Annotated in this window: 51 protein-coding genes; 19 read left to right on the plus strand and 32 right to left on the minus strand. The window is 71.4% G+C overall.

What is annotated here, in order from left to right:
• Positions 1–609 (plus strand): TerD family protein (locus IH80_RS0126915; RefSeq protein ID WP_030963941.1); only part of this gene is annotated, 609 nt, incomplete at its 5' end.
• 102 nt (positions 610–711) lie between these two features.
• Complete coding sequence (locus tag IH80_RS45430) at positions 712–888, plus strand: hypothetical protein (RefSeq protein ID WP_167344711.1); 177 nt, start codon at positions 712–714, stop codon at positions 886–888.
• Positions 889–915: 27 nt separating this feature from the next.
• On the opposite strand, the gene IH80_RS0126925 is transcribed toward IH80_RS45430, so the two are convergent.
• Both IH80_RS0126925 and IH80_RS0126930 read right to left on the minus strand, forming a co-directional pair.
• A complete protein-coding gene (locus IH80_RS0126925) occupies positions 916–2,355 on the minus strand; it encodes an alkaline phosphatase PhoX (protein ID WP_030963942.1) in 1,440 nt (479 codons plus the stop codon).
• 180 nt (positions 2,356–2,535) lie between these two features.
• Positions 2,536–4,026: a hypothetical protein gene (locus IH80_RS0126930; RefSeq protein ID WP_030963943.1), complete on the minus strand. Its 1,491-nt coding sequence runs from the start codon at positions 4,024–4,026 to the stop codon at positions 2,536–2,538.
• A gap of 377 nt (positions 4,027–4,403) precedes the next feature.
• Here IH80_RS0126930 and IH80_RS0126935 point away from each other — a divergent pair, with 377 nt between their 5' ends.
• From IH80_RS0126935 to IH80_RS0126945, 3 genes are all read left to right on the plus strand, one after another.
• Positions 4,404–6,245 (plus strand): endonuclease/exonuclease/phosphatase family protein, encoded by a 1,842-nt coding sequence (locus tag IH80_RS0126935; protein WP_030963944.1) that lies wholly within the window; start codon positions 4,404–4,406, stop codon positions 6,243–6,245.
• Between the two features lie 67 nt (positions 6,246–6,312).
• Positions 6,313–6,774, plus strand: a complete 462-nt coding sequence (locus IH80_RS0126940) for a GNAT family N-acetyltransferase (protein WP_030963946.1) — start codon at positions 6,313–6,315, stop codon at positions 6,772–6,774.
• Between the two features lie 144 nt (positions 6,775–6,918).
• Entirely contained in the window at positions 6,919–7,173 is a 255-nt protein-coding gene (locus IH80_RS0126945) for a hypothetical protein (RefSeq protein ID WP_030963948.1), read from the plus strand.
• 225 nt (positions 7,174–7,398) lie between these two features.
• Here the strand turns inward: IH80_RS0126945 and dapD are convergent, their stop codons facing one another.
• Together dapD and IH80_RS0126955 are read right to left on the minus strand one after the other, a co-directional pair.
• Positions 7,399–8,379, minus strand: a complete 981-nt coding sequence (gene dapD / locus IH80_RS0126950; protein WP_030963949.1) for a 2,3,4,5-tetrahydropyridine-2,6-dicarboxylate N-succinyltransferase — start codon at positions 8,377–8,379, stop codon at positions 7,399–7,401.
• Between the two features lie 9 nt (positions 8,380–8,388).
• Positions 8,389–9,618, minus strand: a complete 1,230-nt coding sequence (locus IH80_RS0126955) for an MFS transporter (RefSeq protein WP_030963950.1) — start codon at positions 9,616–9,618, stop codon at positions 8,389–8,391.
• Positions 9,619–9,722: 104 nt separating this feature from the next.
• Between IH80_RS0126955 and IH80_RS0126960 the strand changes: the two genes are divergently transcribed.
• Complete coding sequence (locus IH80_RS0126960; RefSeq protein ID WP_030963951.1) at positions 9,723–10,607, plus strand: winged helix-turn-helix transcriptional regulator; 885 nt, start codon at positions 9,723–9,725, stop codon at positions 10,605–10,607.
• Between the two features lie 42 nt (positions 10,608–10,649).
• Here IH80_RS0126960 and IH80_RS0126965 read toward each other — a convergent pair whose 3' ends face one another.
• From IH80_RS0126965 to IH80_RS0127010, 10 genes are all read right to left on the minus strand, one after another.
• On the minus strand, positions 10,650–11,216 hold the full coding sequence (locus IH80_RS0126965) for a TetR/AcrR family transcriptional regulator (protein ID WP_030963953.1): 567 nt from the start codon (positions 11,214–11,216) through the stop codon (positions 10,650–10,652).
• Positions 11,216–11,536: a DMT family transporter gene (locus tag IH80_RS0126970; RefSeq protein ID WP_030963955.1), complete on the minus strand. Its 321-nt coding sequence runs from the start codon at positions 11,534–11,536 to the stop codon at positions 11,216–11,218. Before IH80_RS0126970 ends, IH80_RS0126965 begins: the two co-directional genes overlap by 1 nt.
• Positions 11,537–11,770: 234 nt before the next feature.
• Complete coding sequence (locus tag IH80_RS0126975) at positions 11,771–12,115, minus strand: metal-sulfur cluster assembly factor (protein ID WP_030027092.1); 345 nt, start codon at positions 12,113–12,115, stop codon at positions 11,771–11,773.
• Complete coding sequence (sufU, locus tag IH80_RS0126980) at positions 12,112–12,573, minus strand: Fe-S cluster assembly sulfur transfer protein SufU (protein ID WP_030846233.1); 462 nt, start codon at positions 12,571–12,573, stop codon at positions 12,112–12,114. The genes IH80_RS0126975 and sufU overlap by 4 nt, the downstream gene beginning before the upstream one ends.
• A gap of 22 nt (positions 12,574–12,595) precedes the next feature.
• Entirely contained in the window at positions 12,596–13,852 is a 1,257-nt protein-coding gene (locus IH80_RS0126985) for a cysteine desulfurase (protein ID WP_030963956.1), read from the minus strand.
• Complete coding sequence (gene sufC / locus IH80_RS0126990) at positions 13,849–14,613, minus strand: Fe-S cluster assembly ATPase SufC (protein WP_030027085.1); 765 nt, start codon at positions 14,611–14,613, stop codon at positions 13,849–13,851. The genes IH80_RS0126985 and sufC overlap by 4 nt, the downstream gene beginning before the upstream one ends.
• 7 nt (positions 14,614–14,620) lie before the next feature.
• Positions 14,621–14,938, minus strand: coding sequence for a bifunctional 3-phenylpropionate/cinnamic acid dioxygenase ferredoxin subunit (locus tag IH80_RS0126995; RefSeq protein ID WP_030027083.1), 318 nt, complete (start codon positions 14,936–14,938; stop codon positions 14,621–14,623).
• Positions 14,938–16,116 carry a Fe-S cluster assembly protein SufD gene (sufD, locus tag IH80_RS0127000; protein WP_030963958.1) on the minus strand — a complete coding sequence of 393 codons (1,179 nt, stop codon included), beginning with the start codon at positions 16,114–16,116 and terminating at the stop codon, positions 14,938–14,940. Before sufD ends, IH80_RS0126995 begins: the two co-directional genes overlap by 1 nt.
• Before the next feature lie 71 nt (positions 16,117–16,187).
• Positions 16,188–17,603 carry a Fe-S cluster assembly protein SufB gene (gene sufB / locus IH80_RS0127005; RefSeq protein ID WP_030846245.1) on the minus strand — a complete coding sequence of 472 codons (1,416 nt, stop codon included), beginning with the start codon at positions 17,601–17,603 and terminating at the stop codon, positions 16,188–16,190.
• Positions 17,600–18,361 (minus strand): helix-turn-helix transcriptional regulator, encoded by a 762-nt coding sequence (locus IH80_RS0127010; RefSeq protein WP_030963960.1) that lies wholly within the window; start codon positions 18,359–18,361, stop codon positions 17,600–17,602. Before IH80_RS0127010 ends, sufB begins: the two co-directional genes overlap by 4 nt.
• A 349-nt stretch (positions 18,362–18,710) precedes the next feature.
• Here IH80_RS0127010 and IH80_RS0127015 point away from each other — a divergent pair, with 349 nt between their 5' ends.
• The 4 genes from IH80_RS0127015 (at position 18,711) to IH80_RS0127030 (ending at position 22,600) form a co-directional block, all read left to right on the plus strand.
• Positions 18,711–19,637: an ABC transporter ATP-binding protein gene (locus IH80_RS0127015; protein WP_030963961.1), complete on the plus strand. Its 927-nt coding sequence runs from the start codon at positions 18,711–18,713 to the stop codon at positions 19,635–19,637.
• Positions 19,634–20,401, plus strand: a complete 768-nt coding sequence (locus IH80_RS0127020) for an ABC transporter permease (RefSeq protein WP_030963962.1) — start codon at positions 19,634–19,636, stop codon at positions 20,399–20,401. The genes IH80_RS0127015 and IH80_RS0127020 overlap by 4 nt, the downstream gene beginning before the upstream one ends.
• Before the next feature lie 68 nt (positions 20,402–20,469).
• The gene (locus IH80_RS0127025) at positions 20,470–21,606 is read left to right on the plus strand and encodes a hypothetical protein (protein ID WP_051809978.1); all 1,137 of its coding nucleotides are present in this window, start codon (positions 20,470–20,472) and stop codon (positions 21,604–21,606) included.
• A 34-nt stretch (positions 21,607–21,640) separates the two neighbouring features.
• A complete protein-coding gene (locus tag IH80_RS0127030) occupies positions 21,641–22,600 on the plus strand; it encodes a COX15/CtaA family protein (protein WP_051809981.1) in 960 nt (319 codons plus the stop codon).
• Positions 22,601–22,646: 46 nt separating this feature from the next.
• Here IH80_RS0127030 and IH80_RS0127035 read toward each other — a convergent pair whose 3' ends face one another.
• The 3 genes from IH80_RS0127035 to IH80_RS0127045 form a co-directional block, all read right to left on the minus strand.
• Positions 22,647–23,738 (minus strand): amidohydrolase family protein, encoded by a 1,092-nt coding sequence (locus IH80_RS0127035; RefSeq protein ID WP_030963967.1) that lies wholly within the window; start codon positions 23,736–23,738, stop codon positions 22,647–22,649.
• A 126-nt stretch (positions 23,739–23,864) separates the two neighbouring features.
• Positions 23,865–24,224, minus strand: a complete 360-nt coding sequence (locus IH80_RS0127040; RefSeq protein ID WP_234432396.1) for a hypothetical protein — start codon at positions 24,222–24,224, stop codon at positions 23,865–23,867.
• A gap of 24 nt (positions 24,225–24,248) precedes the next feature.
• Positions 24,249–25,196, minus strand: a complete 948-nt coding sequence (locus IH80_RS0127045) for a heme o synthase (RefSeq protein WP_078906764.1) — start codon at positions 25,194–25,196, stop codon at positions 24,249–24,251.
• A 325-nt stretch (positions 25,197–25,521) separates the two neighbouring features.
• Between IH80_RS0127045 and tkt the strand changes: the two genes are divergently transcribed.
• The 5 genes from tkt to pgl all read left to right on the plus strand — a co-directional run bounded on the left by tkt (position 25,522) and on the right by pgl (position 32,263).
• Positions 25,522–27,609, plus strand: a complete 2,088-nt coding sequence (tkt, locus tag IH80_RS0127050; RefSeq protein ID WP_030963970.1) for a transketolase — start codon at positions 25,522–25,524, stop codon at positions 27,607–27,609.
• Between the two features lie 34 nt (positions 27,610–27,643).
• The gene (gene tal, locus IH80_RS0127055) at positions 27,644–28,762 is read left to right on the plus strand and encodes a transaldolase (protein WP_030963971.1); all 1,119 of its coding nucleotides are present in this window, start codon (positions 27,644–27,646) and stop codon (positions 28,760–28,762) included.
• A 5-nt stretch (positions 28,763–28,767) separates the two neighbouring features.
• On the plus strand, positions 28,768–30,294 hold the full coding sequence (gene zwf, locus IH80_RS0127060; RefSeq protein ID WP_030766695.1) for a glucose-6-phosphate dehydrogenase: 1,527 nt from the start codon (positions 28,768–28,770) through the stop codon (positions 30,292–30,294).
• The gene (gene opcA, locus IH80_RS0127065; protein ID WP_030963973.1) at positions 30,291–31,328 is read left to right on the plus strand and encodes a glucose-6-phosphate dehydrogenase assembly protein OpcA; all 1,038 of its coding nucleotides are present in this window, start codon (positions 30,291–30,293) and stop codon (positions 31,326–31,328) included. The genes zwf and opcA overlap by 4 nt, the downstream gene beginning before the upstream one ends.
• 152 nt (positions 31,329–31,480) lie before the next feature.
• Positions 31,481–32,263 (plus strand): 6-phosphogluconolactonase, encoded by a 783-nt coding sequence (gene pgl, locus IH80_RS0127070; RefSeq protein WP_030963974.1) that lies wholly within the window; start codon positions 31,481–31,483, stop codon positions 32,261–32,263.
• Between the two features lie 70 nt (positions 32,264–32,333).
• On the opposite strand, the gene pgi is transcribed toward pgl, so the two are convergent.
• The 13 genes from pgi to IH80_RS0127135 all read right to left on the minus strand — a co-directional run bounded on the left by pgi (position 32,334) and on the right by IH80_RS0127135 (position 48,152).
• A complete protein-coding gene (gene pgi, locus IH80_RS0127075) occupies positions 32,334–33,989 on the minus strand; it encodes a glucose-6-phosphate isomerase (protein ID WP_030963975.1) in 1,656 nt (551 codons plus the stop codon).
• 151 nt (positions 33,990–34,140) lie between these two features.
• A complete protein-coding gene (locus IH80_RS0127080) occupies positions 34,141–34,476 on the minus strand; it encodes an RNA polymerase-binding protein RbpA (protein WP_010352468.1) in 336 nt (111 codons plus the stop codon).
• Positions 34,477–34,657: 181 nt separating this feature from the next.
• A complete protein-coding gene (gene secG / locus IH80_RS0127085; protein ID WP_030831296.1) occupies positions 34,658–34,888 on the minus strand; it encodes a preprotein translocase subunit SecG in 231 nt (76 codons plus the stop codon).
• Between the two features lie 128 nt (positions 34,889–35,016).
• Positions 35,017–35,793 carry a triose-phosphate isomerase gene (gene tpiA, locus IH80_RS0127090; protein WP_030963976.1) on the minus strand — a complete coding sequence of 259 codons (777 nt, stop codon included), beginning with the start codon at positions 35,791–35,793 and terminating at the stop codon, positions 35,017–35,019.
• 5 nt (positions 35,794–35,798) lie between these two features.
• Positions 35,799–37,010, minus strand: coding sequence for a phosphoglycerate kinase (locus IH80_RS0127095; RefSeq protein ID WP_030963977.1), 1,212 nt, complete (start codon positions 37,008–37,010; stop codon positions 35,799–35,801).
• A gap of 126 nt (positions 37,011–37,136) precedes the next feature.
• Complete coding sequence (gap, locus tag IH80_RS0127100) at positions 37,137–38,141, minus strand: type I glyceraldehyde-3-phosphate dehydrogenase (protein WP_030963978.1); 1,005 nt, start codon at positions 38,139–38,141, stop codon at positions 37,137–37,139.
• A gap of 233 nt (positions 38,142–38,374) precedes the next feature.
• Entirely contained in the window at positions 38,375–41,335 is a 2,961-nt protein-coding gene (locus tag IH80_RS0127105) for a M14 family metallopeptidase (protein WP_030963980.1), read from the minus strand.
• Positions 41,336–41,483: 148 nt separating this feature from the next.
• Positions 41,484–42,479, minus strand: a complete 996-nt coding sequence (whiA, locus tag IH80_RS0127110) for a DNA-binding protein WhiA (protein ID WP_030009075.1) — start codon at positions 42,477–42,479, stop codon at positions 41,484–41,486.
• Complete coding sequence (locus tag IH80_RS0127115) at positions 42,470–43,525, minus strand: gluconeogenesis factor YvcK family protein (RefSeq protein ID WP_030963981.1); 1,056 nt, start codon at positions 43,523–43,525, stop codon at positions 42,470–42,472. Before IH80_RS0127115 ends, whiA begins: the two co-directional genes overlap by 10 nt.
• On the minus strand, positions 43,522–44,469 hold the full coding sequence (rapZ, locus tag IH80_RS0127120) for an RNase adapter RapZ (protein WP_051809984.1): 948 nt from the start codon (positions 44,467–44,469) through the stop codon (positions 43,522–43,524). The genes IH80_RS0127115 and rapZ overlap by 4 nt, the downstream gene beginning before the upstream one ends.
• A complete protein-coding gene (uvrC, locus tag IH80_RS0127125; RefSeq protein ID WP_030963983.1) occupies positions 44,466–46,475 on the minus strand; it encodes an excinuclease ABC subunit UvrC in 2,010 nt (669 codons plus the stop codon). Before uvrC ends, rapZ begins: the two co-directional genes overlap by 4 nt.
• Before the next feature lie 268 nt (positions 46,476–46,743).
• On the minus strand, positions 46,744–47,538 hold the full coding sequence (locus IH80_RS0127130) for a hypothetical protein (RefSeq protein ID WP_037881227.1): 795 nt from the start codon (positions 47,536–47,538) through the stop codon (positions 46,744–46,746).
• Positions 47,539–47,543: 5 nt separating this feature from the next.
• Positions 47,544–48,152 (minus strand): papain-like cysteine protease family protein, encoded by a 609-nt coding sequence (locus IH80_RS0127135; protein WP_030963986.1) that lies wholly within the window; start codon positions 48,150–48,152, stop codon positions 47,544–47,546.
• A gap of 227 nt (positions 48,153–48,379) precedes the next feature.
• Here IH80_RS0127135 and IH80_RS0127140 point away from each other — a divergent pair, with 227 nt between their 5' ends.
• Positions 48,380–49,321 carry a hypothetical protein gene (locus tag IH80_RS0127140; protein WP_030963987.1) on the plus strand — a complete coding sequence of 314 codons (942 nt, stop codon included), beginning with the start codon at positions 48,380–48,382 and terminating at the stop codon, positions 49,319–49,321.
• Between the two features lie 90 nt (positions 49,322–49,411).
• Here IH80_RS0127140 and IH80_RS0127145 read toward each other — a convergent pair whose 3' ends face one another.
• Complete coding sequence (locus tag IH80_RS0127145; RefSeq protein ID WP_030963989.1) at positions 49,412–49,843, minus strand: Rieske (2Fe-2S) protein; 432 nt, start codon at positions 49,841–49,843, stop codon at positions 49,412–49,414.
• A 129-nt stretch (positions 49,844–49,972) separates the two neighbouring features.
• Here IH80_RS0127145 and IH80_RS0127150 point away from each other — a divergent pair, with 129 nt between their 5' ends.
• Positions 49,973–50,854 (plus strand): carbohydrate kinase family protein, encoded by an 882-nt coding sequence (locus IH80_RS0127150; protein WP_030963990.1) that lies wholly within the window; start codon positions 49,973–49,975, stop codon positions 50,852–50,854.
• 279 nt (positions 50,855–51,133) lie between these two features.
• Here the strand turns inward: IH80_RS0127150 and uvrA are convergent, their stop codons facing one another.
• Complete coding sequence (uvrA, locus tag IH80_RS0127155) at positions 51,134–54,115, minus strand: excinuclease ABC subunit UvrA (RefSeq protein WP_030963991.1); 2,982 nt, start codon at positions 54,113–54,115, stop codon at positions 51,134–51,136.
• 184 nt (positions 54,116–54,299) lie between these two features.
• Here uvrA and IH80_RS0127160 point away from each other — a divergent pair, with 184 nt between their 5' ends.
• Complete coding sequence (locus tag IH80_RS0127160) at positions 54,300–54,989, plus strand: maleylpyruvate isomerase family mycothiol-dependent enzyme (RefSeq protein ID WP_030963992.1); 690 nt, start codon at positions 54,300–54,302, stop codon at positions 54,987–54,989.
• A gap of 23 nt (positions 54,990–55,012) precedes the next feature.
• Positions 55,013–55,669 carry an MBL fold metallo-hydrolase gene (locus IH80_RS0127165; RefSeq protein ID WP_030963993.1) on the plus strand — a complete coding sequence of 219 codons (657 nt, stop codon included), beginning with the start codon at positions 55,013–55,015 and terminating at the stop codon, positions 55,667–55,669.
• Positions 55,670–55,837 lie beyond the last annotated feature (168 nt).

Genomic DNA, 55,837 nt, shown 5'->3' on the forward strand with positions numbered 1-55,837 from the left:
TCCGGCCGCCTGGTCGCCGCCCCCGCCGCCGGGAAGATCAACCTGGACAAGGGCCGCGTCAGCCTGCAGAAGAACCAGACCGTCTCGCTGGTCAAGGGCGGCCGTCCACTGCTCTCGCAGGTCAAGATGGGCCTCGGCTGGGAGCCCGCCTTCCGCGGCCGGGACATCGACCTCGACGCGTCCGTCATCGCGTACGGCCCGCAGCGCAACCACATCGACAGCTGCTACTTCGGCAAGCTGTCCATCCTGAACGGCGCCATCAAGCACTCCGGGGACAACCTCACCGGTGAGGGCGCCGGCGACGACGAGGTGATCGTCGTCGACCTCGGCCGACTCCCCGCCGACGCCACCGGCCTGGTCTTCACGGTCAACTCCTTCTCCGGCCAGAAGTTCACCGACGTGGCCAAGGCCTACTGCCGCCTGATCGACGCGGCCAGCGGCGAGGAGCTGGTCCGCTTCGACCTCACGAGCGCCGAGCCGCAGACGGGCGTGATGATGGCGAAGCTGATCCGTCAGTTCTCCGGCGAGTGGGAGATGACGGCCATGGGCGAGTTTGTGAAGTCGCGCACAGTGCGCGGCATGGTCAAGCCCGCCGCGCAGGCACTCTGAGCAGGTGGGCGGGCACGGGCGGCCACCGGGCGGGTCCGCGGGTGATGGATGCCACGCGTAATCCGTGGGTGGCTGTCAGTGCCCGCCCGTAGCCTTGGAAGCATGCACGAGACACTCACGCCCGCGGGGCCCGCCCGCCCGTCCGCCGCCGAGGCGAACGAGGCGATACGGCACCTCGTGGAGACCCGGGTGGACGGCGAGTGGCCTTCCGAGGCGTATGAGTTCCTGCTCGCCGAGTGGGCCGAGGCCTCCCGCGCGGAGGTCTCCCCGGCCCACTGAGGCCCGCGATGCCGGCCGGGCGGAGCGTCAGCGTGCGCGCCGCCACGGCCCGGTGACGGCCAGCATGATGCCCGGGTCCTGGAGGTTGGCGTACAGGGTGCGCCCGTCCGGTGAGAAGCAGACCCCGGTGAATTCGGAGTATTCGGGCTCCTCGGCCGACCCGATGTTCAGCTCGTTGCGCGCCAGCGGGTAGGTGCGCCCCGAGTCGGTCGCGCCGAAGAGGTGCTGCAGCCCCGAGCCGTCCTCCGCGATGACCAGGCCCCCGTAGGGCGACACGGTGATGTTGTCCGGGCCGTCGTGGCCACCGCCCGCCGACGGGTCGGCGTTGACCCCGATGAGGACGGTCAGCCGGATCGTGCGCCGCTTGGGGTCGTAGAACCAGACCTGGCCGTCGTGCGCCGCGCCCGGGCTCTCCTGGCGGGCGTAGGAGGACACGAAGTAGACGCCCCCGTCGCCCCACCACATGCCCTCCAGCTTGCGTCCGCGCGTCACCGCGTCGTCCGCGAACTGCTTGCGCACGGGCACCGTCCGCGCGTCGCGGTCCGGTACGTCCACCCAGTCGACGCCGTAGACGGTGCCGATCCGCGTGGCGCGCGAGAGGTCGTCGACGAACCGGCCCGAGCTGTCGGTGCACTTGGCGGCCTGGAGCACACCCGCGTCGGCGGCGAGCGTACGGAGCCTGCCGCGCCCGTGCCGGAAGCCGCGGGGCGGGGTCCAGCGGTAGAGCAGCCCGCTGGGACCGGAGGCGTCCTCGGTCAGGTACGCGTGGCCCTGGCGCGGGTCGATGACCACGGCCTCGTGGTCGTAGCGGCCGAAAGCCCTGATCGGCCGCGGGTCGCGGTTGGCCCGGCGGTCGTGCGGGTCGACCTCGAAGACGTAGCCGTGGTCCTTGGTCATGCCGTTCTTGCCGGCGAGGTCGGAATTCTCCTCGCAGGTCAGCCAGGTGTCCCAGGGGGTGGCGCCGCCAGCGCAGTTGGTCGACGTACCGGCGATGCCCACCCATTCGGCGACCTCGCCGCCCCGCCGGACCTCGACGACCGTGCATCCGCCGGCCGCGGCCGGGTCGTAGACGAGGCCTTCGGCGAGCGGGACGGGACGGGCCCAGTTCTCCCGCTTGCCCTTGAGCTCGTGGTTGTTGACGAGGAGGGTGACGCCGCGGTGGCCCTCGAACGCCGCGGTCCCGTCGTGGTGGGACGGGGTGGTCTCGCCTGACTCCAGCCGGGTGACGCCGCTGTGCGTGATCACGCGGTACGTGAAGCCGGCGGGCAGCGCGAGGATGCCGGCCGGGTCGGGGAGGAGCGGGCCGTAGCCGGGCTCGCAGGGCCGCCCGTGCTCGTCGCGGTCCGCTGCGTCCTCGGCCGCCAGCGCGCCCGGAGCGGTGGCGAGGGCGCCGACCGTCCCGGTGAGCGCGACTCCCGCGCCGGCGATGACGGTACGGGCGGTGAAGTCTCTGCGGCTGAGCGGCATCGGGTCTCCTGGGGTGGGGAGTGGAGCGCCTGTCGTGCGGTCGTCGGCGCACACGCTCCCGCCCGCACGTGAACGGCGGCTGAATTACCCACGATGGAGAACCGACCTCTCGCCGGTCGGGGTCAATGGCCAACTCCGGCCCAGGAACGGCGCATTGTCACCCGCCCCCGGACCGCGCGCTCAGGGCCTGCGGGAGCGCGCCTTGAAGGCGGCCGTGCGGGCCTCCTTCGCCGTCTTCCGGTCGGGGTGCAGCCGGCCCATCGCCTCCAGGACCCGCACCGTCGACGGGTGCTCGACGCGCCACACCTGGTCGAAGAAGCCCGCGTGATGGGCGGTCAGGGTCTCCATCAGGAGGGGCAGCTCCTCCGTCTCCCCGTCTGCGGCCAGCTGAGCCGCGATCGTGTCGACCGTCAGCCAGAAGACCATCTCCGGGGCGGGCGCCGGTACGCCGGTCACTCCGTGCTCCGCCAGCCAGACCCGGGCGAGCCCGCCGAGCTCCGCCTCGTCCAGCACCGCGCGGACCGCTCCTTCGGCCTCCGGCCCGGCCAGCGCGAGGGCCTGCTGGCAGCGCAGTCGGCGCAGCGGGCCGCCCTCGTCGTCCCCGCGGGCGGCGGCCAGCAGTTCGGTGACCGCGACGGACGGTTCGCGGCCCGCCATCCACTGCTCGATCTCGGCCTGCGCCGCGTGCTCGGGGTAGGAGGAGACGGCGTCGAGGAGGGCGTCGGCGCCCTTGCCGGCCAGTTCGCCGACGGCAGGGGCCGCCGCTCCGGCCTCCAGCATCCGGGCGCGGATCCCGTACAGCCCGAGCGGGGTCAGCCGGACCATGCCGTAACGGGAGACGTCCTCGTCCTCGTCCTCGCGCTCACCGCGCCCGCCGTCCTCGTCGCCCTGCGCCATCAGCCCCTCGTCGACGGGCCGGAACTCCACCAGTCCGATCGGCTCCAGCTGCCGGAACTGGTCGTCCAGGCGCATCATCGCGTGCGAGACCTGCTCCAGCACGGCATCGGTCGGCTCGCCCATTCCGTCGGGCACGACCACCGACGCGGCCAGCACCGGAAGCGGAATCTGACGGTCCGCAGGCCTGCCCCCGGCGACGCTGAGCAGGTACAGATGGGCGAGGACCTGGTCGAGCAGGTCCGCCTCGCGGCCCGGGTTCCAGTCCAGCCGCTCGAAGTCGATCACCCCGCCCGCGTCCAGCGCGTCGACCAGGCCCTCCAGGTCCGGCACCGCCGCGTCGGCGAGCACCGCCTCCAGGGCCGCCCGCCACAGGCCGAGGACGTCGGCGGGCGCCCCGCCCGTCACCAGCGCCAGGTCCTCGCCGGGCGCGGCCGTGCCGTACGGCTCCTCCCCCGCCTCGCCGCCCTCCTCCGCGGCCGCGTCCTCCTCCGGTTCGGTCACGTCCACCAGTCCGGTGTCCACGGCCACCCGCCAGGCCCGGCTCGCGTACACGGCGGCGTCCTCGTCGCCGGCGTCGAGACCGAGATGGGCGGCGGCCCCGGGCAGCTGGTCGGCCGCCAGTTCGCCGCCGACGCCGACGCGGGTTGCGGGCCCGGCCCAGCGGGCCAGCCGCACGGCGCGCGCGAACAGCGGGGCGCCGAGGGCGTCGCGGGCCAGCTCCGCGTCGGAGTGCAGCCGTACCGGCGGCAGTGTGGGGTGCGACTCAGCGGACATGGGTGAGGGTCTCCTCGCGGACGCGGTGATGAGGGCGGGCCGTGACGGACCGGCCGGGCCGCCGGACCGTCATACGTGCCCGAAAACCGGCGACATGGCCGACATGACGGGGCAGTACGGGCATGGCGGATGTGGCGCAGGTGACAGCCGAGGCCGTCGTACGGCGACCCAGCGTAGACGCATATCGGGCACGCCCGCCGGGCCATCGTCTTTGGTTCATCCCACAGTCGACTCCCGTCTCCTCTGGAGGGCTTGACAACTTTGCTGACGACACAGGAAATTGACGCGCGTAGACGTTTGGGGGCTGACCAACCCCCCGCAGATCTCGCTGTTCGCAGCCTCTCCCTTCCCCTCTCCCACACCGGAGTTTCCTGACCATGCGCTCCTCGCATCCCCGCTCCGCCGCCGTCGCGGCCCTCGTCGCCACCGCGCTGGCCACCGGCCTGCTCGCGGGCTCCGCCGACGCGGCCGAGGGCGCGGCGTCCGCCGATCCGGTCCGCATCCACGACATCCAGGGCACCACCCGGATATCCCCGCTCAACGGCAAGCAGGTCTCCGACGTCGAGGGCATCGTGACGGGCGTGCGGACCTACGGCTCGCGCGGCTTCTGGATCCAGGACCCCGACGCCGACGACAACGCCGCGACGAGTGAGGGCGTCTTCGTCTTCACCAACTCGGTCCCCACCGTCGCCGTGGGCGACGCGGTCAAGGTCTCCGGCACCGTCGGCGAGTACATCCCCGGCGGTGTGAAGTCCGGCAACCAGTCGGTGACCCAGATCTCCAAGCCGACGGTCACCGTGGTCTCCTCCGGCAACGCCCTGCCCGAGGCCACCGCGATCAACGAGTACAACGTCCCCGCCGAGTACACCCCGGCCGGCGACCCGGCCGCCGACGGCAGCATCAACGGCCTGACGCTGGACCCCTCGCGCTACGCCCTGGACTTCTACGAGTCCCTCGAGGGCATGAACGTCAAGATCGGCACCTCACGCGTCGTCGGCGCCACCGACCCGTACTCCGAGCTGTGGGTCACGGTGAAGGGATGGGAGAACGCCGCCAAGCGCGGCGGCACCGTCTACGGCTCCTACGAGTCCCAGAACACCGGGCGCCTGCAGATCCAGCAGCTCGCGCCGATCGCGCAGCAGCCCTTCCCCGTGGCCAACGTGGGCGACAAGCTGACCGGCACCACGGAAGGCCCGCTGGACTTCAACCAGTTCGGCGGCTACACCCTGGTGGCCCGCACCCTCGGCACCGTCAAGGCGGGCACCCTCGCCCCCGAGAAGACGAAGCCGCAGGCCGAGCAGGAGCTCGCGGTCGCCACGTACAACGTCGAGAACCTCGATCCGACGGACCCGCAGGAGAAGTTCGACGCGCTGGCGAAGGCCGTCGTCGAGAACCTCGCCTCCCCCGACATCCTCGCCCTGGAGGAGATCCAGGACGACAACGGCGCCAAGAACGACGGCACCGTCTCGGCGGAGCAGACCCTCACCAAGTTCACCGCGGCCATCGCGGCGGCGGGCGGCCCGGCCTACCAGTGGCGGACCATCAACCCGGAGGACAAGAAGGACGGAGGCGAGCCCGGCGGCAACATCCGCCAGGTCTTCCTCTTCAACCCGGCCCGGGTCTCCTTCACCGAGCGCGCCCCGGGTGACGCGGTGACGGCGACGGGCGTCGTCAAGGAGAACGGCAAGACCCACCTGACCCACTCCCCCGGTCGCGTGGACCCCGCGAACCCGGCGTGGGCCGACAGCCGCAAGCCGCTGGCCGGCGAGTTCGTCTTCCGCGGCAAGACGGTCTTCGTGATCGCCAACCACTTCGGCTCCAAGGGCGGCGACGAGGGCCTGACCTCGCACCACCAGCCGCCGCTGCGCTCCTCGGAGGCCAAGCGGCTGCTGCAGGCGCAGGCCGTGAACGGCTTCGTGAAGCAGATCCTGGCGGAGGACAAGAACGCCAACGTCCTCGTGCTCGGTGACATCAACGACTTCGAGTTCTCGGCGACCACGGACGCGCTGGCCGACGGCGGGGCGCTGTACCCGGCGATCAAGTCGCTGCCGAAGGCCGAGCGCTACTCGTACGTCTACCAGGGCAACGCCCAGGTGCTGGACCAGATCCTGACCAGCCCGGCGATCAAGAAGTTCACGTACGACAGCGTGCACATCAACGCGGAGTTCGCGGCGCAGAACAGCGACCACGACCCGCAGGTGCTGCGCTTCCGCCCGTAACCCCCGGGGCGGGAGCAGCAGGAGGTCCGGCCGCCGTCCCGGCCGGGCCCCCTGCCACCATCCCGCCATGATCTTCCGTGTCGCCACACGCCGGGACCTGCCGGCCGTACTCGCCCTGCTCTCCGACGAGGACCAGGTCCTCGATCCGGCCTCGATGCCGGTCGGCGAGGAGCACGAGCGGGCCTTCTCCGCGATCGAGTCGGACGCCCGCAACGAGATGCTGGTCCTCACGGACACGGAGGCCGACGGGACCGTCCTCGGCTGCCTCCAGCTGACGTACGTACCGGGCCTGGGCCGGGGCGGGCAGGAGCGGGACCTGGTGGAGGCCGTACGGGTCCGTGCGGACCGGCGGGGCGAGGGACTCGGCGCGGAGCTGATGCGGCTGGCCGCCGAGCGGGCCCTCGGGCGCGGCTGCGGCCTGATCCAGCTCACCAGCAACAAGCGGCGCACGGCGGCCCACCGCTTCTACGAGCGGCTGGGCTTCGCGCGCAGCCACGAGGGCTTCAAGCTGCCGCTGGAGCGGCCGTGACGGGCCGGTCACGGGCAAGACAGGGACTTTCGCCCCTGGCGTGACGCTCGCCACATCTCCACCGAATGGACCGGTTGTGGTGTTGAGTGTCTGCACGCCCGATCTTGTCCCGGCCCGCGCCGCCCGCATCCCTGGAGGATCCTGGTGTTCCCCTCGATCTCCTTCGCCCAGGAAATCGGCCTCGCCGTCCTGCTCGTGGCTGCGCTCGTCTCGGTGGCCGGCCTGGGCCGCATGCTGTGGGACAGCCGCTTCCCCCAGCCGGAGACCGGAGCGGTCGAGGCCCTGCCGATGATCCCGGCCCAGCGTGGCTCCGCCGGGCACCCGATGGAGTCGGTGCAGCTCACCGAGGCGGAGGAACAGGCCTTCGCGGGCCTGATCCGTACGATCCCCCTCCACTGAGCGTCCGACCGGCGCACGGATCCCGGGTGGCCGTCTTCAAGTGCCGCGCCTGCCACCGCGCGGTGACCCCGCCCGTCACCGAGCGGTCCCTGCCGGGTCAGGACACGGATGACGGCTGGGCGGGACCCGGCGGGCGTACGCGGCCTTTCACGGCCGTGCTGAGCACAGCCGGGCGCCCTCCCGGACCGTGGGGTCCGGGAGGGCGCCCGGGGACGGCCACGGCCGTCAGTTGTGGCTGTGCAGGACCTCGTTCAGGCCGCCCCAGTTCGCCTTGTACGGGCGGGCCTCGACGGCGCCGGTCACCGAGTTGCGGCGGAAGAGGATGTTGTCGGCGCCGGAGAGCTCCAGGGCCTTGACGACCTGGCCGTCCGGCAGGGTGACGCGGGTGCCGGCGGTGACGTAGAGGCCGGCCTCGACGACGCACTCGTTGCCGAGGGCGATGCCGATGCCCGCCTCGGCGCCGATCAGGGTGCGCTCGCCGATCGAGATGATCTGCTTGCCGCCGCCGGAGAGCGTGCCCATGGTGGAGGCGCCGCCGCCGATGTCGGAGCCGTCGCCGACGACGACGCCCGCGGAGATGCGGCCCTCGACCATGGAGGTGCCGAGGGTACCGGCGTTGAAGTTGACGAAGCCCTCGTGCATGACGGTGGTGCCCTCGGCGAGGTGGGCGCCGAGGCGGACGCGGTCGGCGTCGGCGATGCGCACGCCCTTGGGGGCGACGTAGTCCGTCATCCGCGGGAACTTGTCGATCGAGGTGACCTGCAGGTGCAGGCCCTCGGCGCGGGCGTTGAGGCGGACGGTCTCGACCTGGTCGACGGCGACCGGGCCGAGCGAGGTCCAGGCGACGTTGGTCAGCAGGCCGAAGACACCGTCGAGGTTCTGGCCGTGCGGCTTGACCAGGCGGTGGCTGAGCAGGTGCAGGCGCAGGTACGCGTCGTGCGCGTCCAGCGGCTTGTCCTCCAGGGAGGCGATGACCGTGCGGACGGCTACGACCTCGACGCCGCGGACCGCGTCGCTACGGATCGCCTTGGCCGCGGCGGCGCCGAGGGACTCCACGGCCTGCTCGGCGGTGAGGCGCTCGGTGCCGGCCGGGCCGGGCTCGGCGACCAGCTCGGGGGCGGGGAACCAGGTGTCGAGGACGGTGCCGTCGGCGGTGATGGTGGCAAGTCCGGCGGCGACGGCGCCGGTGGTACGCGTAGCAGTCATGCCCGAAACCTAACCGGCGACGGCCTGAGGTTGCGAACCGGTCTCATGTGCCGGGCGGGCCGCGTGTCGCCGCTGCCGCGCCGAGGCCCACAGCACCGCCCCGCCCGCCGTCGCCGCGAGCCCGGCGCACAGCGGCCACAGCAGCCCGGGCGCGGCCGCGTACAGGGCACCGCCCAGAGGCGGTCCGATGACGACCCCGCTGACCGAGATGCCCGCGTACAGGCTCTGGAAGCGTCCGACGGCGTGCTCGGGTGCCTCGTCGGCGACGTAGGCGGTGGCGGTGGTCTTGTAGAGGATCTCGCCGAGGCTCAGCAGGACCATCATCACCACGGCGCTCGTGATTCCGGCTCCGAGCAGCAGCGCCGCGTACCCGGCCCCGACCAGCACCAGGCCGGTGCCGATCACCGGCAGTGCCGGGCGCTCGCGCAGCGCGACCGCGGCGGGCAGCTCCAGCAGCAGGATGACCCCGCCGTTGAGGGCGATGACGAGCCCGAAGACACGCGGGTCCAGGCCCTGGTCGGTGAGGAAGACGGAGAAGGTGGAGTACTGCTGGCGGTAGACGACGTCGGTCACCAGGATCGCGCCGAGCACCACCAGCAGGGCGGGCCGGGCCCGTAGTTCGGCGGCGATTCCGCGGCCCCGACCCCCGTCCGGGGCCGCGGAGGTCTTGCGGGACGCACCGCGCGCCGGGACGACGCGGGCGGTCCAGAAGGCGAAGAAGAGGGTTCCGACCCCGTCGGCCACGAAGAGCCAGTCGTACGAGAGGCCGGTCGCGACCAGGGCGCCCAGCGGCGGCCCGAGGGTGAACCCGCCGTTGGACACGCAGCGCACGAGGGCGAAGGCCTGGCGGCGGCCTCCCTCCGGGACGGTGACCGCGACCAGCGCGGAGTTGGCGGCCCGGATCACACCGGAGGCGTACTGGGCCACCGGCATGGCCACGAACAGGAGCGGCACGGACAGCAGCGGGAAGGCCATGAGGGTCAGCCCGCCCAGGGTGGCGGCGGCCAGGAGCACCCGGCGGTGGCCGAAGCGGTCCCCGTACCAGCCGCCGGTGAAGTTGCCCACGACCAGGCCGACTCCGCCGATTCCGGTGACGAGGCCGGCCTGCGCGGCGCCGAGGCCGCGCGGGCCGGTCAGGTAGAGGAAGACGAAGACGAAGGTGAAGCTGACGACGGCGTTGACGAACACCCCCGCAGCCAGCAGCCACACGACCCTCGGTATGTCCTTGAACCCCTGCAGCACACCCGTGCCCCCCGCTTCCGACGACGCGATCCTGGTCAGTTCCCTTTGGGAACGGACTATGTCAGCATGACAGCCTTGGGTCAACGGACGAAGGAGCTCCCATGGCCCAGCGCACACACCTCGGCGACGCGGACTGCGCGATCGCTCAGGCCCTCGACGTCGTGGGCGACTGGTGGACGCTGCTGATCGTGCGGGACACCGCACGCGGCCTGCACCGCTTCGAGGAGCTCCAGCGCGAGCTGGGGGTCTCCCGCAAGGTGCTCGCGGAGCGGCTGAAGCTGCTCGTGGAGGCCGGGGTGCTGTCGCGCGAGCCGTACCAGGAACGTCCGGTGCGGCACGAGTACCGGCTGACCCCGCGCGGGCGGGGGCTGCTGCCGGTCCTGGTGGCCCTCCAGGACTGGGGTGACACCTGGGTCCTGGGAGAGGGAGAGATGACGGCGACGACCGACGAGGCATCGCGCGAGGCGGAACGGGTGCACGCGCTGCACGGCACGCGGGTGCCGCCACTGCTGCTGCCGGACCGTTTCGGCGGGGTCGGCGACCCGGTGGCGGACACCCCGTTCACGGTCCTGTACTTCTTCCCGGGCGCGTACGCGCGCGCCGAGTCCTACCCGCCCGGCTGGGCCGGGATCCCGGGCGCCAAGGGCTGCACGTTCGAGTCGTGCACGTACCGCGACCAGCTCGCGGAGTTCACGGCGGCCGGCGCCACCGTGCACGGCGTCTCGACGCAGCGCCCCGACGAGCAGCGGGAGTTCGCGGAGCAGGAACGGCTGCGCTTCCCACTCCTCTCGGACGCCGACCTGGCCCTGACGGCCGCGCTGCGCCTGCCGACGTTCCGTGCGGCGGGGGTGAGCCGGATCAAGCGGCTGACCCTGGTCGTCGACCGCGACCGCACGGTGCGTGAGGTGATCTATCCGATCCGCGACATCGAGGCGAGCGTGCGGACGGCCCTCGCGGCGGTCCGCACCGCCACCTCCGCGGGCTAGGGGGCGTCTTGCCGGCGAGCCCGGCCTGACGGCGAGACACCCCTACTCTTGTGGCCGGCCCCGGTTCCCCAGGACCCGGGACAGGATCTCGCGGGCGTGGTGCTCGTCGTACTCGGCGTCCGTCAGCAGGACTTGCAGGCTGATGCCGTCCATCACGGCCACCAGCGCCCTGGCCGTCAGCGGGTCGGTCCGCGGCGTCAGCGCCTCGGCCGCGGCCGCGCACCACTCGGCGGCCACCGGCCGCAGCGCCGGACGGCGCAGCGCCGCGAGGTAGAGCTCGTACTCCAGCTCCACCCGGCCGCGGTCCGCCGCCAGGAGGTCGCCGAGCAGCCGGGCGAGCGCCCCGGCGAGGTCCGTGTCCGGGTCGGTCAGCGCCGCCGAGTCGGCCACCGCCTGCGCGAAGCCCTCGTTGGCCTGCCGGAGGGCCGCGACCAGCAGGTCGTCCAGCGTCTTGAAGTGGTACGTCGTCGAGCCCAGTGGTACGTCGGCCTCCGCGGCAGCGCTGCGGTGGCTCAGCCCCGCGATGCCCTTGGCGCCGACCACCCGGATCGCGGCGTCGATGATGCGCTGGCGCCGGTCCGGGTCGTAGCGCCGTACGCCCTGCGGCATCAGTGCGCCCCGCCCAGGTTCAGCAGGACCACCCCGCCGATCACCAGGGCGATCCCGGCGATCTTCGCGGCGGTGGCCGCCTCCCCCATGAACACCATGCCGATCGCGGCGATGGCGGCGGTGCCGACGCCGGCCCATATCGCGTAGGCCGTGCCGACCGACATGGTCTTCAGCGTCTGCGCGAGCAGGGTGAACGCTATGGCGTACCCCAGGAGGGTGCCGAGCGAGGGCCACAGCTTCGTGAAGCCGTCGCTGTACTTCATGGCGGTGGTGCCGGCGACCTCGGCGGCGATGGCTGCGGCGAGCAGGACGTAAGGCATGTGTACGAGAGTACACATCGATGCGTACGACCGTACACACAAAGGGACGCGCGACCCGGGGCACCCCCGCGGCCTGGCCGGGCGTCTGCTCCACGGCGGCCGGCGGCTCCGCCGCGGGCGCAACGTGGCGGCGACGACGGACCCCACGGGGTGCGCGCCGCCCGTCCGCCCGGAGAACAAGCGAGGGCCCCCGGCACGACCGTGCCGGGGGCCCTCCTGGACGAGCGGGGGTGCTCAGACGTTGAAGCCGAGCGCGCGGAGCTGCTCACGACCGTCGTCCGTGATCTTGTCCGGGCCCCACGGCGGCATCCAGACCCAGTTGATCCGGAGTTCGTTGACGATGCCGTCCGTCGCCGACTTCGCCTGGTCCTCGATGACGTCCGTCAGCGGGCAGGCCGCCGAGGTCAGGGTCATGTCGAGGGTGGCGATGTTCGCGTCGTCGATGTGGATGCCGTAGATCAGGCCCAGGTTGACGACGTCGATGCCCAGCTCGGGGTCGACCACGTCGTAGAGGGCCTCGCGGACCTCCTCCTCGGTGGCCGGCTTGGTCGACGCCTCGGGCGTCGCGTTCTCGGTCATGCCGTCTTCCTCTCGGCGTCGCCCAGGGCCTGGGCGGTCGCGTCCTTCCACGCCATCCAGCTCAGCAGGGCGCACTTCACACGGGCCGGGTACTTGGAGACGCCGACGAACGCGACCGCGTCCTCCAGCACCTCCTCCATGGCCTCGTCGGGCTCGATCTTGCCCTTGGACTGCATCATCTCCAGGAAGACAGCCTGGATCTTCTGCGCCTCGGCCAGTTCCTTGCCCACGAGCAGCTCGTTCAGTACGGAGGCGCTGGCCTGGCTGATGGAGCAGCCCTGGCCCTCGTAGCTGACATCTGTCAGCTTCTCACCGTCGTACTTCACGCGCAGCGTGATCTCGTCGCCGCACGTCGGGTTGACGTGGTGCACCTCGGCGTCGCCGTCGCGCAGGCCACGCCCGTGCGGGTGCTTGTAGTGGTCCAGGATCAGTTCCTGGTACATCGAATCCAGCTTCACTGCGTCCTCGTCGCCTCGTCCGTCAGCCGAAGAAGTTCCGTACGTGCTCCAGCCCGTCGATCAGCGCGTCGACGTCGGCCGGAGAGGAGTACAGGTAGAAAGACGCTCGCGTCGTCGCCGGAATTCCGTAGCGCAGGCAGACGGGGCGCGCGCAGTGGTGTCCCACGCGGACCGCGATGCCCTGCTCGTCCAGGACCTGGCCGACGTCGTGCGGGTGGATGTCGCCGAGCACGAAGGAGATCGCTGCGCCGCGGTCCTCGGCCGTGGTGGGGCCGATGATCCGCAGGTCGGGCACCTCGGCGAGGCGCTTGATCGCGTACTCGGTGATCGCGTGCTCGTGCGCGGCGATCTTGTCCATGCCGATCGAGGTCAGGTAGTCCACGGCCGCGCCGAGGCCGACGGCCTGGGCGATCGGGGGCGTACCGGCCTCGAACTTGTGCGGCGCCGGGGCGTAGGTCGAGGCGTGCATCGACACGGTCTCGATCATCTCGCCGCCGCCGAGGAACGGAGGCAGGTCCTCCAGGAGCTCCTGGCGGCCCCACAGGACGCCGATGCCGGTCGGGCCGCACATCTTGTGGCCGGTGAAGGCCACGAAGTCGGCGCCGAGCGCCTGCACGTCCAGCGGCATGTGCGGAGCGGCCTGGGAGGCGTCGATCAGCACGAGCGCGCCGACGTCCTGGGCGCGCCGGACGATGGCCTCGACCGGGTTGACCGTGCCCATGATGTTGGAGACCAGCGTGAAGGAGACGATCTTCGTCTTCTCCGTGATGACCTCTTCGATGGTGGACAGGTCGAGCCGGCCGTCGTCGGTGAGGCCGAACCACTTCAGCTTGGCGCCGGTGCGCTGCGCGAGCAGCTGCCACGGCACGATGTTGGAGTGGTGCTCCATCTCCGTGATGGCGATCTCGGTGTCGCGGTCGACCCGGTAGGGCTCGTCCGCCCAGCCGAGCATGTTCGCGACGAGGTTGAGCGACTCCGAGGCGTTCTTGGTGAAGATCACCTCGTCGCGGCTCGGCGCGTTGATGAAGGCGGCGACCTTGTCGCGGGCACCCTCGTACAGCGCCGTGGCCTCCTCGGCGAGCACGTGCACGCCGCGGTGGACGTTCGCGTTGTGCTGCTCGTAGTACTCGTTCAGCGCGTCGAGCACCTGGCGCGGCTTCTGCGAGGTCGCAGCGTTGTCCAGGTAAACGATCTTCTTCCCGTCGTGGACCACACGATCCAGCAGGGGGAAGTCCTTGCGGATCGCCTCGATGTCGAGGAGGCCAGGCAGCTGTGTCACGCGGTCGCGCCACCCTTCACGTACTTGTCGTAGCCCTCGTTCTCCAGCTGGTCGGCGAGCTCGGCACCGCCGGACTCGGCGATGCGGCCGTTCGCGAACACGTGCACGAAGTCGGGCTTGATGTAGCGCAGGATGCGCGTGTAGTGGGTGATCAGCAGGGTGCCGACCTCACCGCTCTCGCGGACACGGTTGACGCCCTCGGAGACGATGCGCAGGGCGTCGACGTCGAGGCCGGAGTCGGTCTCGTCGAGGATCGCGATCTTCGGCTTCAGGAGCTCCAGCTGGAGGATCTCGTGACGCTTCTTCTCACCGCCGGAGAAGCCCTCGTTGACGTTGCGCTCGGCGAAGGCCGGGTCCATCTGGAGCTGCTCCATCGCGGACTTGACCTCCTTCACCCAGGTGCGCAGCTTGGGGGCCTCGCCGCGGATGGCGGTGGCGGAGGTGCGCAGGAAGTTGGAGACCGAGACGCCGGGGACCTCGACCGGGTACTGCATGGCGAGGAAGACGCCGGCGCGGGCGCGCTCGTCGACGGACATCTCCAGGACGTCCTCGCCGTCGAGGGTGACGGTGCCGCCGGTGATGGTGTACTTCGGGTGACCGGCCAGCGAGTACGCCAGCGTGGACTTGCCGGAGCCGTTCGGACCCATGATGGCGTGCGTCTCACCCTGCTTGACGGTGAGGTCGACGCCCTTGAGGATCTCGCGGGCGCCGTTCTCGGCCTCGACGGAGACGTGCAGGTCGTGGATTTCAAGCGTTGCCATGGATACCTCAGGACTCCTGGGTGAGGGAGACGAGCACGTCGTCCCCTTCGATCTTTACGGGGTAAACGGGTACGGGGCGCGTCGCGGGCAGACCGGAGGGCTTGCCGGTGCGCAGGTCGAAGGCCGACCCGTGCAGCCAGCACTCGATCATGCAGTCCTCGACCTCGCCCTCCGAGAGCGAGACGTTCGCGTGCGAGCAGATGTCGTTGATCGCGAACACCTCCCCGTCGGTGGAGACGATGGACACCGGCGTGCCGTCGAGTTCCACCCGCTTGGGGGTGTTCTCCTCCAGCTCGCTCAGCGCGCAGGCCTTGACGTAGTTCATCAGACGGAACCCAGGAGCTCGGCCTCGATCTTGGCGATCAGGCGCCCCTCGATGTCGTCGACACCGATCTGCTGGACCAGCTCGGCGAAGAAGCCGCGGACGACCAGGCGGCGGGCCTCGTCGGCCGGGATGCCGCGGGCCTGCAGGTAGAAGAGCTGCTCGTCGTCGAAGCGGCCGGTGGCGGAGGCGTGGCCGGCACCGACGATCTCGCCGGTCTCGATCTCCAGGTTCGGCACGGAGTCGACCCGCGCGCCGTCCGTGAGGACGAGGTTGCGGTTCATCTCGTACGTGTCGGTGCCCTCGGCGCTCTTCTCGATGAGCACGTCACCGATCCAGACGGCGTGGGCGTCCTGGCCCTGGAGCGCGCCCTTGTAGACCACGTTCGACTTGCAGTGCGGGGCGTCGTGCGTGACCAGGAGGCGGTGCTCCTGGTGCTGGTCGGCGTCCGTGAAGTACAGGCCGAGCATCTCGGCCTCGCCGCCGGGGCCCGCGTAGGTGACGCGCGGGTGGAGGCGGACCAGGTCGCCGCCGAAGGTGACGACCACGGACCTGAAGCTCGCGTCGCGGCCGATGAGGGCGTTGTGCTGCGAGGTGTGGACGGCGGTGTCGTCCCAGTCCTGGACGGACACGAAGGTCACCTTGGCGCCGTCGCCGACGAGGATGTCCACGTTGGCGGCGCGCACGCCGTCGCCGGTGTGGTCGATCACGATGATCGCCTCGGCGAAGGGCTTCACGTCGAAGACGGTGTGGCCGAAGGTCGTGCCGCCCTCGCCGTGCAGGGCGACCCGGATCGGCTCGTCGAGCACGGTCTCCTTGGGCACGGTGACGACCGTGGCCTTGGCGAAGGACGAGAAGGCCTGTGCGGCGACCCGGTCGACGGGAGTGCCGGCCTTGCCGATCCGCTCGTCGCCGCGCTCCACGGACTCGACCGTCACGCCCTCGGGCGCGTCGATCTGGGCCTTCATGGTGCCGTTGGCGACCGCGGTGCCGTCGTGCAGGCCCTTGAGGCGGGCGAGCGGCGTGAAGCGCCACTCCTCCTCACGGCCGTGCGGGACCGGGAAGTCGGCCACGTCGAAGGACGGGGGCGCGCTCATCCGGGTGGCGACGGTGGACTCGGCGGCCACCGCGATCGCGCCGGCGGTGGTGGAGCCCGCCGGAATGTTCTGAGCCTCAGCCATGGCTGTCGTCTTGCTCTCTTCCTACGTCTACAGAATCGTCGCTGTGCTGCGGTGCGGGTGCGTTCGGCGGGTCAGCCGACCGAGCCCTCCATCTGCAGCTCGATCAGCCGGTTGAGCTCCAGCGCGTACTCCATGGGCAGCTCCTTCGCGATCGGCTCGACGAAGCCGCGCACGATCATGGCCATGGCCTCGAACTCGGTGAGGCCGCGCTGCATCAGGTAGAAGAGCTGGTCGTCGGAGACCTTGGAGACGGTCGCCTCGTGGCCCATCGTCACGTCGTCCTCGCGGACGTCCACGTAGGGGTACGTGTCCGAGCGGGAGATGGTGTCGACGAGCAGCGCGTCGCAGAGCACGTTCGACTTCGAGCCGGCGGCGCCCTCGCCGATCTCGACCAGGCCGCGGTAGGAGGTGCGGCCACCGCCACGGGCCACCGACTTGGAGACGATGTTCGAGGAGGTGTTCGGCGCCATGTGGACCATCTTGGAGCCGGCGTCCTGGTGCTGGCCCTCGCCCGCGAAGGCGATGGACAGGGTCTCGCCCTTGGCGTGCTCGCCCATCAGGTAGACGGCCGGGTACTTCATGGTGACCTTGGAACCGATGTTGCCGTCGATCCACTCCATGGTCGCGCCCTCGTACGCCACGGCGCGCTTGGTGACCAGGTTGTAGACGTTGTTCGACCAGTTCTGGATCGTCGTGTAGCGGCAGCGGCCGCCCTTCTTCACGATGATCTCGACGACGGCGCTGTGCAGCGAGTCGGAGGAGTAGATCGGGGCGGTGCAGCCCTCGACGTAGTGGACGTAGGCGTCCTCGTCGACGATGATCAGCGTCCGCTCGAACTGGCCCATGTTCTCCGTGTTGATGCGGAAGTAGGCCTGGAGCGGGATGTCCACGTGGACACCCTTGGGGACGTAGATGAACGAGCCGCCGGACCACACCGCGGTGTTCAGCGACGCGAACTTGTTGTCGCCGACCGGGATGACCGTGCCGAAGTATTCCTGGAAGAGCTCCGGGTGCTCCTTGAGCGCGGTGTCCGTGTCGAGGAAGATCACGCCCTGCTCCTCCAGGTCCTCACGGATCTGGTGGTAGACGACCTCGGACTCGTACTGGGCGGCGACACCGGCGACGAGGCGCTGCTTCTCAGCCTCCGGGATGCCGAGCTTGTCGTACGTGTTCTTGATGTCCTCGGGCAGGTCCTCCCAGGAAGCGGCCTGCTTCTCGGTGGAACGCACGAAGTACTTGATGTTGTCGAAGTCGATGCCCGAGAGGTCGGAGCCCCACATCGGCATGGGCTTCTTGCCGAAGAGCTTCAGGCCCTTGAGGCGGAGGTTCAGCATCCACTCCGGCTCGGACTTCTTCGCCGAGATGTCGCGGACGACGTCCTCGGACAGACCCCGCTTGGCGGCGGCACCGGCCGCGTCGGAGTCGGCCCAGCCGTATTCATAGGTGCCCAGGCCATCGAGCTCAGGGTGAGCGGTCTCCGTGGTCATGCGGGGTTCCTCCCGGCCGTGCTTGCAGATACTGATGTGTCGGTCTGTGTGGTGCCCGCGCTTCGCGGGATGAACGTGGTGCACACTCCGTCGCCGTGGGCGATCGTGGCGAGGCGCTGCACGTGCGTCCCGAGCAGGCGTGAGAAGACCTCGGTCTCCGCCTCGCAGAGCTGCGGGAACTGCTCGGCCACATGGGCGACCGGGCAGTGGTGCTGGCAGAGCTGTTCACCGCTGTGCGGACCGGGAGCGCTCTTCGCCGTAGCAGCGTACCCGTCCTGCGTCAACGCCTTGGCCAGGGCCTCCGTGCGGCCCTCGGGGGCGGCCGCCTCGACGGCTTCGCGGTAGGCCTGCGCCTGCGACTCCATCCGCGACCGGGCGAAGGCGGCGACGGCCGCCTCGCCCTGCTCGCCGCCGCCGACGGACTGCGCGATCCAGCGCAGGGCGTCCGCGGCGAGCGTGTCGTAGGACTGGTCGAAGGCGTCGCGGCCGCAGTCGGTGAGCGCGAAGACCTTGGCGGGCCGACCCCGGGTCCGCGCTCCGTACACGCGCTGCTCACGGGCTTCGACGACGTCGTCGGCCACGAGCGTGTCGAGGTGGCGGCGGACGGCGGCCTGGGTGAGGCCGAGACGCTGGGCGAGGTCGGCGACGGTGGACGGGCCGTGGTCCAGGATCGAGCGCGCCACCCGGTTGCGGGTTGACCGCTCCCCGGTGGTGAGCTCCCCCTGGGGGGCCTCGTTCTGCCGTTCGCCGTATTTCACAACGCCATTGTTGCGTAATTAAGCGAGCCCGTACAAGCCGTGACGGACGCCACCCCTGGTGGCCTCCATCACTAAGGGTTACCTTATTTATCGACGGAGAGTTATTCGGAAGGGTTAATTCCGATCCTGCTCCCCACCCGCAATTCCGCCGGACACGACCCCCCACCAGCACTCATGCCGCCCTGACGGTTCCGGTCACCCCGAGCGTCGAGCTCGACGAAAGATCACCGAAACCGGATGGGCCGTCCAGGACCACCGGACTGAAAAAACCCATTTCCACGGCCGGGTGTTCGAATACTGCTGCCCCTCGGCCCGGGGAACGCCCTCCGGCTCCGTAGACTCACCCCCCATGAGCAACGACCCCGCCGTGGAGATCCGCGGACTGGTGAAGCGGTACGGCGCCAAGACCGCGGTGGACGGACTGGACCTCACCGTCCGCAGGGGCTCCGTCACCGCGGTCCTCGGTCCCAACGGCGCGGGCAAGACGACCACGGTGGAGACCTGCGAGGGCTACCACCGTCCCGACGCCGGCACCGTCCGCGTCCTCGGCCTCGACCCGGTCGCCCGGGCCGAGGCGCTGCGCCCCCGCATCGGCGTGATGCTCCAGTCCGGCGGCGTCTACTCCGGCGCCCGCGCCGTCGAGATGCTGCGCCACATGGCCAAGCTGTACGCCGACCCGCTCGACCCCGACACCCTGGTGGAACGCCTCGGACTCGGCGGTTGCGGCCGCACCCCCTACCGACGGCTCTCCGGCGGCCAGCAGCAGCGCCTCGCCCTGGCCATGGCCGTCGTGGGCCGCCCCGAGCTCGTCTTCCTCGACGAGCCCACCGCCGGCCTGGACCCGCAGGCCCGCCGCGCCACCTGGGACCTCGTACGGGAACTGCGCGCCGACGGGGTCACCGTCGTCCTCACCACCCACCACATGGACGAGGCCGAGCAGCTCTCCGACGAGGTCGCCATCGTGGACGCGGGCCGGGTCATCGCCCACGGCAGCCCCGAGCAGCTGTGCCGCGGCGGCGCCGAGAACACCCTGCGCTTCACCGGCCGCCCCTCCCTCGACCTCGCCTCGCTGCTCAAGGCGCTGCCCGACGGCACCCAGGCGGCCGAGGTCACCGCAGGCGTCTACCGGGTGACCGGCGAGGTCGACCCGCAGATGCTGGCCACCGTCGCCTCCTGGTGCGCGCAGAACGGCGTGCTGCCCGACAGCCTCGCGGTGGAGCGGCACACCCTCGAAGACGTCTTCCTCGAACTGACCGGTAAGGAGCTGCGCGCATGAGCGCCGGTACGTTCACCCCCCGGCCGGGGGCCGCGCCCGTGTCCCGCATGATCCTCGCGCAGACGGCGCTGGAAACGCGGATGCTGCTGCGCAACGGCGAGCAGCTGCTGCTGACGGTGATCATCCCGGCGCTGCTCCTGGTGCTGTTCTCCGCCGTCGACATCGTCGACACCGGCGCCGGGAAGTCGGTGGACTTCCTCGCCCCGGGCATCCTCGCCCTCGCCGTGATGTCCACGGCCTTCACCGGCCAGGCCATCGCCACCGGCTTCGACCGCCGCTACGGGGTCCTCAAGCGGCTCGGGGCCTCCCCGCTGCCGCGCTGGGCGCTGATGGCCGCCAAGACCCTCTCGGTGCTGGTCACCGAGGTGCTGCAGATCGCCCTGCTGACGGTGATCGCGCTCGCCCTGGGCTGGTCCCCGCAGGGGAACCCGCTGTCGGTCGCCGCGCTGGTCCTGCTGGGCACCGCCGCCTTCTCGGGGCTCGGGCTGCTGATGGCGGGCACGCTCAGGGCCGAGGCCACCCTGGCCGCCGCCAACCTGGTGTTCCTGCTGCTGCTCGTCGGCGGCGGGGTGATCGTACCGATGGAGAAGTTCCCGGGCGCCGTGCAGTCCGCCCTGGGGCTGCTGCCGATCTCGGCGCTGTCCGACGGCCTGCGCGAGGTGCTGCAGCACGGAACGGCGCTGCCGTGGGGCGACGCGGCCGTGCTCGCGGCCTGGGCCGTACTCGGTCTGGGCGCCGCCGCGCGCCTCTTCCGCTGGGAATGAAACCCTTTCCCTCGCGGCGACCGAGCCGCGAGGATGGGCGCCTCCACACATGAAGCCGGGGGGCGGACATGGTGCAGCGGGAGGCCGTTCTTCGGCTGGACGACCAGTGGGCGCGGGTGCGGGCGGGGGCCGCGCAGGTGGCACCGGCGGAACGCGAGAGGCTCCTCGACGAGCTGATCGGCGCCCTGCGCACCCTCCCGGACGACCCCGAGTGCACCGCCCTGCTCGGGCTGCGGCTCGCCGACCGGGCCGCCCTGCGGTTCGCCGCGGGGGACCGCGCGAGCGCCCTCGCCACCATCGAGGAGGGCCTGCGCAGCTCCGAACGCGCGGCCCGGCACACCCCGGAGTACGCCCGCTGGTACGCCCGCGGGCTGATCAACCACGGGGTCTGGCTGGCCTGGCCGCTGAGCGGCGCGGACCGGCTGCCCAAGCACCCGCTGGGCCCGGCCGCCGGCGGCGGGGGCCCCAGTGCCATGGAGCGGGCCGCCGGTGAGCGTGCCCGCCTTCTGACCCGTACCGCGGTGGAGGTGTGGGCCGGACTGGACCAGCAGGACCCGGTCAACCGGCGGGGCCTCGCGCAGGCCAAGGTGTTCCTCGGCGACCGCCTCGCCGAGCTTGGCCTGGCCGAGGAAGCGGTGGCCTGGGCCGTGGACGCGGAGTCCGACTTCCGCCGGCTGCTGCTGGCCGACCCCGCCGCGGAGGAGGCCGAAGCCGCCGAGGAGGCCCTCGACCACATCGGCCGCCAGCTGGAACTGCGGCTGCGCTACCTGACCTTCGACGAGCTGGTGGGCCTGCGCACGCGGGGGCTGCTGCCCGAACGGCTGCTGCCCCGGGCCGTGGTGGCCGCCCGCATCCGCTCGGTGGAGGAGCCCGAGATCGCGGCCCGGCTGCACCTCGGTGCCGAACAGGTCCGCACGATGCTGGAGGTCACCCCGTGGCGCGCGGTGTGGCGGTTCGACGTCCGGGGCCCTGACGGACTGTGGAACACACTCCCCCGTCCCTGGCACAGCGCCACAGAAGTGAGGAACCGGACCGCCGAGGACGTGGCGACCGAACTGATACGGGGGTTCACGCACTCACCGGACCACCCGGGCGACGCCGCCCACTGGCGCGTCCTGCTCTGGTGGCACGAGGAGGGCGACCCCGCCGGAGCGAGGTTCCGGCTGATCGTGGGCCCCGACGCGGCGCCCCCCACCCCCTCGTGAAACTTTGCACAAGGGGTCGCCTACGATATGGGGCGTGTTGAACCCCCTCGCATACATCGCCAGCCGCTGGAGCCCGTCACCCCGGATCGTCCGGCGGGCCGCGCTCGCCGCGCTCTTCATGAGCGTGGCCATCGTCGTCACCGGCGGCGCGGTGCGGCTGACCGGGTCCGGTCTCGGCTGCGACACCTGGCCCAAGTGCACCGACGACAGCCTGATCGCGACGCAGGAGCAGGGCTTCCACGGCGCCGTCGAATTCGGCAACCGGATGCTGACGTACGTGCTCAGCGCCGCCGTCGGCTGGGTGATCGTCGCGGCCCGGTCGGCCGAGCCCTGGCGCCGTTCGCTGACGAAGCTCGGCTGGACCCAGTTCGCCATCGTGATGTGCAACGCCGTGCTCGGCGGCATCACCGTCATGACGGGCCTGAACCCCTACAGCGTGGCCGGCCACTTCCTGCTCGCCACCGCGCTGATCGCCGTGACGACCCTCACCTGGCAGCGCGCCGGCGAGGGCGACGCCGCCCCGCGCCCGCGCGTTCCCGGCCCGGTGCGCAAGCTGTCGTGGGCGCTGATCGCCACCACCCTCGTCCTGATCGCCGCCGGCACGGTGGTCACCGGGTCCGGCCCGCACGCCGGCGACAGCAGCGAGATCAAGCGGATGCCGTTCGACTGGGAGACCACCGCGCACGTGCACGCCATCGCCGCCTGGGCGGTCTGCGCGCTGGCCGTCGCGATGTGGCTGGTGCTGCGGGTGGTCGACGCCCCGGTCGACACCCGGGCCCGCGCCCGCGACCTGCTGCTCGTGCTGCTCGCCCAGGGCGGCATCGGCTACGTGCAGTACTTCACCGAGGTGCCCGAGGTCCTGGTCGCCGTGCACATGCTGGGCTCCTGCCTGGTGTGGATCGCGGTGCTCCGCCTCGCGCTGAGCCTGCGCGAGCGGCCGGCCGACGGGGCGGGGATCGCCGCACGGGGCGACGCCCAGCTCTCCTCCGTCTGATCGACTCCGCCCGGGCCGTGCGGTCCCGTCCGCCACGGACGGGGCCTCACGGCCCGTCCAGGCGGTAGACGCGGCGGGCGTTGCCCGCCGCGACCATGGCCGCCACCCGGTCCGCGTCCCGCCACGACCAGGACCCCTCGGCGACCCAGCCGCCCAGCACCCGGGTCAGCGCCTCCCGGAACACCAGGGCGCCCACCGCGTGCAGTTCGGGCAGCCCCCGGCCCCCGCTGGAGAACAGCAGCTTCCCGAACGGCGCGGTCTCCAGCAGCTCGGCCAGCACCGCCGCGGCCCGCGCCCCGGTCCGGCCGAGGCCCGCGCCCGCGTCGGCGTAGACGTGCGGGAAGGCCTCCGCGAGCCGCGCCGTGTGCCGGTGGTACGGGTACCCGCCGAGCAGCACCAGCCGTGTGCCCAGCCCCGCGGTGGCCCGCACGAACCCGGTCAGCGCCGCAGGATCCCCCGTACCCGTGTGCAGCTGGAGCGGCAGGCCCGACGCCACCGCGCTCCACAGCAGGTGCCGCAGGAGCACGGGATCCCGTACGGGTCCACCGGGCGGCCGTCCGGCCAGCCACCGCCCGGCCGCGCCGCGCACCTCGCCGGGGCCGGGCGGATCGGGGTCGAGGGCGGGAGCGCCGGGGCGGTCGGGGGCCGCGGCGCAGGCGAAGGCCGCGGCTCCGGCGGCGGCGTGGTGGACTGCCTCGGCGAAGCCGGCGAGGAAGGCGGCCACGGTCCCGGAGGTGTCGGCGGCCTGTACGGCCAGCGCCTCCAGCCGGACCGTCTCGAAGGCCTCGGCGTCGGCGGCGAGGGCCAGTTCCTTGGGGCCGGTGAGGTCCCCGTTCGGGCCGGTGTCGACCAGATAGACACCGGCCCCGGACCCCCGCAGCAGCCGCCGCGCGGTCTCGGCCGGGCCCAGCTCGCGGCGCCGGGCCAGATAGCGGGCGGGGGCCGTGTGCGGGTCCAGCCCCAGCAGCGGCGGACACCAGCGGCGGACCGCGAAACCGGTCTGGGTGTCGAAGAAGGTGGTGCCCGCGGCGGGCGGCCCGGCCGAAGGGATCAGCTGGGCCTCGAAGGTACCCAGGCCCAGCTCCGTACGGAGGACTCCGTGGCAGTACTGGTCCACCAGGGGCGGCGTTTCGATCATCCGGGCATCCCGTTGCGGACGTGAGGAAGGCGCTTCCACACGTCCTAACGGGTGAGCGGGGTGTGAGGTGTTGCTCGGGCTGTTGACCGAGGCCGCACACCGGGCCCCCGGACGGGGCCGGGGCGGTCAGGCCGCCGGGTTCTCGGATCCCCCGAGCTGGATGCCGGCCATCCGCGACCACTCGTACGGGCCCGTCCGCACGCGCGCGGCGAACTCCCCGTCGAACTCCTCGTGGAGGGTCAGTCCGGCCTTCTCGGCGGCCAGCTGCGCCACCGCGAAGGTCGGGGCCACCAGGTCGCCCCAGCCGCCGTCCGTGCCCACGAGCACGATGCGGGTGCCGGCCTGGCCGATGTGGGCGAGCTGGCCCTCGGCGCCGCCGTGCTGCTTGGCGAAGGCGCCGATCTGCTTGGCCAGCTTCGCGGCCGTACGGTCCTGCTTCTTGTCCGCGGCGCCTGCGGCGGCTGCGGTGTCTGCGGTGTCTCCCATGGAAGCCATGCTACCGGCGAGTAATCAACGGAGGAAGGGATCCACGGCCACCGCCACGAACAGCAGCGACACGTAGGTGATCGACCAGTGGAACAGGCGCATCTCCTTGAGCTTCGCGCCCGTCACACCCGCCTTGGCCCGCGCGTGCAGCGCGTGCGCCTCCCACAGCCACCAGCCGCCGGCCAGCAGCGCGACCGAGGTGTAGAACCAGCCGGTGTACCCCAGCGGGGTCAGCAGCAGCGAGACGCCGACCATGACCCAGCTGTAGAGGACGATCTGGCGCGCCACGACCTTGTTGCCCGCGACGACGGGGAGCATCGGCACCCCGACGCGCGCGTAGTCGTCGGCCACCTTCATCGACAGCGGCCAGTAGTGCGGCGGCGTCCAGAAGAAGATGACGAGGAACAGGATGACGGCGGCCCAGGAGACCTCGTTGCGGACCGCGGACCAGCCGATGAGGACCGGCAGGCAGCCGGCGATGCCGCCCCAGACGATGTTCTGGGTCGTGCGCCGCTTCAACAGCATCGTGTAGACGACGACGTAGAAGAGGAGCGCGCCGAGCGAGAGCGCGGCCGACAGCCAGTTGACGAGCAGGCCGAAGAACAGTGTGGAGACCACGCCGAGCGTGATGCCGAAGACCAGGCACTCCCGCGGGCTGACCATGCCGGTCACCAGCGGGCGCTGCGAGGTCCGGTCCATCAGCGCGTCGATGTCGCGGTCGATGTACATGTTCAGCGCGTTGGCGCCGCCCGCGGACAGGTAACCGCCGACACAGGTCACCAGGACCAGCCACATCGACGGCACGCCCTGCTCCGCGAGGAACATGACCGGCACTGTGGTGATCAGCAGAAGTTCGATGATCCGCGGCTTGGTCAATGCCACGAAAGCCATGACGCGGGTCCCGAACGGCCGGTGACCGGGGTTCGTCCCGAGCACCCCCGCTGGACGGGATTCGACGGCCGTCACGCACACCCCTGAGAGAGAATCCAGCAAGCTCCGACTCCGGCCGTTCACGGTGTGGAGGCCGGGTTGGGGCTTGCGCGTACCACGCCACTGTAGACGTTGCGCTTACGTCGCCCCGCGCCGGGGTCGCCTCGTGTTGAGCCGATCGGACCGTGCATACATACGGGGGACGACACCCGCCGCGTCCCCGTGGCCGGGTGAACGCAAGTCGGCGGCGCGGTGACGGACCGCCTGCACTCGAATAGCTGCACGCCGTTGCGGGGGTAGGCTCGGAACCGCCGGTGCACCGTTCGTCACCGGGATACGAACATGTGGAGAGGAGCCCTGACCCACGGTGAGCACCAAGCCGACCACCACAGAGCTCGAGTGGACCGAACTGGACCAGCGGGCCGTCGACACCGCCCGCATCCTGGCCGCTGACGCGGTCCAGAAGGTCGGAAACGGCCACCCCGGGACGGCGATGAGCCTCGCCCCCGCCGCGTACACCCTCTTCCAGAAGGTCATGCGGCACGACCCGGCGGACCCCGAGTGGGTGGGTCGCGACCGTTTCGTACTCTCCGCGGGGCACTCGTCCCTGACCCTCTACACCCAGCTGTACCTGGGCGGGTTCGGGCTCGAACTGGACGACCTGAAGTCCTTCCGCACCTGGGGCTCCAAGACCCCCGGCCACCCGGAGTACGGCCACACCGCCGGCGTCGAGACCACCACCGGCCCGCTGGGCCAGGGCGTGGCCAACGCGGTGGGCATGGCCATGGCCGCCCGCTACGAGCGCGGCCTCTTCGACCCGCAGGCCGCCCCCGGCACCTCCCCGTTCGACCACATGGTCTACGCGATCGCGGGCGACGGCTGCCTCCAGGAGGGCATCTCCCACGAGGCGTCCGCCCTGGCCGGCCACCAGAAGCTGGGCAACCTCGTCCTGCTGTGGGACGACAACCACATCTCCATCGAGGGTGACACGGAGACGGCCGTCTCCGAGGACACCATGAAGCGCTACGAGGCGTACGGCTGGCACGTCCAGCGCGTCGAGCAGCAGGAGAACGGCGACCTCGACCCGAAGGCGCTGTTCGCCGCGCTCCAGGCCGCGAAGGCCGTCACGGACCGCCCGTCCTTCATCGCGGCCCGCTCGATCATCGCCTGGCCCGCCCCGCACGCACAGAACACCGAGGCCGCCCACGGCTCGGCACTCGGCGGCGACGAGGTCGCGGCCACCAAGCGCGTGCTCGGCTTCGACCCGGAGCAGACCTTCGAGGTCGCCGACGAGGTCATCGCCCACACCCGCAAGGCGCTGGACCGGGGCCGCGAGGCCAAGGCCGCGTGGGAGAAGGACTTCTCCGCCTGGCGCACCGCCAACCCGGAGCGCGCCGCCGAGTTCGACCGCATCAACGCCAACGAGCTGCCCGCGGGCTGGGAGGACCAGCTCCCCGTGTTCGAGGCCGGCAAGGGCGTCGCCACCCGCGCCGCCTCCGGCAAGGTCCTGCAGGCCCTCGGCGCGGTCATCCCGGAGCTGTGGGGCGGCTCGGCCGACCTGGCCGGCTCCAACAACACCACCATCGACAAGGACTCCTCGTTCCTGCCGGTGGGCAACCCGCTGCCGGAGGCCGACCCGTACGGCCGCACCATCCACTTCGGCATCCGCGAGCACGCCATGGCCGCGACCATGAACGGCATCGCACTGCACGGCCACACACGTATCTACGGCGGCACCTTCCTGGTGTTCTCCGATTACATGCGCAACGCCGTGCGCCTGTCCGCCCTGATGCACCTGCCGGTGACCTACGTGTGGACGCACGACTCCATCGGCCTCGGCGAGGACGGTCCGACCCACCAGCCGGTCGAGCACCTCGCCTCGCTGCGCGCCATCCCGGGCCTGACCGTCGTCCGGCCGGCCGACGCGAACGAGACCGCGATCGCCTGGCGCGAGATCCTCAAGCGTCACACCAAGGTCTTCGGCAAGGGCACCCCGCACGGTCTGGCCCTCACCCGCCAGGGCGTACCGACCTACGAGGCCAACGAGAACACCGTCAAGGGCGGCTACGTGCTGTTCGAGGCCGAGGGCGGCGACGCCCAGGTCGTCCTCATCGGCACCGGTTCCGAGGTCCACGTGGCCGTCGAGGCGCGCGAGCAGCTGCAGGCCGCCGGCATCCCGACCCGTGTGGTCTCGATGCCGTCCGTCGAGTGGTTCGAGGAGCAGGACCAGGCGTACAAGGACAGCGTCCTGCCGCCCTCCGTCAAGGCCCGGGTCGCGGTCGAGGCGGGCATCGGCCTGACCTGGCACCGCTACGTCGGCGACGCGGGCCGGATCGTGTCGCTGGAGCACTTCGGTGCCTCGGCCGACGCGAAGGTGCTGTTCCGCGAGTTCGGGTTCACGCCGGAGGCCGTCGCCGCCGCCGCCCGCGACTCCCTCGCCGCTGCCGCGCGCTGATGCCCGTACTACACCAGTAGGAGATGCAATTCCCATGACAGACGCACTCAAGCGCCTCTCCGACGAAGGCGTGGCGATCTGGCTGGACGACCTGTCCCGCAAGCGCATCACGTCCGGCAACCTGGCCGAGCTCATCGACCAGTCGCACGTGGTCGGTGTCACCACCAACCCGGCGATCTTCCAGAAGGCGATCAGCAGCGGCGAGGGCTACGAGCAGCAGCTCACCGACCTCGCGGCCCGCAAGGTCACCGTGGACGAGGCCCTCCGCATGATCACGACGGCGGACGTCAGGGACGCCGCCGACATCCTGCGCCCGGTCTACGACCGCACCGACGGCCAGGACGGCCGCGTGTCCATCGAGGTCGACCCCCGTCTGGCCCACCAGACGACGGCGACGATCGCCGAGGCCAAGCAGCTCGCCTGGCTGGTGGACCGGCCGAACACGCTCATCAAGATCCCGGCTACGAAGGCCGGCCTGCCGGCGATCACCGAGGTCATCGGCAAGGGCATCAGCGTCAACGTCACGCTGATCTTCTCGCTGGAGCGCTACCGCGAGGTCATGGACGCGTACCTGGCGGGTCTGGAGAAGGCCAAGGCCGCCGGCCTGGACCTCTCCCTGATCCACTCCGTCGCCTCCTTCTTCGTGTCCCGCGTGGACACCGAGATCGACAAGCGCCTGGACGCCGTCGGCACCGACGAGGCGAAGGCCCTCAAGGGCAAGGCGGCGCTCGCCAACGCCCGCCTGGCCTACGAGGCCTACGAGGAGGTCTTCTCCTCGGACCGCTGGACCGCCCTGGAGCGCTCCGGAGCCAACAAGCAGCGTGCGCTGTGGGCCTCGACGGGCGTCAAGGACCCGGCGTACAAGGACACCCTGTACGTGGACGACCTGGTCGCCCCGAACACGGTGAACACCATGCCGGAGGCCACCCTGGAGGCCACCGCCGACCACGGTTCGATCACGGGTGACACCGTGCGCGGCACCTACGAGCAGGCCCGCGCCGAGCTCGATGCGGTCGCGAAGCTGGGCATCTCGTACGACGATGTCGTTCAGCTGCTGGAAGACGAGGGCGTCGAGAAGTTCGAGGCGTCCTGGAACGACCTGCTGAAGTCGACCGAGGCGGAGCTCCAGCGCCTCGCCCCCACGGAGGCCTGAACACCTTGTCTGTAAACGGAGCGAACCCGCTTCGTGACGCACAGGACCGGCGGCTCCCGCGCATCGCGGGGCCGTCCGGCCTGGTCATTTTCGGCGTTACGGGTGACCTGTCGCGCAAGAAGCTGATGCCTGCCGTCTACGACCTGGCCAACCGCGGCCTGCTGCCGCCGGGCTTCTCCCTGATCGGCTTCGCCCGCCGGGAGTGGGAGCACGAGGACTTCGCCCAGGAGGTGTACGAGGCGGTCAAGGAGCACTCGCGCACCCCCTTCCGTGAAGAGGTCTGGCAGCAGCTCGTCCAGGGCTGCCGCTTCGTCCAGGGCGACTTCGACGACGACGCCGCCTTCGAGACGCTCAAGGCGACGATCGACGAGCTCGACAAGGCGCAGGGCACGGGGGGCAACTTCGCCTTCTACCTGTCCGTCCCGCCGAAGTTCTTCCCCAAGGTGGTCCAGCAGCTCAAGGACCACGGTCTGGCGCAGAAGGAGGGCTCCTGGCGGCGCGCCGTCATCGAGAAGCCCTTCGGCCACGACCTGAAGAGCGCCGAGGAGCTCAACAAGGTCGTCCACGAGGTCTTCCCGCGTGACGAGGTCTTCCGCATCGACCACTACCTCGGCAAGGAGACCGTCCAGAACATCCTGGCGCTCCGTTTCGCCAACACGATGTTCGAGCCGATCTGGAACCGGTCCTACGTCGACCACGTGCAGATCACCATGGCCGAGGACATCGGCATCGGCGGCCGGGCGGGCTACTACGACGGCATCGGCGCGGCCCGTGACGTCATCCAGAACCACCTGCTCCAGCTGCTCGCGCTGACCGCGATGGAGGAGCCCGGCTCCTTCCACCCCAAGGCGCTGGTGGCGGAGAAGCTCAAGGTGCTGACGGCGGTGCAGCTGCCGGAGGACCTGGGCAAGCACACCGTGCGCGGCCAGTACGCGGCGGCGTGGCAGGGCGGCGAGAAGGTCGTCGGGTACCTCGAAGAGGACGGCATCGACCCCAAGTCGAAGACCGACACCTACGCGGCCATCCGCCTGGAGATCAACAACCGCCGCTGGGCGGGCGTCCCCTTCTACCTGCGGACGGGCAAGCGCCTGGGCCGCCGGGTGACGGAGATCGCGGTGGTCTTCAAGCGGGCCCCCTACCTGCCCTTCGAGTCGGGCGCGACCGAGGAGCTCGGGCAGAACGCCCTGGTCATCCGGGTCCAGCCGGACGAGGGCGTGACCGTCCGCTTCGGGTCCAAGGTTCCGGGCACCTCCATGGAGGTCCGGGACGTCACGATGGACTTCGCCTACGGCGAGTCCTTCACGGAGTCGAGCCCCGAGGCGTACGAGCGGCTCATCCTCGACGTGCTCCTCGGCGACGCGAACCTCTTCCCGCGCCACCAGGAGGTCGAACTGTCCTGGAACATCCTCGACCCGATCGAGGAGTACTGGGACAAGCACGGCAAGCCCGCGCAGTACCCGGCGGGCACCTGGGGGCCGGTCGAGGCGGACGAGATGCTCGCACGAGACGGACGGAGCTGGCGCCGGCCATGAAGATCGACCTCACGGAGACCAACTCCAGCAAGATCAACGCCGCGATGGTGCAGGCGCGCCGTGACATCGGCACGCCGGCCGTCGGCATGGTCCTCACGCTGGTGATCGTGACCGACGAGGAGAACGCGTACGACGCGCTCAAGTCGGCGAACGACGCGTCCCACGAACACCCCTCGCGGATCGTCGTCGTCATCAAGCGGGCCAGCCGCTCGCCCCGCAGCCGCCGTGACGCCCGGCTCGACGCGGAAATCCGCGTCGGGGCGGACGCGGGCAGCGGCGAGACGGTCGTGCTGCGCCTTCACGGCGAACTGGTCGACCACGCCCAGTCGGTGGTTCTCCCGCTGCTCCTTCCGGATGCGCCTGTGGTCGTCTGGTGGCCGGACGGTGCTCCCACGGACCTTGCGGGCGATCCGCTGGGTGCGCTCGGGCAGCGCCGCATCACGGACACGTACTCCTGCGAGGACCCGGTCGGGACGCTCGGCTCCCGGGCCGGGGCGTACGCCCCCGGGGACACGGACCTGTCGTGGACCCGGATCACCCCGTGGCGCTCCATGCTGGCGGCGGCACTGGACCAGCAGACCCTGACGGTCGTCTCGGCGACCGTGGAGGGCGAGGGCGACAACCCGAGCTGTGAACTGCTGGCCATGTGGCTGGCGGACCGGCTCCAGGTCCCCGTCCGCCGCACGCTGTCGGCGGGGCCGGGCCTGACGGCCGTACGCCTGGCGACCAAGGACGGCGACATCGTCCTGAACCGGGCGGACGGCGGGCTGGCCACGCTGTGCATGCCGGGACAGCCCGACCGGAACGTGGCGCTCAAGCGCCGCGACACGGCCGAGCTCCTGGCGGAGGAGCTGCGTCGGCTGGACCCGGACAACACCTACGAGGCTTCGCTGAAGTACGGGGTGTCCCAACTGGCGGCCGCTTCGCCGGCTCCGGAGCCGGAGGCTCCCGCCAAGGCCGAGGCTGCCACCGCGGCCAAGGCCGAGCCCTCGAAGCCGGCCGCCAAGCCGGCGAAGAAGGCCCCGGCCAAGTAACGGGATGCCGCCGCGCGGAGCCCTCCCCGTCCCGCTCTTCCGCCGTTTCCCGGGGCTCGGCCCCGGTTTCGGGAAGGGGCGGGGCAGGGGAACGGCTCCGCGCAGCGGCGTCCACCTCACCCCAGAACCCACGAAGGCGGCAGCACATGGGTATGACGACTCCTCAGGTCGTCGTCCACCGGGACAAGGAACTGATGGCCCAGGCCACCGCGGCCCGGCTCATCACGAAGATCGTGGACGCCCAGACGGCCCGCGGCAGCGCGTCCGTGGTCCTCACGGGCGGGCGCAACGGCAACGGCCTCCTCGCCGCACTGGCCACCGCCCCGGCCCGTGACGCGGTCGACTGGCAACGGCTCGACCTGTGGTGGGGCGACGAGCGGTACGTGCCCGCCGACGACCCCGAGCGCAATCACACGCAGGCCCGGCAGGCCCTCCTGGACTCCGTCCCGGTCGACCCCGCCCGCGTGCACGCCATGCCGGCCTCGGACGGCCCGTACGGCGCCGACGTGGACGCGGCGGCCGCCGCCTACGCGGCCGAGCTGGCACAGGCGGCCGGGCCGGAGGACCACGGTCCGGTGCCCACCTTCGACGTGCTCATGCTGGGCGTCGGCCCGGACACGCACGTGGCCTCGCTCTTCCCCGAGCACCCGGCGGCCCGGGAGACCGACCGCACGGTGGTCGGCGTGCACGGCGCACCGAAGCCCCCGCCCACCCGGATCTCGCTGACCCTCCCGGCCATCCGGGCGGCCCGCGAGGTCTGGCTGCTGGCGGCCGGCGAGGACAAGGCCGGAGCGGTCTCCATCGCCCTCGGCGGGGCCGGCGGGGTGCAGGCGCCGGCCGCGGAGGCGTACGGGCGCTCACGCACCCTCTGGCTGCTGGACCGCGCGGCGGCGGCCAAGCTGCCGTCCGGGATGTACCCCCCGGCCTCCTCCTGACACTCCGCCCGACGCCGGCCGATACGAAGGGCCCGCCCTCCCACGGGAGAGCGGGCCCTTCGCGCGTACGTCAGCTGCGGCCGCGCAGCTTGCGGTAGGTGTCGACCAGGGCCTTCGTCGAGGCGTCCAGTCCGGGCACGTCCGCGCCCTCGGTCAGGGCGGGCTCGACGCGCTTGGCGAGCACCTTGCCGAGCTCGACGCCCCACTGGTCGAAGGAGTCGATGTTCCACACGGCGCCCTGGACGAACACCTTGTGCTCGTACAGCGCGATCAGCTGGCCCAGCACGCCGGGACTGAGCTCCGTGGCCAGGATGGTGGTCGTCGGGTGGTTGCCGTGGAAGGTCTTGTGCGGGACGAGCGACTCCGGCGCCCCCTCCGCGCGGACCTCGTCGGCGGTCTTGCCGAAGGCCAGGGCCTGGGTCTGCGCGAAGAAGTTGGCCATCAGCAGGTCGTGCTGGGCGGCCGGGGCCGCTTCCAGCTCGGCCACCGGGTTCGCGAAGCCGATGAAGTCCGCGGGGATCACCTTCGTCCCCTGGTGGATCAGCTGGTAGTAGGCGTGCTGGCCGTTGGTGCCGGGCGTGCCCCACACCACCGGCCCGGTCTGCCACTCCACCGGATTGCCGTCGCGGTCCACGGACTTGCCGTTGGACTCCATGTCCAGCTGCTGCAAGTACGCGGTGAAACGCGAGAGGTAGTGGCTGTACGGGAGCACCGCGTGCGACTGCGCGTCGAAGAAGGCGCCGTACCAGATGCCCAACAGGCCCATCAGGAGCGGGGCGTTCTCCTCGGGGGGCGCCGTGCGGAAGTGCTGGTCCATCAGGTGGAAGCCGGCCAGCAGGTCACGGAAGGCGCCCGGACCGATCGCGATCATCAGGGAGAGCCCGATGGCGGAGTCGAAGGAGTACCGCCCGCCGACCCAGTCCCAGAACCCGAACATGTTGGCCGGATCGATGCCGAACTCGGTGACCTTCTCGGCGTTGGTCGACAGCGCGACGAAGTGCCGTGCCACGGCGGCCTGGTCGCCGCCCAGTCCCGCGAGCAGCCAGCCGCGCGCCGACGTGGCGTTGGTGATGGTCTCGATGGTGGTGAAGGTCTTGGAGGCGATGATGAACAGCGTCTCGGAGGGGTCCAGGTCGCGCACGGCCTCGTGCAGGTCCGCACCGTCGACGTTGGACACGAAGCGCACGGTCAGGTCGCGGTCGGCGAAGGCGCGCAGGGCCTCGTAGGCCATCGCGGGACCCAGGTCGGAGCCGCCGATGCCGATGTTGACGACGTTCTTGATGCGCTTGCCGGTGAAGCCGGTCCACTTCCCCGACCGGATCTGCTCGGAGAAGGCCGCCATCTTGTCCAGGACCGCGTGCACGCCGGGGACGACGTCCTCGCCGTCCACCTCGACGACGGTGTCCGCCGGTGCCCGCAGCGCGGTGTGCAGGACCGCCCGGTCCTCGGTCGTGTTGATCTTCTCGCCGCGGAACATGGCCTCGCGCAGCTCGGCCACGCCCGTGGCCTCGGCCAGTTCGCGCAGCAGCTCCAGCGTCTCGTCGGTGACGAGGTGCTTGGAGTAGTCGATGTGCAGGTCCCCGACCTGCAGGGTGTAGCCGGCGCCGCGGCCGGGGTTCTCCTCGAACAGCTGCCGCAGGTGCGTGTGCCCGAACTCCTCCCGGTGCTTGCCGAGTGCCAGCCACTGCGGCGTCCGGTTGAGCTTCGTCCTGCTCTCTGCGTTCATCTCGGACATCAACCCGTTTCTTCCGTCCTGTCGTGCCCCGCCGTTCACCAACTTAAGGGATCACAAGCGGCGCAACGCACACAAAGAGGCCCGGCCCCGCAGGAGAGGTTCCTGCGGGGCCGGGCCTCACGTCCCCGTCGCCCGGGCGGTGTCAGATCTCGCCGCGCAGCTTGGCGAGGGCCTCGGCGAGGATCGCCTCGCCGTCGGCGTCCGAGCGCCGTTCACGCACGTACGCCAGGTGCGTCTTGTACGGCTCGGTGCGCGGCGGTGCGGGCGGGTTGTCCCGGTCCTGGCCGGCCGGGAACCCGCAGCGCGGACAGTCCCAGGTGTCCGGCACCTGCGCGTCGCTGGCGAAGCTCGGCTGCGTCTCGTGCCCGTTCGAGCACCAGAAGGAGATGCGCAGGCGGGGCGCGGACTCGCCACGCTCTGCCTCACCCATCGGCCCCGCTCCGACCCGGCTACCACGGATCGCGTTGCCACTTGCCACGGTCGTAACTCCCTGCGTGAAGGTGCCGCGGAGTGTGAGTGGAAATTCCGCCGCGGAGCGCCCAAGTCTACGTAAGGCCCAACGCACGTCCAGTGAGCGGAGTTACTGATTCCACGTCGTGAACGCCAGCCTCATGATAGGCCGGGCGGTGCCGACCGGACTGCCGGAATGGCGAGAACGGTCAGCTGCCCGACTTCATCACCAGGCCGAGCGCGACGATGCACGCGAACCAGAGCAGACCCACCACGACGGTGATGCGGTCCAGGTTCCGCTCCGCGACGGAGGAACCGCCGACCGACGACTGCATGCCGCCGCCGAACATGTCGGAGAGGCCGCCGCCCTTGCCCTTGTGCATCAGCACGAGCAGCATCAGCAGGGCGCTGAAGACGATCAGGGCGATCGAGAACCCCATAATCACGGCTGATTCCTACTTTCTGGCTTTTCAGGCTTTCCGGCTTGCGGGATGTGCGCGGGGGCCAGTGGCTGGTGGTTCAGCCCCTGGCCCCCGCAAGGGTACGACGGATCGGCCCTACCGCATACTCACTGGTCGCGGAAGCGGACGATCTTGACGAACTCGTCCGCGTCGAGCGCCGCGCCGCCGATCAGGGCGCCGTCGACGTCGGGCTGGGCCATGATCGCCGCGATGTTCCCGGACTTCACGGAGCCGCCGTACTGGATGCGGACCTTGTCGGCCAGCTCCTGCGAGTACAGCTCGGCCAGGCGGCCGCGGATCGCCCCGCAGACCTCCTGGGCGTCCTCGGGGGTGGCGACCTCGCCGGTCCCGATGGCCCAGACGGGCTCGTAGGCGATCACGATGGACTCGACCTGCTCGGCCGGGACGTCCTTGAGCCCGCCGTCGAGCTGGGCGAGCGTGTACGGGACCTGCTGGCCGGCCTTGCGGATGTCCAGACCCTCGCCGACGCACAGGATCGGGGTGATCCCGTGCTTGAAGGCGGCCTTGACCTTGGCGTTGCAGATCTCGTCGGTCTCGCCGTGGTACTGGCGGCGCTCGCTGTGGCCGACGGCCACGTACGTGCACTTCAGCTTCGACAGCATCGGCCCGGAGATCTCGCCGGTGTAGGCGCCGGAGTCGTGCGCGGAGATGTCCTGGGCGCCGTACTTGATCTTCAGCTTGTCGCCGTCGACCAGGGTCTGGACGGAGCGCAGGTCGACGAAGGGCGGCAGGACCGCGACCTCGACGGCGTCGTAGTCCTTGTCGGCGAGCGCGAAGGCGAGCTTCTGGACGTGGGCGATGGCCTCGAGGTGGTTGAGGTTCATCTTCCAGTTGCCCGCCATGAGCGGGGTGCGGGTGGTCATGCGGGTCAGCCCTCCAGGGCGGCGAGGCCGGGGAGCGTCTTGCCCTCGAGGTACTCGAGGGAGGCGCCACCACCGGTGGAAATGTGGCCGAAAGCGTTCTCGTCGAAGCCCAGCGTGCGCACGGCCGCAGCCGAGTCGCCACCGCCGACGACGGTGAAGGCGCTGGAGTCGACGAGGGCCTGCGCGATCGCGCGGGTGCCGCCGGCGTAGTCGGGGTGCTCGAAGACGCCCACGGGACCGTTCCAGAAGACGGTCGCCGCGTCGGCGATCTTCGAGGCGTACAGCTCGCGGGTCTTCGGACCGATGTCCAGACCCTCCTTGTCGGCGGGGATCTTGTCCGCGTCGACGGTCCCGAAGACGGCCGGGGCCTTGGTCTTCAGGTCCGGGAAGTCGGTCGAGGCCAGGACGTCGACGGGGAGGACCAGCTCGACGCCGGTCTCCTCGGCACGCCGCATGTACTCCTTGACCTTGTCGACCTGGTCCTTCTGGAGCAGGGAGATGCCGACCTCGTATCCCTTGGCGTAGAGGAAGGTGTAGGCCATGCCGCCGCCGATCAGCAGACGGTCGGCCTTGCCGAGGAGCTCGTCGATGACGGCGAGCTTGTCGGAGACCTTGGCGCCGCCCAGGACCACGACGTAGGGGCGCTTGACCTCGTCCGTCAGCTTCTTCAGGACGCCGACCTCGGTGGCGATGAGCTGGCCGACCGCGTGCGGGAGCCGCGCGGGCAGGTCGAAGACCGAGGCGTGCTTGCGGTGGACGGCGCCGAAGCCGTCGCCGACGTAGACGTCGGCGAGCTCCGCCAGCTGGTCCGCGAAGGCGCCGCGCTCGGCGTCGTCCTTCGAGGTCTCGCCGGCGTTGAAGCGGAGGTTCTCGATCACGGCGACCTGGCCGTCGGTGAGGGCCGCGACGGTCTCCTTGGCGGAGGAGCCGACGGTGTCGGTGGCGAACGCGACGTCCGCACCCAGCAGTTCACCGAGGCGCGCGGCCGCCGGCGCGAGCGAGAAGGCCGGCTCCGGAGCGCCCTTGGGGCGGCCGAGGTGCGAGGCCACGACGACGCGGGCGCCGGCTTCCGCGAGCTTCGCGATCGTGGGCTGGACGGCGCGGATGCGGCCGTCGTCGGTGATGGTGCCCTCGGCGAGCGGAACGTTCAGGTCCGCGCGGACGAAGACCCGCTTGCCCTTGACGCCTTCGGCGAGCAGTTCGTCGATCGTCTTCATGTGTTTCTGACTCCTTTGGGCGCCCGTGTCGGGGGCGAAGAACGACTGGCAAGCTACAGGGTCCGAGCTGCGCATCGTCGCGCGGCCCGGACCCTGTGCTTCACATCGTGGTGTCAGCCCTGGAACTCAGAGCTGGCCGCCGACGAAGACCGTCAGGTCCACGAGGCGGTTGGAGTAGCCCCACTCGTTGTCGTACCAGCCGACGACCTTGACCTGCTTGCCCAGGACCATGGTCAGGGAGGAGTCGAAGGTGCAGGAAGCCGGCCAGTTCACGATGTCGGAGGAGACGATCGCGTCCTCGGTGTAGTCGAGGATGCCCTTCAGCTGGCCCTCGGAGGCCTTCTGGAAGGCGGCGTTGATCTCGTCCTTGGTGACCTCGCGGTCGAGCTCCAGCACGAGGTCCGTCACCGAGCCGGTGGGGACCGGGACGCGCATCGCGATGCCGTCCAGCTTGCCCTTGAGCTGCGGCAGGACCAGCGCGGTGGCCTTGGCGGCACCGGTGGAGGTCGGGATGATGTTCTCGGCGGCGGCGCGGGCGCGGCGCAGGTCCGAGTGCGGGAAGTCCAGGATGCGCTGGTCGTTCGTGTACGCGTGGACCGTCGTCATCATGCCCTTGACGATGCCGAAGTTCTCGTCGAGGACCTTGGCCATCGGCGCCACGCAGTTCGTGGTGCAGGACGCGTTGGAGATGACGTGGTGGTTGGCCGCGTCGTACTTGTCCTGGTTGACGCCCATCACGATCGTGATGTCCTCGTCCTTGGCCGGGGCCGAGATGAGGACCTTCTTCGCGCCGGCCGCGAGGTGCTTGGCGGCGTCGGCCTTCTTCGTGAAGATGCCGGTCGACTCGATGACGATGTCGGCGCCCAGTTCGCCCCAGGGGAGGTTCGCGGGGTCGCGCTCGGCGAAGGTCTTGAAGGTGTTGCCGCCGACGGTGATGGTGTCGTCGGTGTGGGACACCTCGGCCTTGAGGCGGCCGAGGATGGTGTCGTACTTGAGAAGGTGCACCAGGGTGGCGTTGTCAGTCAGGTCGTTGACACCGACGATCTCGATGTCCGCTCCCTGCTCCAGGAGGGCCCGGAAATAGTTGCGGCCAATGCGGCCAAAACCGTTGATGCCTACGCGGATCGTCACGAACCGATCTCCTCGTTGGTGCGCCGGTGAGAGCGCCGGCGAGCTGAAATGGGATGTCCCCGACCGCTTACGACCCTACCTCTCCGTGAGCTTTTGGGTGACATCGGTCGAGGCCTGACACTCCCCCCACTTCGCGGGGGCCGTCCTTGCAGAGGCCCGCTCCGGACGCACCGGCGCGGGCCCCGGGGACCTGGGTCCCGGTCACTGTGGGTGAGCAACGAGCGTGGCGCTGATCAGCGGTTGAGCGAGCGGAGCGCCTTACCGACGAGTAGGGCGCGGTCCGCCGCCGCGGGCAGGTGTTCCAGGCCGAAGCCCAGAAGTACGGTGTCACGCGTGGTCACCGAGGCATAGGAGCGGAAGAGCTCTTCTGTCCGGGACCAGTCGCCCGGGACGTCGGGACTTCCGGCGGGCGCGCCCTGGGCGGTCCAGGCGCCGAGGGAGGTCTCGAACCCCTCGACCGCCTGCTCCCCGCCGGCGGTCGACAGGCGCACCTCGTCCGCGAAGACGCCGCGTCCGCCCGAGCCGGGGTCGGTGATGGAGGAGAGGGAGAGCTCGACGGACCTGCCCGCGTAGGCACTCAGGTCGAAGGAGACCTGCTTCCAGCCGCCGGAGGACCCGGTGAAGGTGTTCCACTGGCCGCTGGTGCCGTGCGGGCTGCAGCCGGCGGCGTCCAGGGTGAGGTAGCGGCGCAGGAACGGGTGGCCGTTGATGAAGAACCCGGCCGCGCACTCCTCCGGAACGGCCGGGCTGCTCAGACCGCCCGCCTCCGGCAGCATGGTCCAGTCGTCGCCGCCGGCCGTGCGGGCCTCCAGCGCGGCGTGGTCGTAGCCCTCCTCGGTGTTCCAGTTGAGGGCGAGCTTCAGCTTCGGCCGGTCGGCGGCGGTCACGCCGGTGAGGTCGATGGTGCGGACGAGCCGCTTCCAGTCGCTGTCGGCGTGGAGGGCCGAGGCCATCCCGGTGCCGGCGTAGGGGGCGTACGGGTTCGTGACGCCGGTGTACCGGCCCGCCTGCGCGCTCTTGAACTGCGGGAACTGCGCGGGCGCCAGGGTCTCGGAGGTCACGGTGTAGGAGCCGGGGGCGTTGAGCGGGTTGCCCGCGGCGTCACCGAGGCCGCCCTGCGCCCCCTGCAGCGCGCCGGTGCCGGCGAAGCCGGTGGCCCCGGGGGCGCTGCTGCGGCCGTAGGCGCCGAGCCAGTACTGGCTGAAGTCGTTGGTCACGGCGCGGCCGACCTGGGCGTTGCCGCCCGCCAGCTCTCCGGCCTCGATCAGCCTGCCGCCCTCGTTCAGGAAGTCGCGGACCGCCAACTGCGTTTCCCCGCCGGGCGACTTGCCTCCCGTGTAGTGGACGGCCGTGCCGAAGTGGGAGAGGACTCCGAGGTGGTGCGGGACGCCCCGGACGGCGACGTCCCAGACCGCGGCGGACCGGCCGTTGGCGCGCAGCGCGTCGACGTACGTCTGTGCGTGCTGGGCGGCGGCCCCCTCCTCGGCGATCACCAGGACGTCCGCGCGCGGCCGCTCGGCCACCGTGTACGTGAAGTGCTCGCTGGAGACCTGCCGGCCGGAGCGGTCGCGGCCGGTGAACCAGACCTCGACCTCGTCGCCCGGTTTCGCGCCCTCGACCTCGGCCCGGTACTCGTCGAACCAGTTGTTGTCCTCGCCGCCGTAGACGTCGCCGCCCTTCCAGGCCTCGAGGTCCTCGTCGTGCGTGCGGCCGCCGTTGATGCGGTAGTTGAGCTCCTTGTCCTTCAGCGCCTTGCGGGCCGTGACGGCGACCTCCTGGTCCTGTCCGCGGGCCGCGTAGGAGGTGGTGAAGGGGTCGAGGGTGAAGTCGGCCGCGGTCAGGCCGACCGGGGACGCCGGGCGGTCCGGGCGGGCGGCGCTCTCGCCGACCGCGAGGGCGAAGGGGACGTTCTTGGCGAACTCCGCCTGGATGAGCTTCTCGTCGTCCGGGAAGTTGAAGCCGGAGGCGCAGTCCTCGGGCTTCCACCGGTCGTCCGGGTCGCTCGCCGCGGCGGTCTGGCAGGTGGTCATCTCCGGCGTGAACATCATGATGCCGTTGACGTTGGCGCCGTGACCGTCGGCCTCGCCGTTGGTGGTGTACAGCTCGGAGGACACCTGGGGGTAGTAGCCGGGCACGGCCGGGTTCTCGGGGGTGCCGGCGAGGGCCTTGTAGGCCACGTCGTCGGGCGTGGGGGTGGCCACCTGCCAGCCCACGCCGTAGAGGATCAGCTCGGCGGCTGAGTGGTAGTTGATGGCGTACTCGAAGCCGATGCGCTTCTCGAAGGCGTCGAGGGCGACGGTCTCGGGCTCGGAGGAGGCCCGGGGGCCGCGGTAGGTCTCACTGGCCTGGTTCGGCGAGGAGCCCTCGTTGTCGTAGCCCCACTTGTAGGCGAAGTTGCGGTTGAGGTCGACGCCGTCGCCGGCGGTGATCCTCCCGTCGCCGTTGTTGTCGCGCAGGTTCTTGCGCCACAGCCGCTGGCCGTCGGCGGCGTGCGTGTGGTCGTAGCCGTCGGGGTTGGCGCTGAGCAGGAACCACAGCTCGCTGGAGTCCACCAGGCCGGTGATCCGCCGGTCCTTGCCGTAGTTGTCGAGCGTGTGGTGCATCAGCCGCCGGGTCATCTCGGGGGTGATCCACTCGCGGGCGTGCTGGTTGGACATGTACAGCACGGAGGGCTTGGCGCCGTCCCTGGTCTTCTTGGCGTCCTTGCTGACCTTGAGGGCGAGGATGTCCTTGCCCTGGACGGTCTTGCCGATGGAGACGACCTTGGTGAGCGCCGGGTGCTCCCGGGCCGTGCGCAGGATCTCCTCCTGGAGGCCGCCCTTGCCGCTGTACGGGCGGAACACGCCGTCGCCGGCCGCCTCGGCGCGGGCCAGGCCCTGGGCCGTGACCTTGCGCTCGGCGAGTTCGACGCCCTGGGCTGCGAGGTCGCCGGCCTGGGCTGCGGTGAGGAAGAGCTCGACCCGGGCGGTCCCGGTCTCCGGGGCGCGCTCGGTGAGCTCGTGGGCGTCCTGGCCGGCCGCGAGGACGAGCGGCACCTGTTCCCGGGTGATGTCGGCGTCGTAGACCCGTACCTCATCGGCGCCGGATGCGGCGGCGGTGCCGGGCTGGGCCTGGGCCGCCGCGGGCAGTGCGGCGAGCGTGGTTCCGAAGACGAGTGCGCTTGCGGCGAGGATGACTCTCGCGCGGTGACTCATGTGCCCCCCTGGGCGTCGTCTGCCACGAAAGGTTCGGACGCCAGACTCAAGACCGGCCCATGCTCATGTCAATGGGGCATGCCGCAAAGGGGCCCGCACGAGTGATCGCGCGGGCCCCTTCTGACGTAGCCGAGGAGCGGGCTCCGGCCTATCCGGCCATGTTGTCGGCCATCTCCTCGCTGAGGTCGAGGTTCGACTCGGTGCCCGGGATGCCGAGGTCCTGGGCCCGCTTGTCGGCCATCGCGAGCAGGCGCCGGATCCGGCCGGCGACGGCGTCCTTGGTCAGCGGCGGATCGGCGAGCGCGCCCAGCTCCTCCAGGGAAGCCTGCTTGTGCTCCATGCGCAGCCGGCCGGCCGCGGCGAGGTGCTCGGGAACCTCCTCGCCGAGGATCTCCAGCGCGCGCTGCACTCGGGCTCCGGCGGCCACGGCGGCCCGCGCCGAGCGGCGCAGGTTGGCGTCGTCGAAGTTGGCGAGGCGGTTGGCGGTGGCGCGTACCTCGCGCCGCATCCGCCGCTCCTCCCAGGCCAGCACCGACTCGTGCGCGCCGAGCCGGGTCAGCAGGGCGCCGATGGCGTCGCCGTCGCGGACCACGACCCGGTCCACGCCGCGCACCTCGCGCGCCTTCGCGGCGATCGAGAGCCTGCGGGCGGCGCCCACCAGGGCCAGGGCGGCCTCCGGGCCGGGGCAGGTGACCTCCAGGGAGGAGGACCGGCCCGGCTCCGTGAGCGAGCCGTGGGCCAGGAAGGCGCCGCGCCACGCCGCCTCCGCGTCACAGGTGGCCCCGGAGACCACCTGCGGGGGAAGGCCCCGGATGGGGCGTCCGCGGCCGTCCACGAGGCCCGTCTGGCGCGCCAGCTGGTCACCGCCGGCCACGACGCGGACCACGTAGCGGCTGCCGCGGCGCAGTCCGCCGGGCGCCATCACGACGAGGTCCGAGGAGTGGCCGAAGATCTCCAGGATGTCCTTGCGCAGACGTCTGGCGGCGATCCCGGTGTCCAGCTCCGCCTCGATGACGATGCGGCCGCTCACCAGGTGCAGCCCGCCCGCGAACCGAAGGATCGCCGAGACCTCCGCCTTCCTGCAGCAGGTCCGGGTGACGGGCAGGCGGGAGATCTCGTCCTTCACCGCAGGCGTCATCGCCATGGGCCGATCCTTCCATGCATCCGAAAAATACGGTCGTACGCGGCGGCCAGCAGCTCCGGGTCGTGCTTCGGTGAGCCGTCCTGCCTGGCCACGGGGGCCAGTTCGACCGCGGCACCGAACCGTTTGGCGGCATCGGCGAGGGACTCGCGGTCGGGCACGGCGGCCTCGTCGGCCAGCACCACGTCCAGGGCGAGTTTAGGGGCGTGTCGGGCCAAAACCTCCAAATGACGCTGCGGAGAGAAGCCCTCTGTTTCGCCGGGCTGCGGCGCGAGGTTCAGCGAGAGGACCCGCCGGGCCTTCGTCTCCATCAGCGCGTCCAGCAGTTCCGGCACCAGCAGGTGCGGGATCACGGACGAGAACCACGATCCGGGGCCCAGTACCACCCAGTCGGCGTCCAGGACGGCCGCGACGGCCTCCGGCACGGCCGGCGGGGCGCTCGGCACGACCTGCACGGACAGCACCTCGCCGGGGGTCAGCGCCACCGTGGCCTGCCCGCGGACGGTGTCGACGTCCTCGGGGCGGGCCGGGTCGTGACCCCTGACCAGGGCCTGGAGCTCCAGGGGCACCGCGGACATGGGCAGCACCCGGCCGTGGGCGCCCAGCAGTCGGCCCACCAGGTCGAGGGCCTGGACGGGGTCGCCGAGCTGTTCCCAGAGGGCGACGATCAGCAGGTTGCCGACGGCGTGCCCGTGCAGGTCGCCCTCGGACTGGAAGCGGTGCTGGATGACCCGTGCCCAGGTCTGGCCCCAGTCGTCGTCACCGCACAGCGCTGCCAGCGCCTTGCGCAGGTCGCCGGGCGGCAGCACGTCGAGCTCCTCCCGGAGCCGTCCGCTGGAGCCGCCGTCGTCGGCGACGGTGACCACGGCGGTGAGGTCACCGGTGATCCGGCGCAGGGCGGCGAGGGAGGCCGACAGGCCCTGGCCGCCGCCGAGCGCGACCACCTTGGGCGTGGCGCCCCTCCGGCGGCCGGAGCGGCCCGCGCCTTCCTCTCCCCGTCCCGGGGTGAGGCGGCGCAGGCGGCTCAGCCGCGGGGTCCGTGCGGTCACTCGCGCCCCATGTCCCGGTGTACGACGACGGTCTCGACTCCCTCGGAGGCGAGGCGGGCGGCGAGCTTCTCGGACATGGCCACGCTGCGGTGCTTGCCGCCCGTGCACCCGACCGCGATGGTCACGTACCGCTTGCCCTCGCGGCGGTAGCCGGTGGCGATGAGCTGGAGCAGCTCGGTGTAACGGTCGAGGAACTCCTTGGCGCCGGGCTGGCTGAAGACGTACCCCGACACCTCCTCGTTGAGCCCGGTGAAGGGGCGCAGCTCCGGGACCCAGTGCGGGTTCGGGATGAAGCGGCAGTCGACGACGAGGTCGGCGTCGACGGGGAGGCCGTACTTGAAGCCGAAGGACATGACGGTGGCCCGCAGCTCGGGCTCCTCGTCCCCGGCGAACTGGGCGTCCATCTTGGCGCGCAGCTCGTGCACGTTGAGGCTGGAGGTGTCGATCACCAGGTCGGCGTCGCCGCGCAGCTCGCGCAGGAGGTCGCGCTCGGCGGCGATGCCGTCGGTGATGCGCCCGTCACCCTGGAGGGGGTGCGGGCGGCGGACCGACTCGAAGCGACGGACCAGCGCGTCGTCGGAGGACTCCAGGAAGACGATGCGGCGGGTGACGCCCTTGCTGTCGAGGTCGGCGAGGGACTCGCGCAGCGCGTCGAAGAACTGGCGGCCGCGGACGTCGACGACGACCGCGATGCGGGCCACGTTGCCCTGGGAGCGGGCACCGAGCTCCACCATGGTGGGGATCAGCGCCGGCGGGAGGTTGTCGACGACGAACCAGCCGAGGTCCTCCAGACACTTGGCCGCCGTGCTGCGGCCGGCCCCGGACATGCCGGAGATGATCACCAGCTCGGGGATGGCCGCCTCGGCGGTCTCGCCGGGCTCCACTGTCGTGCCCGTACTCACCTGTGCTCCGTCTCGGTCGTGCGTGGTCTCGTGCTCGGTCATTGCTCGGTCCCCCGTTCGGACGATGCTCCCGCCGGCGCGGGATCCTCATCCTCAATGATCTCTCCTGTGGCCGTGTTGACGGCAGGACCGGCGGGGACCGCCCGGGCGAGGGCGGCGGCGACGGTCTCGGCCGTCTTCCGTCCTATGCCCGGGACCTCGCAGATCTGGTCGATTGTCGCCTGTCTCAGCTTCTTCACCGAACCGAAGTGCTTCACCAGGGCCTGTTTGCGGCTCTCGCCGAGGCCCGGCACCTCGTCCAGCGGACCCGACTTCAGGCGTTTTCCGCGCTTGCTGCGCTGGTACTGGATGGCGAAGCGGTGGGCTTCGTCACGTACCCGCTGGAGCAGGTAGAGGCCCTCACTGGTGCGGGGCAGGACGACGGGGTCGTCCTCGCCGGGCAGCCAGACCTCCTCCAGCCGCTTGGCCAGGCCGCAGACGGCGACGTCGTCGATGCCGAGCTCGTCCAGGGCCCGCCTGGCGGCGGCCACCTGCGGCTGCCCGCCGTCGACGACGACGAGCTGGGGCGGGTAGGCGAAGCGCTTGGGCTTCCCGTCGTCCTCGGGCGGCCCGTCCTCGCCGTCCTGGGGGTCCCACTCCCCCGTCTTCGACTTCTCCAGGAGGTAGCGGCGGAAGCGCCGGGAGACCACCTCGTGCATGGACCGGACGTCGTCCTGCCCCTCGAAGGACTTGATCTGGAAGCGCCGGTACTCGCTCTTGCGGGCCAGGCCGTCCTCGAAGACGACCATGGACGCGACGACGTCGTCCCCCTGGAGGTGGGAGATGTCGAAGCACTCGATGCGCAGCGGTGCGCCGTCCAGCTCCAGGGCCTCGGCGATCTCCTCCAGGGCCCGGGAGCGGGTGGTGAGGTCACCGGCGCGCTTGGTCTTGTGCAGGGCGAGGGACTGCTGCGCGTTGCGGTGGACGGTCTCCATGAGGGCCTTCTTGTCGCCGCGCTGCGGTATCCGCAGGCTGACCTGGGACCCCCGGCGCCCGGCGAGCCACTGGGCCAGCGCGGGCGTGTCCTCGGGGAGTGCGGGGACCAGGACCTCCTTGGGGACGGCCTCGCCCTGCTCCTCGCCGTAGAGCTGCTGGAGGGCGTGCTCGACGAGCCCGGCCGTGTCGACGGCCTCGACCTTGTCGGTGACCCAGCCGCGCTGGCCGCGGACGCGCCCGCCGCGCACGTGGAAGATCTGCACGGCGGCTTCGAGCTCGTCCTCGGCTACGGCGATCAGGTCGGCGTCGGTGGCGTCGGCGAGCACCACGGCGTTCTTCTCCATGGCGCGGCGCAGCGCCCCGATGTCGTCGCGCAGCCGCGCGGCCTTCTCGTACTCCATGTCCTCGGCCGCGATGTGCATCTCCTTCTCCAGCCGGGAGAGGTAGGCGCCGGTGCGGCCGGCCATGAAGTCGCAGAAGTCCTCGGCCAGTTCGCGGTGCTCCCCGGGGGTGACCCGGCCGACGCAGGGCGCGGAGCACTTGCCGATGTAGCCGAGGAGGCAGGGCCGGCCGATCTGGGCGGAGCGCTTGAACACTCCGGCGGAGCACGTCCGTACCGGGAACACCCGCAGCATCAGGTCGACGGTCTCGCGGATCGCCCAGGCGTGGGCGTACGGACCGAAGTAGCGCACGCCCTTCTTCTTGGGGCCCCGCATGACCTGGACCCGCGGGTACTCCTCGTTCAGCGTGACGGCGAGGGAGGGGTAGCTCTTGTCGTCCCGGTACTTGACGTTGAACCGGGGGTCGTACTCCTTGATCCAGGAGTACTCCAGCTGGAGCGCCTCGACCTCGGTGGAGACCACGGTCCACTCCACGGAAGCGGCCGTGGTCACCATGGTGGCGGTACGGGGGTGCAGGCCCGCGACGTCCTGGAAGTAGTTGGCCAGGCGCTGGCGCAGGCTCTTGGCCTTCCCGACGTAGATCACCCGGCGGTGCTCGTCGCGGAATCTGTAGACCCCGGGGGAATCGGGGATCTGCCCCGGCGGGGGGCGGTAGCTGGAAGGGTCGGCCATGCCAACCACCCTACTGGCGCGCACCGACAACGGACCGTAGCCCTCCGGGCCGGCCTGCAGATCCCGACGGTACGGCGCGCTGCGCGCGGATCCGCGCGCTCCGCCCGGCGAACCGGCGCCGCCAGGGGGTACCTCCCAGCGGTAGCCGGGGCACTGTGAGGTGTGGCGTCCGGGGCGGGGCCCCGGGAAACGGTGAAAGGGCGGGGCGGGGAGAGCTTGCCCGCAGGGCCCGGCCCCGAGGCCGGGGCGGGGCCCTGCGGGGGGCCGCTCAGGCCCGCGCGCCCACCCGGCGGGTGCGCCGGACGGCAGCCGCAGCCAGCGCCCCGAGCGCCAGTGCGCCGGCCCCCGCAGCCCACGGCACGTCCGCAGCCCCGGCGGCAGCAGGCGCGGCCGCCGCGGAGCCCTCGGCGAAGCCGCCCGCCGCGCCGCGCTCGGCGTAGGGGGACCCGGGGAGCTTGTCCCCGTAGGCCCCGGCGACCCGCACCCGGTAGGCGGCCAGCGTCGTGCCCCCGGCGCCCACGGCCCGCACGGCGTCGTCGTCCAGCGGCAGCACCCGGCCGCCCCCGGCCACGTACCAGGCGTCGATCTGCGGTTCCCGGAACACGGTCCCGCCGGGCAGTTTCGCCGCGCCCAGCCGTGCATAGCGGAATTCGTCGTCACCGGTGGCGATGTTCACGACCTGCCAGCCGGTCTCCGTACGGGCGGTCCACAGGGCGGCCCGCTGCCCGTCGGAGGAGACCGCCTGGCTGGCGAGGAACTCCAGGCGGGCGACGGAGGCGTCCGCCCGGCCCGCGACGAAGTCCGGCGAGAGGTGGTTGACCGGTATCGCCTCGCCCTCGATGCGGGGCTGCGCGGCGGTGAGCGAGACCCTGCCCTCCCGGGCGAAGAAGCGGGAGAGCGTGGCCAGGGTGCCGGGGGCGGCGGCCGCCTGCGCGGCGGCGGCCCTGTTCTCGGCGGTGGCCTCCTGCGGCTGCGGCACGGGGGCCGAGGCGGCCTGCGGGGCGAGCCCGAGGAGGGCGGTTGCGGCGAGGACGGCCGCGGCGGCCGAAGCGCGCAGGGTCATGGCGGTCACGCCCCGATCCGGTAGAGGGAGTGGGTCCAGGAGAAGGTGTTGTTGTTGACGTACCAGGCGTGGGAGGCCCAGTTGTAGCGATCGCTGGAGGGCCAGGGGTCGCCCCAGTAGACCCAGTTGCTCGCGGTGTCGTAGCCGTAGACGACGTGCATGTGGCCGCCGCCGTTGGACCACTGGATGCGGGTCTCGATCGGCCGGTTCGCGTTGATCTCGGTCTGGACGGTGGAGTACTGCAGCCAGCCGGTGACGTAGGAGCCGGGGTTAATGCCCGCCCAGCGCAGCCCGGTCTGGACGTTGCCGAGGGTGGCCTGGTTGTTGGGGCAGTCGGTGCCCTGCTGGCGGTTGAAGGCGGCGTTGCAGAACTGGTTCTGGCTGTAGGTGCGGCCGAACCAGGTGGCGATGGTGTTGCCGCCCGCGGCCCAGCACCAGTTCGTCTTCTGCTGTGCCTGCATGGTGATGTTCAGGCGCTTCTGCGCCAGGGCGAGGGCGGGTGCGGCGTCGGCATCGACGGCGGTGGCGGTGCCGGCGGGCAGGGCGAGGAGCAGGGTGGTGAGAGCGGTGGTGAGGAGGGCGGCCGGGGAAAGCCGCCGGTTTCTGGTGCGCATCGCGTTCCTCCCGAGGTGGGGAGTGGGGGTGGAGGAGCGCGTCCGGACGCTGTGGAGGAGCATCCGGCAGTTGTCGCGATCAGGTCAACGCGCTTCAATACGCGGTGACGTTGCAGTGTGAACGGTGGGACTGCGGTGTGAACGGTTGCTGTCGTTCCACCTGGTCCCCCGGAGCTGCCGCCGTGACCCCCACCTCGGCGCGTGTGAACGTTCACAGAGGAGTCGCCATGCGGCCTTCCACGGATCCGGCGAACATGGCGGAACTGAACCGGCTGCTGCGCGGCGGCCCCTTCCACCTCGCCCTGCGCGCCGCCCTCGCCGCCCGCGGGCTGCCGCTGCAGCGCGTGCAGCACCGGCTCGCGGCTCAGGGCATCAAGGTCGGTGTGACCAGCCTCAGTTACTGGCAGCAGGGCGCCCGCAGGCCGCGTCACCCGGAATCACTGCGGGCCGTCACCGCCCTGGAGCGGATCCTGGAGCTGCCCGACGGCGCCCTGGTCAGGCTGCTGGCCGCCCCGGGGCCCGGAGCCGGCCCCGCACGGCCGCCGGGCCGCTCGTACCGGGCCCTGTTCAGCGGGGGCGGGACGGTGGAGCGGCTGCTCGACGGGATGGACCTCCCGCCGGACGGCGGGCTGCACTCGCTCGGCCACCACGAGCGGGTCCGCATCGGCCCGGCGGGTGAGCTGCGGGTCCGCGAGTCGCAGCAGATCGTCCGGGCGCACCGGGACGGGGTCGACCGCTACCTCGCCGTGCACCACGGCGACCCGGGCTGCGACGTGTCCCGGGTGCGCGTGACGGCGTACGAGAACTGCCGCACGGGCCGGGTGCGGTGCCATCCGGAGGCCGGGGTGGTCGTCGCCGAGCTGCTCTTCGACGCCGGGCTGCGGCGCGGGGACACCTACCTCTTCGGCTACGGCATCGAGGACGGCACGGGTCCCCGCAGCGACGAGTACGTGCGCGGTTTCAGCTACGCGGGCGGCCAGTACGTGCTCCAGGTCCGCTTCGACGAGGCGGCCCTCCCGGTGCGCTGCCGGCGCTTCGCCCGGACCGGGCCGGACGCCCCGCGCACCGGCCTGGCGGACCTGACGCCGAACGGCCGGCACCGGGCGGTGCACCTGGTCGAGCAGGCGGTGCGCCGCGGCATCCTCGGGATCGCCTGGGACTGGGACTGAGGCGGGGCGGCCCGCCGCTGCCGGCGCGGGCAGCGGCGTGCTGCCGGTGACCGGCTCGGTGAGCGGCGGCCCGCCGGTGCCCGGCACGGGTCAGCCCGCGACGAGCTTGCCGTTCTCCGCGCGGACCGGCACCTCCGGCAGCGGCCGGTCGGCCGGGCCGCTGAGGACCTTGCCCGTCGCCACGTCGAAACGGCTGCCGTGACAGGGGCAGTTCCCCTCCCCCTCGACGATCTTGTCGAGGACGCAGCCGGCGTGCGTGCACTGGGCGCTGAACGCCTTGTACTGGCCTTCCGCCGGGCAGCTGACGATCAGCTTCCGCTCCCGGTAGAGCTTGGCTCCGCCGACGGGGACGTCGGCCGCCGCGCCCAGCTCCACGGGCGCGGTGGGGGTCGCGGGGGTGTTGCCGCCGCTGTTGGTCTGCGTGGAGCAGGCCGTGAGCGCCGCCCCGGCGCCGGCGGCCCCCGCGAGCGCGGCTGCACCCTTGAGGACGGTACGGCGGGCGGCGGACTGCGGCGCGGACATGTGGTTCTCCAGGGTGCTTCGGGCGTGGCGGGGCGACGGCGGTGGCGCGGGCGGGGGACACCGTCCGGTGCCCGGCCGCGGCACGGCCCACCCGACGATACCGCCGCCCCATGGAGTACCTTCCTCCGCGTGATCGTCGTCGGCGGAGAAGCCCTCATCGACCTGGTGCCCGCGGCCGGACCGCCGGGTGCGCTGCTGCCCCGGCCGGGCGGCGGACCGTACAACACGGCGCGTGCGCTCGGACGGCTCGGCGCCGAGGTCGCGTTCTGCTCCCGGGTCTCGACGGACGGCTTCGGCGAGGGCCTGCTGGCCGGACTGCGGGCGGCGGGGGTGGACGTGTCGCTGGTCCAGCGCGGGCCTGAGCCGACCACCCTCGCCGTGCCCTCCCTGGCCCCGGACGGCTCGGCCTCGTACGGGTTCTACGTCGAAGGCACCGCGGACCGGCTGTTCACCCTGCCGCCGGCCCTCCCCGAGGGGGCACGGGCCCTCGCGCTCGGCACCTGCTCGCTGGTTCTGGAGCCCGGCGCGAGCGCGTACGAGGCCCTGCTGCGCCGGGAGTCGCGGCGCGGGCTGCTGACCCTGCTGGACCCCAACATCCGGCCGGCGCTCATCGCGGACCCGGCGGGCCATCGCGCCCGCCTCACGGAGCGGCTGCTGCCGCACACGGGCGTCCTCAAGCTGTCGGAGGAGGACGCGGCCTGGCTGGGCGGCCGGGTCGGCGACTGGCTGGCCGCCGGGCCCTCGGCGGTGGTGCTGACCCGGGGAGCCGCGGGCCTGACGGTCTGGACCCGGGAGGGCGCCGAACACTCGGCCGCGGCCCGCCCGGTCGCGGTGGCGGACACCATCGGGGCGGGCGACACGGTCAACGCGGCCCTGCTGCACCGCCTGGCAGCGGCTCCGGGCGGACCGGTGGACTGGCCGGACGTCCTGGCCTACGCCGCCCACGCGGCGGCCCTGACCTGCACCCGCCCAGGAGCGGAACCCCCGTACGCGGCAGAACTCGGCGTTTAGCGGCGCCCACGCTCGGGCCGCGGCCGGGGCGTACCTCGACCGGCCTGCCGCCGGACGGCGAGGGTCCCCCGCGTCGCCGTCACGGACGCATTCCCGGCGAGCCCGACGGACCCGGCGCCGGCCCGCCACGCGGTGGGGCGTCCCGACGTGGCCGCGGACGGCAGGAAGGGCCCGGCACGACGGCCGGACCCTCCTGGGCCGTGCGCAGCGGCCGGGAGTGATCTCGGTCAGGCCAGGGCCCGCGAGCCCGGCACGACCGGCATCACCCGGCGAGCACCCCTAGGCCTTGCGGGCCCGTGTCGTCGTCTTCTTGGCCGCCGTCTTCTTGGCCGGGGCCGCCTTCTTCGCCGCGGCGGCCTTCTTGGCGGGGGCCTTCTTCGCCGCGGCCCGCACCGGGGACGCGCCCGCGTCGGAGACCCGGTCCGCGCCCAGGATGTCCCGCAGGAACTTGCCCGTGTGGCTGGCGCCCACCGAGGCCACCTGCTCGGGTGTGCCCTCGGCCACCACCACGCCGCCGCCGTACCCGCCCTCGGGGCCCATGTCGATGACCCAGTCGGCGGTCTTGATGACGTCCAGGTTGTGCTCGATGACGATCACCGAGTTGCCCTTGTCGACCAGCCCGGACAGGACCTTGATCAGCTTCGAGATGTCCTCGAAGTGCAGACCCGTGGTCGGCTCGTCCAGCACGTAGACCGTCCGGCCCGTCGAGCGCTTCTGCAGCTCGGAGGCCAGCTTCACGCGCTGCGCCTCGCCGCCCGACAGGGTCGGCGCGGACTGGCCGAGGCGGACGTAACCCAGTCCGACCTCGTTCAGCGTCTTGAGGTGACGCGCGATCGTCGGCACCGCCTCGAAGAAGTCCAGCGCCTCCTCGATCGGCATGTTCAGGACTTCCGCGATGGACTTGCCCTTGTAGTGGACCTCCAGCGTCTCCCGGTTGTACCGGTCGCCGTGGCAGACCTCGCAGGGGACGTAGACGTCCGGCAGGAAGTTCATCTCGATCTTGATCGTGCCGTCGCCGGAGCAGTTCTCGCACCGGCCGCCCTTGACGTTGAAGGAGAAGCGGCCCGGCAGGTAGCCGCGCACCTTCGCCTCCATCGTCTCGGCGAAGAGCTTGCGCACGTGGTCGAAGACGCCGGTGTACGTCGCCGGGTTCGACCGGGGCGTCCGGCCGATGGGCGACTGGTCGACGTGGACCACCTTGTCGACGAGGTCGTCCCCGTCCACGCGGGTGTGGCGCCCCGGCACCGAGCGGGCGCCGTTCAGCTCCCGCGCCAGGTGGGTGTAGAGGATGTCGTTGACCAGGGTCGACTTTCCGGAGCCCGAAACACCGGTCACGGCCGTGAGCACGCCCAGCGGGAAGGACACGTCGATGTCCCGCAGGTTGTTCTCCTTGGCCCCGTGGACGGTCAGCTTCCGCTCGCCGTTCACGGGCCGGCGGATGTCCGGGATCTCGATGGACCTCTTCCCGGACAGGTACTGCCCGGTCATCGACTCGGTGTTCTTCAGCAGCTCCTTGAGCGAACCGCTGTGGACCACCTTGCCGCCGTGCTCGCCCGCGCCCGGACCGATGTCCACGACCCAGTCGGCCACCTTGATGGTGTCCTCGTCGTGCTCGACGACGATGAGGGTGTTGCCCATGTCCCGCAGCCGGACCAGCGTCTCGATCAGCCGGTGGTTGTCACGCTGGTGCAGGCCGATGGAGGGCTCGTCCAGCACGTAGAGGACGCCGACGAGACCGGAACCGATCTGGGTGGCGAGCCGGATGCGCTGGGCCTCGCCGCCCGACAGGGTGCCGGCGGCCCGGTTGAGGGAGAGGTAGTCCAGACCGACGTCCACGAGGAAGCGGAGCCGCTCGTTGACCTCCTTCAGGACCCGCTCGGCGATCTTCTTGTCGCGGGCGTCGAGGCGCATCCGTCCCAGGAAGTCCGCGCACTCGCTGATCGACATGGCGGCGACCTCGGCGATGGACTTCTCCATCACCGTGACGGCGAGCACGATCGGCTTGAGGCGGGTGCCCTCACAGGTCGGGCAGGGCACCTCGCGCATGTAGCCCTCGAAGCGCTCGCGGCTGGCGTCGCTCTCGGACTCCGCGTGCCGCCGCTTCACGAACGGCACGGCGCCCTCGAAGGCCGTGGTGTAGGCCCTCTCGCGCCCGTACCGGTTGCGGTAGCGGACCTCGATCTGCGTCCTGTGGCCGTGGAGCAGGGCCTTCTTCGCGCGGACCGGCAGCCCGGCCCACGGGATGTCCGTCCGGAATCCGAGCTCACCGGCGAGCGCGCCGATCAGCCGCTGGAAGTAGTCCTTGGTGTGGCCGAGCGCCCACGGCGATACCGCGCCCTCGTCGAGCGACTTTTCCTCGTCCGGGACGATCAGCTCCGGGTCCACCTCCATGCGCGTGCCGATGCCGGTGCATTCGGGGCAGGCGCCGAAGGGCGAGTTGAAGGAGAAGGAGCGCGGCTCCAGCTCCTCGAAGGAGAGGTCGTCGTACGGGCAGTAGAGGTGCTCGGAATACATCCGCTCACGCTCGGGGTCGTCCTCGGCGAGGTCGACGAAGTCCAGGATGACCATGCCGCCGGAGAGGCCCAGGGCCGTCTCCACGGAGTCGGTGAGCCGACGCTTGGCGCTGTCCTTGACGGTGAGGCGGTCGATGACCACCTCGATCGTGTGCTTCTCCTGCTTCTTCAGCGTCGGCGGCTCGGAGAGCTGGACGGTCTGCCCGTCCACCCGCGCCCGGCTGTAGCCCTTGGTCTGGAGGTCGGCGAAGAGGTCGACGAACTCACCCTTGCGCTCGCGCACGAGCGGCGAGAGCACCTGGAAGCGGCTGCCCTCGGGGAGCGCGAGCACCTTGTCCACGATCGCCTGTGGCGACTGGCGCGAGATGGGCCGGCGGCACTCGGGGCAGTGCGGCTTGCCGATGCGGGCGAAGAGGAGGCGGAGGTAGTCGTAGACCTCGGTGATGGTGCCCACCGTCGAGCGCGGGTTGCGCGAGGTGGACTTCTGGTCGATCGAGACGGCCGGGGAGAGGCCCTCGATGAAGTCGACGTCGGGCTTGTCCATCTGCCCCAGGAACTGGCGGGCGTACGACGAGAGCGACTCGACGTAGCGGCGCTGGCCCTCGGCGAAGATCGTGTCGAAGGCCAGGGAGGACTTGCCCGACCCGGAGAGTCCGGTGAAGACGATGAGCGAGTCGCGGGGCAGGTCGAGCGAGACGTTCTTCAGGTTGTGCTCGCGAGCGCCACGAACGATGAGACGGTCGGTCACGCCGGTCGCACCTTTCTTGAGTGAGAGGGGCACGGGCCCCGACTGTCCAGGGTATGGGGGGCGCCTCTGCGATGGGATGGAGTCTGACTTCCGAGCGTATAGCACGCACATTCGATTTACGGCACTCCGGAGACCGCTTCACCCGATCGTGTGGCCAGCGGCTCCGAGCACTAGGCTCGAAGCCATGACTGATCATGTGCACGACCTGCGATCTGTACGTGAAGCCACGGACCGACTGCTGACCGCGGTTGCGAAACTGGACAACGGCGCGCTCTCCGAGGAGTCACACCTCCCCGGCTGGACCCGCGGCCACATCCTGGCCCACCTCGCGCGCAACGCGGACGCCCTCCTCAACGTCTTCGAGGGCCGCCCGATGTACGAGAGCGGCGAGGCGCGCGACGCGGACATCGCGCGCGATGCCGGCCGGCCCCTGGAAGAACACCTGGCGGACCTCCGTGATTCCGCGGCCCGCTTCCTCGCCACCACCGAGCCCGACCAGGACTGGTCCCGCACCGTCGAGCTGCGCAACGGCGTCACGGACCTCGCCGAGAACGTGCCCTTCCGCCGCTGGGTCGAGGTGGACCTGCACCACGTCGACCTGAACATCGGCTACGAGCTCTCCGACCTCCCGGAAGAGTTCACCGACCGCGAGATCACCTTCCTCGCCGACCGCTGGTCGGGACGCCCGGAGGTGCCCGCGACGGCCCTGACCACCGCCGACGGGCGCACCTGGCGCACCGGCTCCGCCGGGGACCCGGCCGTGACCGTGTCCGGCTCCCCCGCCGCACTGCTCGCCTGGCTCGCCGGCCGCGGCGACAAGGGCGCCTCCCTGACCACCACGGGCGGCCCCCTGCCCGCGCTCCCGCCGCTGTAGGAATACACCTCTAGGATCACCACATGACGTACACCGGAGAGGTCAAGGTCGGCGGTCCGGCCGACGTGCACGAGCTCGCGGACCTGATGATTTCCAAGGTCGCGGTGGGTTCGATGAACAACAACGCGTACCTGCTGCGCTGCCGGGCCACCGACGAGCAGCTGCTCATCGACGCGGCAGCCGAACCGCAGACCCTGCTGAACCTGATCGGCGACGACGGCATCGCCTCGGTCGTCACCACCCACCGCCACGGCGACCACTGGGGCGCGCTCGCGGAGGTCGTGGCGGCCACCGGGGCGAGGACCTACGCGGGCGCCCACGACGCCGAGGGCATCCCGGTCGCGACCGACGTCCCGGTCGCGGACGGGGACACCGTGCGCGTCGGACGGGTCGAGCTGACCGCGCGCCACCTGGTGGGCCACACCCCCGGCTCGATCGCCCTGATCTACGACGACCCGCACGGCCACGCGCACGTGTTCACCGGCGACTGCCTCTTCCCGGGCGGCGTCGGCAACACCCACGACGACCCGGAGGCCTTCAAGAGCCTCATCGACGACGTGCAGCACAAGCTCTTCGAGCAGCTGCCCGACGAGACCTGGGTCTACCCGGGCCACGGCAACGACACCACGCTCGGCGCGGAGCGTCCGCACCTCGCCGAGTGGCGCGAGCGCGGCTGGTAGGGACGGCAACGCGTCAACTTCCGGACACGGAGCACTCCTTCCGGTCGTTGACGGCCGAACCCGTGTCCCGGCGGACGGGGAGGCGGTATCTGGTGCCGCATGCCACAGGACCCCTCCCCGCTCGCCGGGACCCTCGCCGCCTTCGGCACCTTCGGCGTGGGCTTCCTC

Origin of the sequence: Streptomyces sp. NRRL S-378, assembly GCF_000720645.1 — a bacterium.
In the GTDB taxonomy this organism is placed as follows: Bacteria; Actinomycetota; Actinomycetes; order Streptomycetales; family Streptomycetaceae; genus Streptomyces.

What these genes read in the sequence shown, in the direction of transcription:
- IH80_RS45430 (WP_167344711.1), top strand. Translation starts at nt 712, where the DNA reads ATGCACGAGACACTCACGCCCGCGGGGCCCGCCCGCCCGTCCGCCGCC.
- IH80_RS0126925 (WP_030963942.1), bottom strand. Translation starts at nt 2,355, where the DNA reads ATGCCGCTCAGCCGCAGAGACTTCACCGCCCGTACCGTCATCGCCGGC.
- IH80_RS0126930 (WP_030963943.1), bottom strand. Translation starts at nt 4,026, where the DNA reads ATGTCCGCTGAGTCGCACCCCACACTGCCGCCGGTACGGCTGCACTCC.
- IH80_RS0126935 (WP_030963944.1), top strand. Translation starts at nt 4,404, where the DNA reads ATGCGCTCCTCGCATCCCCGCTCCGCCGCCGTCGCGGCCCTCGTCGCC.
- IH80_RS0126940 (WP_030963946.1), top strand. Translation starts at nt 6,313, where the DNA reads ATGATCTTCCGTGTCGCCACACGCCGGGACCTGCCGGCCGTACTCGCC.
- dapD (WP_030963949.1), bottom strand. Translation starts at nt 8,379, where the DNA reads ATGACTGCTACGCGTACCACCGGCGCCGTCGCCGCCGGACTTGCCACC.
- IH80_RS0126960 (WP_030963951.1), top strand. Translation starts at nt 9,723, where the DNA reads ATGGCCCAGCGCACACACCTCGGCGACGCGGACTGCGCGATCGCTCAG.
- IH80_RS0126965 (WP_030963953.1), bottom strand. Translation starts at nt 11,216, where the DNA reads ATGCCGCAGGGCGTACGGCGCTACGACCCGGACCGGCGCCAGCGCATC.
- IH80_RS0126970 (WP_030963955.1), bottom strand. Translation starts at nt 11,536, where the DNA reads ATGCCTTACGTCCTGCTCGCCGCAGCCATCGCCGCCGAGGTCGCCGGC.
- IH80_RS0126975 (WP_030027092.1), bottom strand. Translation starts at nt 12,115, where the DNA reads ATGACCGAGAACGCGACGCCCGAGGCGTCGACCAAGCCGGCCACCGAG.
- sufC (WP_030027085.1), bottom strand. Translation starts at nt 14,613, where the DNA reads ATGGCAACGCTTGAAATCCACGACCTGCACGTCTCCGTCGAGGCCGAG.
- IH80_RS0126995 (WP_030027083.1), bottom strand. Translation starts at nt 14,938, where the DNA reads ATGAACTACGTCAAGGCCTGCGCGCTGAGCGAGCTGGAGGAGAACACC.
- sufD (WP_030963958.1), bottom strand. Translation starts at nt 16,116, where the DNA reads ATGGCTGAGGCTCAGAACATTCCGGCGGGCTCCACCACCGCCGGCGCG.
- sufB (WP_030846245.1), bottom strand. Translation starts at nt 17,603, where the DNA reads ATGACCACGGAGACCGCTCACCCTGAGCTCGATGGCCTGGGCACCTAT.
- IH80_RS0127015 (WP_030963961.1), top strand. Translation starts at nt 18,711, where the DNA reads ATGAGCAACGACCCCGCCGTGGAGATCCGCGGACTGGTGAAGCGGTAC.
- IH80_RS0127020 (WP_030963962.1), top strand. Translation starts at nt 19,634, where the DNA reads ATGAGCGCCGGTACGTTCACCCCCCGGCCGGGGGCCGCGCCCGTGTCC.
- IH80_RS0127025 (WP_051809978.1), top strand. Translation starts at nt 20,470, where the DNA reads ATGGTGCAGCGGGAGGCCGTTCTTCGGCTGGACGACCAGTGGGCGCGG.
- IH80_RS0127035 (WP_030963967.1), bottom strand. Translation starts at nt 23,738, where the DNA reads ATGATCGAAACGCCGCCCCTGGTGGACCAGTACTGCCACGGAGTCCTC.
- IH80_RS0127040 (WP_234432396.1), bottom strand. Translation starts at nt 24,224, where the DNA reads ATGGGAGACACCGCAGACACCGCAGCCGCCGCAGGCGCCGCGGACAAG.
- tal (WP_030963971.1), top strand. Translation starts at nt 27,644, where the DNA reads ATGACAGACGCACTCAAGCGCCTCTCCGACGAAGGCGTGGCGATCTGG.
- opcA (WP_030963973.1), top strand. Translation starts at nt 30,291, where the DNA reads ATGAAGATCGACCTCACGGAGACCAACTCCAGCAAGATCAACGCCGCG.
- pgl (WP_030963974.1), top strand. Translation starts at nt 31,481, where the DNA reads ATGACGACTCCTCAGGTCGTCGTCCACCGGGACAAGGAACTGATGGCC.
- pgi (WP_030963975.1), bottom strand. Translation starts at nt 33,989, where the DNA reads ATGAACGCAGAGAGCAGGACGAAGCTCAACCGGACGCCGCAGTGGCTG.
- secG (WP_030831296.1), bottom strand. Translation starts at nt 34,888, where the DNA reads ATGGGGTTCTCGATCGCCCTGATCGTCTTCAGCGCCCTGCTGATGCTG.
- tpiA (WP_030963976.1), bottom strand. Translation starts at nt 35,793, where the DNA reads ATGACCACCCGCACCCCGCTCATGGCGGGCAACTGGAAGATGAACCTC.
- IH80_RS0127095 (WP_030963977.1), bottom strand. Translation starts at nt 37,010, where the DNA reads ATGAAGACGATCGACGAACTGCTCGCCGAAGGCGTCAAGGGCAAGCGG.
- IH80_RS0127105 (WP_030963980.1), bottom strand. Translation starts at nt 41,335, where the DNA reads ATGAGTCACCGCGCGAGAGTCATCCTCGCCGCAAGCGCACTCGTCTTC.
- whiA (WP_030009075.1), bottom strand. Translation starts at nt 42,479, where the DNA reads ATGGCGATGACGCCTGCGGTGAAGGACGAGATCTCCCGCCTGCCCGTC.
- rapZ (WP_051809984.1), bottom strand. Translation starts at nt 44,469, where the DNA reads ATGACCGAGCACGAGACCACGCACGACCGAGACGGAGCACAGGTGAGT.
- uvrC (WP_030963983.1), bottom strand. Translation starts at nt 46,475, where the DNA reads ATGGCCGACCCTTCCAGCTACCGCCCCCCGCCGGGGCAGATCCCCGAT.
- IH80_RS0127130 (WP_037881227.1), bottom strand. Translation starts at nt 47,538, where the DNA reads ATGACCCTGCGCGCTTCGGCCGCCGCGGCCGTCCTCGCCGCAACCGCC.
- IH80_RS0127135 (WP_030963986.1), bottom strand. Translation starts at nt 48,152, where the DNA reads ATGCGCACCAGAAACCGGCGGCTTTCCCCGGCCGCCCTCCTCACCACC.
- IH80_RS0127140 (WP_030963987.1), top strand. Translation starts at nt 48,380, where the DNA reads ATGCGGCCTTCCACGGATCCGGCGAACATGGCGGAACTGAACCGGCTG.
- IH80_RS0127145 (WP_030963989.1), bottom strand. Translation starts at nt 49,843, where the DNA reads ATGTCCGCGCCGCAGTCCGCCGCCCGCCGTACCGTCCTCAAGGGTGCA.
- IH80_RS0127160 (WP_030963992.1), top strand. Translation starts at nt 54,300, where the DNA reads ATGACTGATCATGTGCACGACCTGCGATCTGTACGTGAAGCCACGGAC.
- IH80_RS0127165 (WP_030963993.1), top strand. Translation starts at nt 55,013, where the DNA reads ATGACGTACACCGGAGAGGTCAAGGTCGGCGGTCCGGCCGACGTGCAC.